The organism is Vasconcelosia minhoensis LEGE 07310, from assembly GCF_015207255.1.
Taxonomy (GTDB): domain Bacteria; phylum Cyanobacteriota; class Cyanobacteriia; order Phormidesmidales; family Phormidesmidaceae; genus Vasconcelosia; species Vasconcelosia minhoensis.
In genome coordinates this window covers 1-55199 of record NZ_JADEXG010000024.1, presented here as the reverse complement: position 1 = coordinate 55199, position 55199 = coordinate 1, and the positions used below count along the sequence as shown (strand labels likewise).

Annotated in this window: 57 protein-coding genes and 6 pseudogenes (1 of these 63 running past the window's edge); 23 read left to right on the top strand and 40 right to left on the bottom strand. The window is 54.8% G+C overall.

Translation table 11 applies throughout. The features are described 5' to 3' along the window. From casB to IQ241_RS11840, 17 genes and pseudogenes are all read right to left on the bottom strand, one after another. Nucleotides 1-490, bottom strand: the 5' portion of a protein-coding gene (gene casB, locus IQ241_RS11915) for a type I-E CRISPR-associated protein Cse2/CasB (RefSeq protein ID WP_193907366.1). 62 nt of this gene lie to the left of the window's left edge; 490 of the gene's 552 nt are visible here — the first part of the coding sequence; it begins with the start codon at nucleotides 488-490; its stop codon lies beyond the left edge, outside the window. A gap of 23 nt (nucleotides 491-513) precedes the next feature. Then, on the bottom strand, nucleotides 514-2061 hold the full coding sequence (gene casA, locus IQ241_RS11910; RefSeq protein WP_193907364.1) for a type I-E CRISPR-associated protein Cse1/CasA: 1548 nt from the start codon (nucleotides 2059-2061) through the stop codon (nucleotides 514-516). A gap of 72 nt (nucleotides 2062-2133) precedes the next feature. Next, nucleotides 2134-4851, bottom strand: a complete 2718-nt coding sequence (gene cas3, locus IQ241_RS11905; protein ID WP_193907362.1) for a CRISPR-associated helicase Cas3' — start codon at nucleotides 4849-4851, stop codon at nucleotides 2134-2136. After that, nucleotides 4848-5840, bottom strand: coding sequence for a helix-turn-helix transcriptional regulator (locus IQ241_RS11900; RefSeq protein ID WP_193907360.1), 993 nt, complete (start codon nucleotides 5838-5840; stop codon nucleotides 4848-4850). Before IQ241_RS11900 ends, cas3 begins: the two co-directional genes overlap by 4 nt. A 116-nt stretch (nucleotides 5841-5956) precedes the next feature. After that, nucleotides 5957-6154, bottom strand: a pseudogene (locus IQ241_RS26535) (alpha/beta hydrolase family protein); the annotation flags it as partial. Nucleotides 6155-6225: 71 nt separating this feature from the next. Next, nucleotides 6226-6495 carry a DUF3368 domain-containing protein gene (locus IQ241_RS25525; protein ID WP_228021622.1) on the bottom strand — a complete coding sequence of 90 codons (270 nt, stop codon included), beginning with the start codon at nucleotides 6493-6495 and terminating at the stop codon, nucleotides 6226-6228. 182 nt (nucleotides 6496-6677) lie between these two features. After that, nucleotides 6678-6899 carry a UPF0175 family protein gene (locus IQ241_RS11890; protein ID WP_193907356.1) on the bottom strand — a complete coding sequence of 74 codons (222 nt, stop codon included), beginning with the start codon at nucleotides 6897-6899 and terminating at the stop codon, nucleotides 6678-6680. Between the two features lie 121 nt (nucleotides 6900-7020). Next, nucleotides 7021-7440 carry a type II toxin-antitoxin system VapC family toxin gene (locus IQ241_RS11885; RefSeq protein WP_193907354.1) on the bottom strand — a complete coding sequence of 140 codons (420 nt, stop codon included), beginning with the start codon at nucleotides 7438-7440 and terminating at the stop codon, nucleotides 7021-7023. A 2-nt stretch (nucleotides 7441-7442) separates the two neighbouring features. Continuing rightward, complete coding sequence (locus IQ241_RS11880) at nucleotides 7443-7703, bottom strand: CopG family transcriptional regulator (RefSeq protein ID WP_193907344.1); 261 nt, start codon at nucleotides 7701-7703, stop codon at nucleotides 7443-7445. A 69-nt stretch (nucleotides 7704-7772) separates the two neighbouring features. Further along, a complete protein-coding gene (locus IQ241_RS11875) occupies nucleotides 7773-9713 on the bottom strand; it encodes a S9 family peptidase (protein ID WP_193907343.1) in 1941 nt (646 codons plus the stop codon). Between the two features lie 207 nt (nucleotides 9714-9920). After that, nucleotides 9921-10376, bottom strand: a complete 456-nt coding sequence (locus tag IQ241_RS11870) for an orange carotenoid protein N-terminal domain-containing protein (protein WP_193907341.1) — start codon at nucleotides 10374-10376, stop codon at nucleotides 9921-9923. Nucleotides 10377-10598: 222 nt separating this feature from the next. Further along, entirely contained in the window at nucleotides 10599-12080 is a 1482-nt protein-coding gene (locus IQ241_RS11865) for an aminobutyraldehyde dehydrogenase (protein ID WP_193907339.1), read from the bottom strand. 51 nt (nucleotides 12081-12131) lie between these two features. Then, nucleotides 12132-13223 (bottom strand): ABC transporter ATP-binding protein, encoded by a 1092-nt coding sequence (locus IQ241_RS11860; protein WP_228021621.1) that lies wholly within the window; start codon nucleotides 13221-13223, stop codon nucleotides 12132-12134. Then, nucleotides 13224-13631 (bottom strand): ABC transporter permease, encoded by a 408-nt coding sequence (locus IQ241_RS11855; protein ID WP_228021620.1) that lies wholly within the window; start codon nucleotides 13629-13631, stop codon nucleotides 13224-13226. Between the two features lie 24 nt (nucleotides 13632-13655). Beyond that, a complete protein-coding gene (locus tag IQ241_RS11850; protein ID WP_193907337.1) occupies nucleotides 13656-14519 on the bottom strand; it encodes an ABC transporter permease in 864 nt (287 codons plus the stop codon). Nucleotides 14520-14528: 9 nt separating this feature from the next. Beyond that, the gene (locus IQ241_RS11845) at nucleotides 14529-15584 is read right to left on the bottom strand and encodes an ABC transporter substrate-binding protein (protein WP_193907335.1); all 1056 of its coding nucleotides are present in this window, start codon (nucleotides 15582-15584) and stop codon (nucleotides 14529-14531) included. Between the two features lie 80 nt (nucleotides 15585-15664). Beyond that, on the bottom strand, nucleotides 15665-16465 hold the full coding sequence (locus IQ241_RS11840; protein WP_193907332.1) for an SDR family NAD(P)-dependent oxidoreductase: 801 nt from the start codon (nucleotides 16463-16465) through the stop codon (nucleotides 15665-15667). 139 nt (nucleotides 16466-16604) lie between these two features. Here IQ241_RS11840 and IQ241_RS26530 point away from each other — a divergent pair. Then, nucleotides 16605-16810, top strand: a pseudogene (locus tag IQ241_RS26530) (hypothetical protein). 22 nt (nucleotides 16811-16832) lie between these two features. Here the strand turns inward: IQ241_RS26530 and IQ241_RS11835 are convergent. The 3 genes from IQ241_RS11835 to rplI form a co-directional block, all read right to left on the bottom strand. Next, nucleotides 16833-17429: a cytochrome P450 family protein gene (locus tag IQ241_RS11835; protein ID WP_193907330.1), complete on the bottom strand. Its 597-nt coding sequence runs from the start codon at nucleotides 17427-17429 to the stop codon at nucleotides 16833-16835. Nucleotides 17430-17487: 58 nt separating this feature from the next. After that, nucleotides 17488-21222 carry a replicative DNA helicase gene (locus IQ241_RS11830; protein ID WP_193907328.1) on the bottom strand — a complete coding sequence of 1245 codons (3735 nt, stop codon included), beginning with the start codon at nucleotides 21220-21222 and terminating at the stop codon, nucleotides 17488-17490. 84 nt (nucleotides 21223-21306) lie between these two features. Then, a complete protein-coding gene (rplI, locus tag IQ241_RS11825; RefSeq protein ID WP_193907325.1) occupies nucleotides 21307-21765 on the bottom strand; it encodes a 50S ribosomal protein L9 in 459 nt (152 codons plus the stop codon). A gap of 502 nt (nucleotides 21766-22267) precedes the next feature. On the opposite strand from rplI, the gene IQ241_RS11820 reads away from it, so the two are divergent. After that, nucleotides 22268-22690 carry a hypothetical protein gene (locus IQ241_RS11820; RefSeq protein WP_193907323.1) on the top strand — a complete coding sequence of 141 codons (423 nt, stop codon included), beginning with the start codon at nucleotides 22268-22270 and terminating at the stop codon, nucleotides 22688-22690. A 412-nt stretch (nucleotides 22691-23102) separates the two neighbouring features. On the opposite strand, the pseudogene IQ241_RS11815 reads toward IQ241_RS11820, so the two are convergent. From IQ241_RS11815 to IQ241_RS11775, 9 genes and pseudogenes are all read right to left on the bottom strand, one after another. Then, nucleotides 23103-23285: pseudogene (locus tag IQ241_RS11815) on the bottom strand (Uma2 family endonuclease); the annotation flags it as partial. Further along, nucleotides 23269-24570, bottom strand: coding sequence for an aminopeptidase P N-terminal domain-containing protein (locus tag IQ241_RS11810; protein WP_193907319.1), 1302 nt, complete (start codon nucleotides 24568-24570; stop codon nucleotides 23269-23271). The pseudogene IQ241_RS11815 and the gene IQ241_RS11810, both read right to left, overlap by 17 nt. 7 nt (nucleotides 24571-24577) lie before the next feature. After that, entirely contained in the window at nucleotides 24578-25354 is a 777-nt protein-coding gene (locus IQ241_RS11805; RefSeq protein WP_193907317.1) for an MBL fold metallo-hydrolase, read from the bottom strand. 100 nt (nucleotides 25355-25454) lie between these two features. Continuing rightward, nucleotides 25455-26045 (bottom strand): anthranilate synthase component II, encoded by a 591-nt coding sequence (locus IQ241_RS11800; protein ID WP_193907315.1) that lies wholly within the window; start codon nucleotides 26043-26045, stop codon nucleotides 25455-25457. Next, on the bottom strand, nucleotides 26042-26497 hold the full coding sequence (locus IQ241_RS11795) for a diacylglycerol kinase family protein (protein WP_228021624.1): 456 nt from the start codon (nucleotides 26495-26497) through the stop codon (nucleotides 26042-26044). The genes IQ241_RS11800 and IQ241_RS11795 overlap by 4 nt, the downstream gene beginning before the upstream one ends. Before the next feature lie 164 nt (nucleotides 26498-26661). Further along, a complete protein-coding gene (ybeY, locus tag IQ241_RS11790) occupies nucleotides 26662-27177 on the bottom strand; it encodes an rRNA maturation RNase YbeY (protein ID WP_193907311.1) in 516 nt (171 codons plus the stop codon). An 11-nt stretch (nucleotides 27178-27188) separates the two neighbouring features. Next, on the bottom strand, nucleotides 27189-27383 hold the full coding sequence (locus IQ241_RS11785; RefSeq protein WP_193907385.1) for a DUF3285 domain-containing protein: 195 nt from the start codon (nucleotides 27381-27383) through the stop codon (nucleotides 27189-27191). Between the two features lie 87 nt (nucleotides 27384-27470). Further along, a protein-coding gene (prfB, locus tag IQ241_RS11780; protein ID WP_193907309.1) for a peptide chain release factor 2 occupies nucleotides 27471-28596 on the bottom strand; the annotation gives its coding sequence in 2 pieces (ribosomal slippage) (nucleotides 27471-28520 and nucleotides 28522-28596; 1125 coding nt in all). 85 nt (nucleotides 28597-28681) lie between these two features. Continuing rightward, on the bottom strand, nucleotides 28682-29410 hold the full coding sequence (locus tag IQ241_RS11775) for a Bax inhibitor-1/YccA family protein (protein ID WP_193907307.1): 729 nt from the start codon (nucleotides 29408-29410) through the stop codon (nucleotides 28682-28684). 459 nt (nucleotides 29411-29869) lie between these two features. Between IQ241_RS11775 and IQ241_RS11770 the strand changes: the two genes are divergently transcribed. After that, on the top strand, nucleotides 29870-30661 hold the full coding sequence (locus IQ241_RS11770; RefSeq protein ID WP_193907305.1) for an RNA polymerase sigma factor SigF: 792 nt from the start codon (nucleotides 29870-29872) through the stop codon (nucleotides 30659-30661). A 221-nt stretch (nucleotides 30662-30882) separates the two neighbouring features. After that, nucleotides 30883-32448, top strand: coding sequence for a peptide ligase PGM1-related protein (locus IQ241_RS11765; protein WP_193907303.1), 1566 nt, complete (start codon nucleotides 30883-30885; stop codon nucleotides 32446-32448). Here IQ241_RS11765 and smpB read toward each other — a convergent pair. Beyond that, complete coding sequence (gene smpB / locus IQ241_RS11760) at nucleotides 32432-32908, bottom strand: SsrA-binding protein SmpB (protein WP_193907300.1); 477 nt, start codon at nucleotides 32906-32908, stop codon at nucleotides 32432-32434. The genes IQ241_RS11765 and smpB overlap by 17 nt on opposite strands. 3 nt (nucleotides 32909-32911) lie before the next feature. Next, the gene (locus tag IQ241_RS11755; protein WP_193907292.1) at nucleotides 32912-33178 is read right to left on the bottom strand and encodes a YciI family protein; all 267 of its coding nucleotides are present in this window, start codon (nucleotides 33176-33178) and stop codon (nucleotides 32912-32914) included. Nucleotides 33179-33376: 198 nt separating this feature from the next. Here IQ241_RS11755 and IQ241_RS26525 point away from each other — a divergent pair. From IQ241_RS26525 to IQ241_RS26520, 4 genes and pseudogenes are all read left to right on the top strand, one after another. Then, nucleotides 33377-33622: pseudogene (locus IQ241_RS26525) on the top strand (BrnT family toxin); the annotation flags it as partial. Continuing rightward, a complete protein-coding gene (locus IQ241_RS11745) occupies nucleotides 33600-33836 on the top strand; it encodes a BrnA antitoxin family protein (protein ID WP_193907290.1) in 237 nt (78 codons plus the stop codon). The pseudogene IQ241_RS26525 and the gene IQ241_RS11745, both read left to right, overlap by 23 nt. A gap of 161 nt (nucleotides 33837-33997) precedes the next feature. Next, complete coding sequence (locus tag IQ241_RS11740; RefSeq protein WP_193907288.1) at nucleotides 33998-34957, top strand: hypothetical protein; 960 nt, start codon at nucleotides 33998-34000, stop codon at nucleotides 34955-34957. A 143-nt stretch (nucleotides 34958-35100) separates the two neighbouring features. Beyond that, nucleotides 35101-35370: pseudogene (locus tag IQ241_RS26520) on the top strand (DUF3303 domain-containing protein). Between the two features lie 4 nt (nucleotides 35371-35374). On the opposite strand, the gene IQ241_RS11735 reads toward IQ241_RS26520, so the two are convergent. After that, on the bottom strand, nucleotides 35375-35713 hold the full coding sequence (locus IQ241_RS11735; RefSeq protein WP_228021618.1) for a type II toxin-antitoxin system PemK/MazF family toxin: 339 nt from the start codon (nucleotides 35711-35713) through the stop codon (nucleotides 35375-35377). Continuing rightward, complete coding sequence (locus tag IQ241_RS11730) at nucleotides 35713-35949, bottom strand: ribbon-helix-helix domain-containing protein (protein ID WP_193907284.1); 237 nt, start codon at nucleotides 35947-35949, stop codon at nucleotides 35713-35715. The genes IQ241_RS11735 and IQ241_RS11730 overlap by 1 nt, the downstream gene beginning before the upstream one ends. A gap of 158 nt (nucleotides 35950-36107) precedes the next feature. Here IQ241_RS11730 and IQ241_RS11725 point away from each other — a divergent pair, with 158 nt between their 5' ends. The 3 genes and pseudogenes from IQ241_RS11725 (at nucleotide 36108) to IQ241_RS11720 (ending at nucleotide 37153) form a co-directional block, all read left to right on the top strand. Then, complete coding sequence (locus tag IQ241_RS11725) at nucleotides 36108-36386, top strand: hypothetical protein (RefSeq protein ID WP_193907282.1); 279 nt, start codon at nucleotides 36108-36110, stop codon at nucleotides 36384-36386. Then, nucleotides 36368-36547, top strand: a pseudogene (locus IQ241_RS26515) (VapC toxin family PIN domain ribonuclease); the annotation flags it as partial. The gene IQ241_RS11725 and the pseudogene IQ241_RS26515, both read left to right, overlap by 19 nt. A 27-nt stretch (nucleotides 36548-36574) precedes the next feature. Beyond that, a complete protein-coding gene (locus IQ241_RS11720; RefSeq protein ID WP_193907281.1) occupies nucleotides 36575-37153 on the top strand; it encodes a 2'-5' RNA ligase family protein in 579 nt (192 codons plus the stop codon). On the opposite strand, the gene cysC is transcribed toward IQ241_RS11720, so the two are convergent. Further along, nucleotides 37150-37701, bottom strand: a complete 552-nt coding sequence (gene cysC, locus IQ241_RS11715) for an adenylyl-sulfate kinase (protein WP_193907279.1) — start codon at nucleotides 37699-37701, stop codon at nucleotides 37150-37152. The two genes, IQ241_RS11720 and cysC, sit on opposite strands and share 4 nt — an antisense overlap. A gap of 347 nt (nucleotides 37702-38048) precedes the next feature. On the opposite strand from cysC, the gene IQ241_RS11710 reads away from it, so the two are divergent. The 8 genes from IQ241_RS11710 to IQ241_RS11675 all read left to right on the top strand — a co-directional run bounded on the left by IQ241_RS11710 (nucleotide 38049) and on the right by IQ241_RS11675 (nucleotide 45097). Next, nucleotides 38049-39668, top strand: coding sequence for an ABC transporter substrate-binding protein (locus tag IQ241_RS11710; RefSeq protein WP_193907276.1), 1620 nt, complete (start codon nucleotides 38049-38051; stop codon nucleotides 39666-39668). Further along, the gene (locus IQ241_RS11705) at nucleotides 39659-40651 is read left to right on the top strand and encodes an ABC transporter permease (protein ID WP_193907274.1); all 993 of its coding nucleotides are present in this window, start codon (nucleotides 39659-39661) and stop codon (nucleotides 40649-40651) included. The genes IQ241_RS11710 and IQ241_RS11705 overlap by 10 nt, the downstream gene beginning before the upstream one ends. Next, nucleotides 40648-41499: an ABC transporter permease gene (locus IQ241_RS11700; protein ID WP_193907272.1), complete on the top strand. Its 852-nt coding sequence runs from the start codon at nucleotides 40648-40650 to the stop codon at nucleotides 41497-41499. The genes IQ241_RS11705 and IQ241_RS11700 overlap by 4 nt, the downstream gene beginning before the upstream one ends. 2 nt (nucleotides 41500-41501) lie before the next feature. Further along, nucleotides 41502-42425, top strand: coding sequence for an ABC transporter ATP-binding protein (locus IQ241_RS11695; protein WP_193907271.1), 924 nt, complete (start codon nucleotides 41502-41504; stop codon nucleotides 42423-42425). Further along, entirely contained in the window at nucleotides 42415-43071 is a 657-nt protein-coding gene (locus IQ241_RS11690) for an ABC transporter ATP-binding protein (RefSeq protein ID WP_193907269.1), read from the top strand. The genes IQ241_RS11695 and IQ241_RS11690 overlap by 11 nt, the downstream gene beginning before the upstream one ends. 78 nt (nucleotides 43072-43149) lie before the next feature. Next, nucleotides 43150-43731: a Uma2 family endonuclease gene (locus tag IQ241_RS11685; protein ID WP_193907267.1), complete on the top strand. Its 582-nt coding sequence runs from the start codon at nucleotides 43150-43152 to the stop codon at nucleotides 43729-43731. Between the two features lie 85 nt (nucleotides 43732-43816). Beyond that, complete coding sequence (locus IQ241_RS11680; RefSeq protein ID WP_193907265.1) at nucleotides 43817-44398, top strand: Uma2 family endonuclease; 582 nt, start codon at nucleotides 43817-43819, stop codon at nucleotides 44396-44398. 102 nt (nucleotides 44399-44500) lie between these two features. After that, nucleotides 44501-45097, top strand: coding sequence for a superoxide dismutase (locus IQ241_RS11675; protein ID WP_193907263.1), 597 nt, complete (start codon nucleotides 44501-44503; stop codon nucleotides 45095-45097). 294 nt (nucleotides 45098-45391) lie between these two features. Here IQ241_RS11675 and IQ241_RS11670 read toward each other — a convergent pair whose 3' ends face one another. The 3 genes from IQ241_RS11670 to IQ241_RS11660 all read right to left on the bottom strand — a co-directional run bounded on the left by IQ241_RS11670 (nucleotide 45392) and on the right by IQ241_RS11660 (nucleotide 49433). Next, nucleotides 45392-46552 (bottom strand): AI-2E family transporter, encoded by a 1161-nt coding sequence (locus IQ241_RS11670; RefSeq protein ID WP_193907262.1) that lies wholly within the window; start codon nucleotides 46550-46552, stop codon nucleotides 45392-45394. A 110-nt stretch (nucleotides 46553-46662) separates the two neighbouring features. Beyond that, complete coding sequence (locus tag IQ241_RS11665) at nucleotides 46663-47997, bottom strand: TldD/PmbA family protein (protein ID WP_193907261.1); 1335 nt, start codon at nucleotides 47995-47997, stop codon at nucleotides 46663-46665. Continuing rightward, nucleotides 47994-49433 (bottom strand): TldD/PmbA family protein, encoded by a 1440-nt coding sequence (locus tag IQ241_RS11660; RefSeq protein WP_193907260.1) that lies wholly within the window; start codon nucleotides 49431-49433, stop codon nucleotides 47994-47996. Before IQ241_RS11660 ends, IQ241_RS11665 begins: the two co-directional genes overlap by 4 nt. Before the next feature lie 226 nt (nucleotides 49434-49659). Between IQ241_RS11660 and IQ241_RS11655 the strand changes: the two genes are divergently transcribed. From IQ241_RS11655 to IQ241_RS11640, 4 genes are all read left to right on the top strand, one after another. Further along, nucleotides 49660-50121: an Lrp/AsnC family transcriptional regulator gene (locus IQ241_RS11655; protein WP_193907259.1), complete on the top strand. Its 462-nt coding sequence runs from the start codon at nucleotides 49660-49662 to the stop codon at nucleotides 50119-50121. A 97-nt stretch (nucleotides 50122-50218) separates the two neighbouring features. Beyond that, the gene (locus IQ241_RS11650) at nucleotides 50219-50821 is read left to right on the top strand and encodes a LysE/ArgO family amino acid transporter (RefSeq protein ID WP_193907258.1); all 603 of its coding nucleotides are present in this window, start codon (nucleotides 50219-50221) and stop codon (nucleotides 50819-50821) included. An 8-nt stretch (nucleotides 50822-50829) separates the two neighbouring features. Then, the gene (locus IQ241_RS11645) at nucleotides 50830-52041 is read left to right on the top strand and encodes a murein hydrolase activator EnvC family protein (protein ID WP_322743635.1); all 1212 of its coding nucleotides are present in this window, start codon (nucleotides 50830-50832) and stop codon (nucleotides 52039-52041) included. After that, nucleotides 52038-52751, top strand: coding sequence for a hypothetical protein (locus tag IQ241_RS11640; protein ID WP_193907257.1), 714 nt, complete (start codon nucleotides 52038-52040; stop codon nucleotides 52749-52751). The genes IQ241_RS11645 and IQ241_RS11640 overlap by 4 nt, the downstream gene beginning before the upstream one ends. Nucleotides 52752-52761: 10 nt before the next feature. Here the strand turns inward: IQ241_RS11640 and IQ241_RS11635 are convergent, their stop codons facing one another. The 3 genes from IQ241_RS11635 to IQ241_RS11625 form a co-directional block, all read right to left on the bottom strand. Continuing rightward, the gene (locus IQ241_RS11635; protein WP_193907256.1) at nucleotides 52762-53298 is read right to left on the bottom strand and encodes a DNA starvation/stress protection protein DpsA; all 537 of its coding nucleotides are present in this window, start codon (nucleotides 53296-53298) and stop codon (nucleotides 52762-52764) included. A gap of 388 nt (nucleotides 53299-53686) precedes the next feature. Further along, nucleotides 53687-54154, bottom strand: coding sequence for a hypothetical protein (locus IQ241_RS11630; protein WP_228021617.1), 468 nt, complete (start codon nucleotides 54152-54154; stop codon nucleotides 53687-53689). A gap of 233 nt (nucleotides 54155-54387) precedes the next feature. After that, a complete protein-coding gene (locus IQ241_RS11625; protein ID WP_193907252.1) occupies nucleotides 54388-54987 on the bottom strand; it encodes a hypothetical protein in 600 nt (199 codons plus the stop codon). Nucleotides 54988-55199 lie beyond the last annotated feature (212 nt).

The window sequence follows — 55199 nt, the reverse complement described above, 5'->3', positions numbered from 1 at the left end:
CTCTTGCCCATTTGTCTTGGATGTACTGATCGGGGTGCTCCCAGCGGCAGAGGTCTGCTAGCAGCTGGGGGTAGTCAATGGAAATATCCTTTGATTTCATCAGGCGAACCAGGGCCGAGAGGGGCGATCGCAAATCTTCTAGAGAAGTATCTAGCAGAGCGCGAAAGCGGCGGTCGGCTCCCTTAGAACTGCCTTCGCCGGTTAAACGGCGAGCACTGTGACCAAAGGTTTGTCGGTTTTCCCGATGCAGCCCTTGGGGATAGTAAGCAGACAGGCAGGCGACAAAGATCCATTCATCCTGGTGATACTGAATGCCGCCCAAGTAGGGCAATACCAGCGGATAGGCGGCCCGTAGATGTCTGGGCTCATCCGTCAGAGCCCGTTTGAGGATAGCTTTGGCACCGCTGTCGTTTTGGGTCTGCTGCTGAACAGACTCTAGAAATTTTGTCTCTCGTTCAGCGGGTGCGAGTCTGGAAGTTGAGGTTGTCATGGGTAGTCTCTGTAGATAGGAGTTTAGCTCGCCTTGGCCTGGGGAAATTTCTCAGATGCCTTATCTTTCCCAGTTTTTTGGCCTGTCTCACCTCGAAACTTGGCTAGTTGGTAGCTAAGCGATCGCAGAGCGGCGGCCCGCGCCTGGTAGTTGCGGATTGACTGAATTGACTCTGTAAAAGCATCCCTGGCCGCGTTCTGAACGGTCTGGGTCCAGGCGGGAAGTTGCCGATGACCGTACCGGGTGATGCCGTCTGCACCCGTTTCGGTGTCCTGGGGCAATGCATAGAGCAGTTTGGGAAACTCGCGATCAAGCGTAGCCCAGTAGCGAGATTCGCCGTCTAGGGCTTGGGCTAAGCTGCCTGCATCGCCGTGTTTGAGGATCTCTGCCAGGGCATAGTAAGGGCTCCCCCGGAAGGAACGGAAGATTTGCTGGTGTTCTTCAGCAGTATTAATGGCTAGCTTTAGCGTAGTAGCTAATTCTGTATCGACGATATAAGCTTTTGGGGCTGAAAACTGCTGCGTACTCCAGCCCAGCGGTTTAGCCTTATCGGCACTAAAGCCCACAATTTGGAGCGTGACGATATCTTCGACCAGTTCTTCTGATCGCAGCTCAGCAAGCCAGTCAATAATACGGGGACGGTGATTCTTTTCGGCAGAGAGGAGAAAGCTATCAACATCTCGCCAAAGCTGCCTATTTAATGACATCCGCACCGGTCGATCATCCCGGTAGGCAATGCCGCATTCCCACTGCTGAGGCGTTACCTTGTCTGGCAAGGAGTTGCCCATAGTAATCGCGATTTGGCTAACGCTATTATTTTCAACAAATAGCTTGAGTCTGCGCCACGGGAAGGTCAGATAGCTAATGTAGCCCTGAGGAATAGATTTAGTCGGCCTACCTGCGTAACTGGTTTCCCAAGTAGGTATATCTTCGCCTTTTATAGCGCCAGAAATCTCAGAGTTTGGATCGTAACGCATCAGGTTGAACAGCAGGGTTTGTTTCAGAGTTGATCCTTGAACTAATACATTAGCTGCGTTAATGGTCGGCGTATTGACCGCAGAGCGATTGCCTTTAGTTTGCCCCACGTAGTAAGCCCGCAAACTGGTGATATCCACCCCCTGAAGCCGTACTAACAGACGGGCTGCCTCTGGGAGTGAGAGGCTGTAGCCGCTCCACTCATGCTCGTGAGAGAATACTTTGGAAGTGCTCATGGTATGGATGGCGTGGACTGACACGGCTTTATCAATGGGTAGTGCCATGTCTTGCATAAAGGGATGTTCTGGATGGAGCAGATCGAAGCGGTCGGCACGGTCTTGTAGATATGTAATTGCTTCTTCACCGTTATCCTCAAAAATTTCTTCCCAATGCTCCTCATTTCGTGGCACCTGATAAGCTCGATGCAGAATAGCGAGTAGGAATCGATAAAGAGCCAGTGTTGTGGGTGGATTATCTGACTGGATCTCGCGCAGGGTTTCCCAATTGTCAAATAGTTCAACCAGTGAGACTTCTCGGACTTTGAAATCGTTTCCTACAACGGGAATCCAGGCTTCTTCGGTCAAGTTGAACGGCATAAATCACCTTCTATCTAGTAAATGAACAAACATCTATGAATGAGACGCGATGATAGGCTTTTGCTTGTGGGACTACTCCGCTTTTTCAATCAGCACCCCTCGCAATGGGTTCAGGGTCAGCCGCCAACCCCCGACTACAGCTACTCCCTGGGCATTGAGTTCTACATATCGGCAGTTTCGCAGTAATGCAGAAGTCCACTTGGGAGGATTCTCCTGGCTCAGTAAGGCTTGAACTAGCCCCTGCTTAGAGAGGCGGGTGCTGTGGGCAAGGAGGTTGCGGATCAGGGCTAAGTTAGGTCTGGTTTTTAAGTCCACTGAGTCCTGGCTGCTAGGAAACACCAGACCAGCCTTGGTTTGCTGCAAAAAGATAGTCGTCACCGAGGGTTCGCCCAGACGGGTCATGGCCGCGATCGCGCCCTCATCGTCTTCTTCGCCCCGGCGAGTAAAGTCAGAAGGCTTAACATCTGATCTGGGCGGTGGCACTTTTACCTGGTTTGCGATCGCCCGTTTACGTTCCTCCTCTTCGACCTTGTACTTCTCTAAGGAAGCTTGCCAATCATCGGCATGGGTAGGGTCGAGTTCTTCTGGAATCGGCATTTCCAGGTGATAGACTGACTCAATCAGGTCATCAGTTTCTTCAGGAAGCTGAATAGCGCCTCGCTGCCGTAGCGCCAGCCAGCTTCTGAGTAGCACATGCCGGTCATAGATATAGCCACTATCGCCAAAGTCAGCTTTACTCTGTTTCATCAAGGTCGGCTCGATAATCCAAAGCGTTGGCGTTTGTAGCTGGGCTGGACGACAGTCTCGGACATGGCGATGCAGTCGTCCAGAGCGCTGGAGTAGCAGGTCGATCGGTGCGAGGTCGCTAATCATCAGGTCAAAGTCTACGTCCAAACTTTGCTCGATTACCTGAGTCGCGACGAGTACAAATCGATGAGGTCGCTGATCCTGCCCTTTGCCAAACTTACTCAGACAGTCCTGCTCAATCCGTTCTCGGTCTTGGAATAGAAAGCGTCCGTGAAATAGACCGAGCTCTTCCTCGGAAAAGTAGTCCTGAAGCCCCTGATAGACGGCCTGCGCTCGGTTAACCGTAGAGCAGATGACCGCAGCACAGCCCCCATCGGCCAATACCTGTTGCAAGGTTTCAGGCCATTCCTGATCGTTGGCCCAGCGAATGGCTAGGGAACGCCGCACATGATCGGATGCGGCAAATGACTGAGCCACCGCTTCCCCACTGGCAAAGGCGGTAATTCGGGGATAGGGCGCAGGCGGTAAGGGCGGCGCAGAATGTCCACAGCCGTTAGCGTAAGCGGTCAAAAGCCTTTGGCGGGTCGTGGCCGGTAAAGTAGCCGATAGGGCAATCACAGGCGATCCCAGAACCGCTGCCCATTCCAGGAACCGTTCCAGCAGCGTGCTGGTGTAGAGGTCATAGGCATGGATTTCATCCAGAATGATGGTGCGACCTGCCAGACCAAAGAGGCGAACAAACTGATGGCGCGATCGCACGACGCCCATCAGGCCCTGATCCAATGTTCCAACGCCGTAGGGACTGAGCAGCGTACGTTTGCGGGCCGTGTGCCATTCGCTTGCGACCACTCCCGATTCTCGGTCATAGACCTGATCCAGCCGACAGACGGTACTCTGATAGTCTTCCTTCAGGGCAGCGGCTGAGTGGCTGAGGGTTAAATTGATCACATTCTGCGGATATCGCTGCCGTAAAAAGTCCTGAATCCGCTTAAACATGGCGTTGCTGGTGGCCTGGGTGGGTAGCCCGATATAGAAGCCTCCAGCCCCAGCCTGATGTTGGAGATGGTCGGCTAAATACAGCGCCGCCTCGGTCTTGCCCTCCCCCATCGAGGCTTCTACCATCACCAGGCAAGGTGGGGTCAGGGTGGCGGTGAACTGAATCGCCGCCTCCTGTAAGGGGCGAGGCTCGCTGATAAAGGAAAATAATTCTGTAAAAGCTAAAGGTTTTCCGGTCGCGGGCTGACCCCATCCCTGCTTAGCCAGGGCATTTTTTGCTTTGTTAGGAAGCTCGGCAGCGTAGGTCTCAAATGGCGTGTCATTGGCATAGGGAAACCCGGAGTCGGCGTCAGGGTTAGAGGCAATCCAGTCCGATACCGTGGTCAGCCCAGCCAAAATCATGGCGGCGGCGTTGTCGCATTGGCTGGGAAGGTCGGCTGAAGTGAGACCAACAAAGTCTCGAAGCTGTTGAAAAATGGTCAGGCTATACTGTCGCCAGAGGCTACGCTCATCATTTCCGGCAATGGCGCTATCTAGCGCGTCAATCTCGTGCTGAGCTGGAAAAAAGCCATGGTGGCCGCCGACGATTGTGCCCAACCGCCGAGCTAGTTTTTTGGCATGGCGCTTTGAGAGGTCGCCGCCCAAGCCTATTTCAACTAAAAACTCAGGCAGAGTTGCTGCGGTAATTCTACCGTGAGGCGCATCGCCAATCTGCCGTTCCCGGGGCAAAGATGACCAGCAGTCATAGAGGGTTTCTCCAGCTAGAATCTTCCCCACTTCGCTGACCTGAAACTGAAAGGCGGGACTGACTTTACCCAGGTCGTGACTACCCGCCATGAAGCCGCAAAAGCGGATCAGGGATTCGCCCGTGAGCCCTAAACCTTGGGACAGGTGATTCAGAGCCAGGGGACTCAGGTGGATTCTCAAAATTTCCATCGCCACAGCCGCTGTATCGGCCAGGTGGCAAATGACGGGATGGTACTCCGGCTGCCCGTCTTCTCGAAACTCGCCTTTGCCTGTCTTCGCCCAAAATCTTTCTGAACTCATTTCGATTCTCTAACTGGAATTTCGTTGGAATACTGTTGTTGCATGTCCTGGATTTCGTTTCTCAGCATATTCAGTAAGGCTGGCGGTCCTAAAACCCTGGCACCCTTACCATATCCCAGGATCCACCGCTTCACGTCGTTTAGCCCACGGACCGTCATTTGCAAAGTGACTGATCCATCTTCTTGCTCAGCCAATTTTTGAGAACCATGCCAGCGGCGCTCGCGGATGTAGGGAGCCGTCGGCGCATCAAACCAAATGTGCACCGTCATCGGGACGCCACCCGCTTCATGCTGAAAGATCATTTCCATATGATCTTTTTCATTGAACTTGGGATCGCGGACAAATGCCTGATTGAGCTGACGTAGCTCTTGAATGCGATCTACTCGAAACCATCGAACCTCCTGACGCTTGTGACAAAAGCCGATGAGATAGGGGTTCGTGCCTCGATAAATATGCAGCAGGTAAGGATCAACGGCTCGCTCTGAATACGCATCCCGGCTGGCAGTGTAATAGCGTATCCAAACCTGTTGAGAAGCCTGAGCAGCAACCTCTAAGCCATGCCAAATTTCCGGGTCTAAATTCGTTTCAGCACCTGAGCGAAAACTAATGCGCTCGTCTGCCACCTGCTGTAGGTCGATCCAGGTCTGCTCGGGCAGGCGTTCTGCTAAGCGCTCGATTGCCGATCGGAGTTCGGAAATATAGGCAGAGCCAGAGTAAGTTTCCAGCATCCTTGCGCCTAGCATGAGCGCAAAGAGCTCACCTTTTGAAAGCGAAATACTCGGCAGTCGCCAATCGCTGTCAGTGTAATGAAATCCTCTGGTTTTGCTATACCGAACCGGGGCAGAGTAGCGATCGCGCAGAAACGCAATATCGTTACGGATAGTGCGTTCGTTCACTTCCAGCACCGCAGCCATAGCGGGCGCAGTCTGTCGCTCGGGCGATCGCAGCAGCGCATCGATAGCAAGTAGCCTTTCCAGGTGACGTGACATGGTTCAAATTTGCGAATCTGAAAACAGTCTACCCAGCCAACCCGGAAAAAACTTTACCGGGTTGAAACGATATTCAGAGGCAGCAAAAAATTTTCTCCGTGATGAAACGGAGTCCATTCAGAGTGGTTGATTGGCGATCGCGCTTCATGCAGCTCCTTTTTCTCCGGGTACGCTCCTACTAGGCTATCCAGATATGGCGCTTCGAACCTGTGAAGTTCTTCGGCCAGGCTGACTATATTGCTGACGCCGTAGTATCTGGCCCCGGCCTTGAGCAAATCGCAAAAGGTCAGCGCGGCTAAAGTGGTGTAGCCTCCGATACAGCGTAGTCACGATATCAGTTTTGAACTTACTATCCTAAGTGTCATACGCAAGGCTATCGCCCTTATCATTCGTTGGCTAATTCCAAAGCGAGCGTCCGCAATTCAGAAGATACCCGGAAATCAACGTTTTCCAGCGCATCCAAAATGGGCTCGATAGCTGAAACAATACCCTGCTTCTTCGCTTTGAGCAGCATTCCCACAGTCCCTGTAACCTGAAGGCCTAGCTGCTTGGCAATCCGGCGAGCTTTTTTATCGTCTAGCAGCACAGGAATATTTTTTATTTCCAAAGCAAGGGCGATCGCTTCTGACTCACCTGCACCGACCTGAGTTTTCAAGTTGGCGACGAGCGCCTGATTTTCAACTGTTTGTACCAGTAGCCAGTCGGTTTCAAAGCCAATTTCAGCTTCAACTGCCTGAGGAATCCATAAGGTTGAATACACCCGAGGGAGGAGGTCCAACCGCTGAATGCGTTCCAGAGCAATTAGACCAGCGCTGTTACTCACAATTCGGCTATCCGTCAAAGATGCATTTCCTGCTCTAGATCCTCTGCTGGATAATCAAAGACTGGTATGCCAGTTTTTCCAAGTAGCTCCATGAAGGTGGATTTGGAATATGCAGACAGCTCAGCCGCTTGTCCTAAAGAAAGGCGACCCGTCTCGAAAAGTTTAGCAGCAAGCAGAAACTTTGCTTCCTGAAGCGTGATGTCAGCAGGGAGTTCAATTGTGAGTTGATGGCTCATGGCGATTACCTACAGTTTCTATAGTCTATTAATTTCTACGGGCTCAATGTCATCGGCGATCTCGAATCCAAACATCTGAGCATGAAAATACAGCTTGCATCTAGGGCACGTTTAGGGATTACTACGTGTTGAGCAGAAGATTTTGAAAGGGATTGCTGTTCCCCCATCGATAGACGTCAAAGTCTCTACGATCAATGGTCAAAATACGCCCGTGCCCTAAATGTTCTGCTAGCACAATCAAAGAAGCATCCGCCAAATCCATCGGCAGATCAGCATATTGCTCCATCAGCTGGGACATCCGTCCTAAGTGATGACGCTCCAACTGAAAAATCTCAAACACGCTCTGACACAAGGCTTTGAGAAAACTCTGCTGGGCAGTTTGATTGACCCACTTCATCAGCAAATAGCAGGTTTCCGTAATGACTGGATAGGTCGTGATTAGAGGCTGTGAGAATCTATCAAAGGCCTGTCGAGCTGTTGCATGGTAGGTATCACACTGGTTGAAAAGTGCCAAAAAGGCACCCGTATCGACAATGATCATGGCTACTCAGGGGGATATTTCTGATCGAGATATTCATTGACACTTGACTTGTAGTTGCTTGACAAATCAGGGGCACCCTCAAAGCACCCCACTAGACCCGCTTCGGTCAGAATATCTAGGGGTGATTTTTGCGTTGGGTTCAATTGTTTGTAGTACAGGTCGATCGCCTGGTTCAAAACCTCGGTAAGGTCTTGATGGGTTTGCGCTTGAATATAAGCTAGTTTTTTAGCGTGGTCATTATCAAGTTGGGTGGCGATCTCCATGGGCTTTACCTACAGCTTGTGTATATTTCTATTTTACGACCCTGATCGAGACAGACAGCATTGTATGTATCAGCTAGACGAGCTTAACCCCCTGATTTCTACCGGTTCAATCTTGTCGGCAGGTGAGAAACCAAACACCTGAGCGTAGAAAAATAGCTCGGCATCCAGGGCGCGTTTGATGTTTTCGGCTTTGCGGAAGCCGTGCTGTTCACCTTCGAAGAGGACGTAGGCGACGGGGATGCCTTTAGCGCGGAGGGCTTCCACCATGAGTTCGGCCTGGTTAGGCGGGACGATTTTGTCTTCGTTGCCCTGGAGAAAGATTACCGGGCAGGAAAGCTGATCGACATGGTTGATCGGCGATCGCGCTTCATACAAATCTCGCCGCTCGGGGTACGGTCCGACCAGGCTATCCAGGTATCGCGACTCGAACTTGTGGGTTTCCTCCGCTAGGCTGGCCATATTGCTGACGCCGTAGTAGCTCGCTCCGGCTTTGAACACATCGCGAAAGGTTAGCGCCGCCAGCGTGGTGTAGCCGCCAGCACTGCCGCCGTCGATGGCGAGGCGATCGCGGTCTGCTTTCCCTTGCTCAATCAGATACAGCGCCCCGTTCACGCAGTCATCCACATCAACAATGCCCCAGCGGCCCTTCAGCCGCTCGCGATACTCTCGCCCGTAGCCGGTGCTGCCGCCATAGTTGACATCCAGCACGGCAATGCCGCGACTGGTCCAATACTGAATACCGGGGTTAAAGGCGTTAGAGGTCGCAGCGGTGGGGCCGCCGTGGGTTTTGACCAGCAGCGGCGGGCGTTTGCCTGCGGGGGCCTGGTAGTCATTGTTTTTGGGCGGATAGTAAATGCCGTGGGCGCTGAGGCCGTCGGTCGTGGGAAAAGTTATCGATTCTGGCTCAGTCAGATAGCTGGGGTCGATGTCGAGCTGGCTGGTACGCCGGAGTTCTTGAATTTCGCCGGTAGCGAGATCGAGACGGACAATCGCACTGGGTCGGGTTGCGACTGCACCGATAAAAACGGCTGCGCCTGCGCTGACCTGAAGGCCGCCGATCTGGTCGTAGGGCGTTTCAATTGGGGTGAGCGATCGCGTTTCTGTATCCAGCCGGGCAAAGTGCTGGACGCCGTCTTGACGGTAGGTGCAGAGCAGGCTGCGCTCGGATTCAAAAGCATATGTCGAAAGGCCAAACACCCACTGCGGCAGGCCAAATTCAGCGGCCATTGGGCACAGCGGTTCGGACTCGCCCCGCCAGCGATAGAGGTTCCACCAGCCGGTGGCATCGCCGATGTAGTGGAGGATGCCACCGGGCGACCATTCGGGCTGAAAGATTGACTCGGTGGGGCCTCCGGCAATTTGCTGGAGATTGCTCAGCTGCCCATTGGCGGTGATATCGGCCAGCCACAGCTCGGTGCCGTCCCAGGGCATGTTGGGATGATTCCAGCTGACCCAGGCCAGCTGGGAGCCGTCGGGGCTAAGGCGGGGCGCGGCGTAGAAGTCGCTGCCTTGGGCTAGGATTGTGGGTTCGGATTGGTTGAGGGGAATGGCCGCGATCGCGTTCACTACCTCATCACCACGATGGTCTTCCTGTACGCAGATCAGCCGCTGGCGCTGCCGATCGATCACACCGTCGGCGTAGCGCAGCGGGGCTTCGGGCGTCAGCGGCGTCGGCGCTTCTCCCGGTGACTGTCGGTAGAGCCGCTGGTCTTGAAAGTTAGAAAAATAGACGATGCCTTGATCAACCAGATAGGCCCCACCGCCGTACTCATGCACGCGGGTACGCACGTTGAAGGGGGCGGGGGTCACATCGGTGATTTCTGGGGCTGCCCCGGCAGCATAACAGCGAACAACAACCGATCGACCGCCTTCAGAAGGGCGCAGCTCATTCCAGTAAATCACCTCATCCTCCAGGCGAATCTCACCCAGGCGCAGGGTGTTGGCGACAATCAGCTCGGCGGTGATCGGCGATTTCCAGGTGCCAAAGGGAGCAGTGGTCGGTTGAGTCATAGGGCGATCCGTATCCATGTTCGAGATTATATGAGGCAGGGTGCTCGGTGCAGCGGGCTGGGTAAACTAGCTGAGGACAGGGAGATACTCGCGATCGCAAACCTTGGAGAACGCGAGAAATAAAAGAACGCAGGAACGCTCTAGCATTCCTGCGGATTTAGCTCATTGAGGAGCTAGCGAATCAAGTTTAGAGACGATTTCCAAAGATTACTTTTGGCCCATCTCGGCTACGATATTGCGGGTCAGGTTGACGCGCTGCTCAAAGTCGAGCCCTTTGACAGTTTCAACGAAGCCGCTGGTGTTTTCAGGTAGCTCGTAGTCATCGGGCACGGTGATGATAGAACCCGACTCCATGCCTTGAGCCAGCAGCAGCCAGAAGTCGAGCTGGGCCGAGTTGTGCAGGGCACCATACTCTTTGCTTAGATTGGTGCCGGCACCGTTGGCGATATCGCGCTGGGCCTGGAGCTGTTCCTCTTTGGAAAGCGACTCTACTTTGTCGTACAGCGCTTTACCAATCGCTTCAATATCGTTCGGGGGAGCGGGGTTGAGCTGGTCTTTAATGTCCAGGTAGCCGTACCAGAGCAGCGCGAGCTGGGTGTCAGCGTCGAATTTCTTGAATTCGGCTAGGGGCTGTTTGATTTCGTTAAGCGTGGTGTATGTCATAAAATACCGATGTGTCAACAGGCCGATCGCTTTTGAAATAATCTCAAAAGGTCTCAACCGCTGTTACATATCTTAACTAACTAGAGCAACCTGCTAAACTGCCCTGAGACGGACAATCCAGCAGGCTCTCACAATCAAAACCTCTACCGATTGAGGGGGTAGCAGTTGGTACCTTCGACGTTCACCCAGCTCAATCCTGGAGAATTGTGATCTAGCACACCGCTAATCTTCTAACACAACGGCGTGCCAGGTTTTTTTAGCATCTCCCGTATTGTCGATCACCACATGCTTGACGATGGTATATTCCTCCAGCGCATAGTGTGACATGTCCTTGCCAAAGCCGCTCTGCTTAAAGCCGCCGTGGGGCATTTCGCTAGCGATCGGCAGATGGTCGTTCACCCAGACGGTGCCGCATTCCATCGCCGCCGACATCCGCATCGCCCGCTGCACGTTCAGCGTCCAGACGCTGCCCGCCAGACCATAGGGCACATCGTTGGCCAGCTGGATCGCCTCGGCCTCGTCGCTAAAGCGGTTCACGACAGCTACTGGGCCAAAAATCTCTTCCTGCACACAGGCGGCGGACTGGGGCGCTTCTACCAGGATGGTTGGCGGATAGAAGAATCCTTTTTGATCAGGAATCTCTCCTCCCGTAGCGACGCGGATGCCCTGCTGCCGGGCTGCTTGAACGTAGCCATCGACCTTTTGCTGCTGGACTTCACTCACCAAAGGTCCCATGTCAGTCGCATCGTCAAAGGGTTTGCCAAAGCGAATCTTTTCACTGAGGGCCGTAAAGCGTTCGAGGAAAGGCTCAAAAACCTCGTCCTGGACATAGATGCGGGTTGCTGCCGTGCAGTCCTGGCCGGTGTTCATGTAGGCGGCTGGAATTGCCCCCCGGGCGGCGGCCTCGATGTCGGCGTCAGCAAAGACAACAAAGGGAGCCTTGCCACCCAGTTCCAAAGAGACTCGCTTTACCCCGGCACTGGCCAGCGCTGCCACTCGCTTACCGGTGCGGGTGCTGCCGGTGAAGCTAATCATCCGAATGTCGGGATGATTGCAGATCGCTTCGCCCACTTCAGCATCGCCTGTCACCACGTTGATCAGCCCGGCGGGAAGGCCCGCCTCTAGCGCGATTTTAGCCAGCTCAATCGTCGTAATCGGCGTATTTGGGGCGGGCTTGATCACCACTGCATTACCTGCCGCTAGGGCTGGCCCCAGCTTCCATACCGCCATCATCAGCGGATAGTTCCAGGGCGTGATCGCGCCAACAACGCCAATGGGCTCGCGGCGAATCAGGCTGGTGTAGCCACCGACGTATTCGCCAGCCACCGCGCCTTCCTGACGGCGAACGGCAGCGGCAAAGTAACGTAGATTATCTACTGAGAAGGGAACGTCGCCGCCGGTCGTCAGCTTCATCGGCTTGCCGGTATTCTGGCTTTCGAGCTCGGCCAGCCGCTCGCTCTGGGCTTCGACCGCATCGGCGAATTTCATCAGGGCAACGCTGCGTTCGCCGACCGAAAGGGCGGCCCATTCCGGCTGCGCCGCTTTAGCCGCAGCGACGGCACGGTCTACATCGGCGGCGGTGCCGACGGCAACGGTGGCAAAGACTTCTCCTGTAGCGGGATCAACCAGCTCTTGCTTACCGGTCGAAGGGCTGTCTGCGCCGATCACCATGGAATAGTGAATCGTTTTTTCTAGCGTTTGCATGGCGTTACCTCTGGAAGTTTTCTGGGAGCTTGATGAAAGTTTAAGGGAGTTCTAAGCCTTGGAATTGAATGAGGGGACAATAATACAGTCCTTGGCCTGCCAGCTCAGCGATCGCGCTTCCCCAGCCTGCCCCAGCTGCACCACCTTTAGCTGCCCCACCGGCGTCTCGACCTGGAGTTCGGTGAGCTGGCCAATGTAGGTCATCCCCAGAGTCTTGCCCACCAGCTGATTATCCGCTGTAGCAGCGCCTACCTGAATGCGTTCGGGGCGGATCATCAGCGTCACGGTTTCTCCGACGGTCGGCGGCTGGTCGGGATAGGTGACCTTGAGGGGGACGTCGTTGATGAGCGCGATCGCGCCCTCCGCCGTCAGCTCCATTATTTCGCCTGAAAGAAAATTAGCCTGGCCGATAAACTGGGCCACAAAGGCCGAAGCTGGGGCGTTGTAAATCTCTGCTGGAGTGCCAATCTGCTCCACCCGACCGCGATGCATTACCGCCAGCCGGTCGGATAGAGCCATCGCCTCCTCCTGGTCGTGGGTGACATAGATAAAGGTGAGGTTCGTCTGCTGCTGGAGCTGCCGCAGCTCCTGGCGCAGTTCGTCGCGGATTTTGGCATCCAGGGCGGAGAGCGGTTCGTCTAGCAGGAGGACTTTAGGCCGATTGATCAAGGCGCGGGCCAGGGCAACGCGCTGCTGCTGGCCGCCGGAGAGCTGAGACGGGGCGCGATCGCCCAGCTCAGGAATCTGCACCAGCTTTAGAACGGCCTCCAATCGCGGCCCGAACTCACTGCGCGGCACCCGAGCAATCTTGAGCGGATAGGCCACATTCTCCGCCACGCTCATGTGGGGAAATAGGGCATAGTTTTGAAACACCGTATGTACGCTGCGGCGGTAGGGCGGCTGCGCCGTCACCCGTTCGCCGCCGATGAAGACCTCGCCCAGATCGGGCCGCTCAAAGCCACCAATCAGCCTAAGCGTCGTCGTTTTCCCTGACCCGCTCGACCCCAGCAGAGAATAAAATTCTCCTGGTTGAACATCCAGGCTCACATCCTGAACCGCGTAAAATACGCCGTCCGCCGTGGGATACCGCTTGCTCACCGCATCGAGATAGACCACGCTGTTCTGTTGCCGATGGGGACTCAACTACTCTGTCCCCCCCAGCTGCTGACTCAGCAGAACAACGCCGCCGCTGCCCAACAGCACCAGCGTTGCCACCGCCGCAATCTCCGGCGTAATGTCAATCCGCAAGCGGCTCCAGATCTCCATCGGCAGCGTATTCTCTCGCCCGGTGAGAAAAATCGTTACCACGACTTCATCAAAGGACAGGGTAAAGGCCAGCAGTGCCCCAGCAATCAGCGCACTGCGCAGGTAGGGGAATAAAACATCCCGAAACACTTCACTTGGCTTTGCCCCCAGGTCATAGGCTGCTTCTTCCAGACTGCGGGGAAACTGGGAGAGCCGGGTGAGAATCGGGCCGAACGCTACGGGCAGCCCAAAGACCCCGTGACCTAGAATCACCGTTAGCAACGACAGCTCCAGTTCTAGTTTCAAACCTGCCGCGCAAAGAATTTATAATCAGAAAGTTCTTATCAATCGAAGCATCACCGCCAAACCAGAACAAACTACAACCATCACCAGCAGCGCAAAAGCCGCCCCCAAAGGCCAGTTATAGGAAACGCCAAACTGAGAAGCAATCAGATTTCCCAGCATAATTCCCTGAGGTCCTCCGCCCAGCCCAGGCGTAATGAAGTCTCCCAGCGTCAGCGCAAACACATTAATCGAACCCGCCAAAACCCCCGGCAGCACCAGCGGCAGCGTCACCCGGCGAAACGTACCCCAGGGCGGCGCGTTCAGGTCAGCAGACGCCTCCAGCAGTTCCGGCGGGTGACGCTCAAAGGCTGTAATCACCGGCAGCACCATAAATGGCAGCCAGACATGAACAAAGGTAAGCATCGTCGAAAAGCTGTTGTAGAGAAAGGCTGAACTTGGCTCTTGTAAAATCCCTAGCCCTACCAGAGCGCTGTTGATCACGCCGTTATAGCCCAAGATGATCTTCCAAGCAAACACCCGTACCAGATAGCTCGACCACAGCGGCAGGATGATCAGCAGCGTCAGCAGGGAACGCCACCGCCCGCCGTAGCGGGTGATCGCCAGGGCTAGGGGAATCGCGATCGCGGCATCAATCAACGTCACCCCCAGCGCCGTCATCCCCGTTCTCACCAGCACCCGCCGATAGGCCGCGCTGGCAAAAATGGTCTGAAAATTGTCCAGGCTAAACTCCTGCACGATCTCAAAGGAGTCCAGCCGCCAAAAGCTGTAGACAATCAGCAGCGCCAGGGGAACAAAGTAAAGCAGCCCCATCCACAGCAGCGGCGGCAGCAGGGTGGCATAGAGTCCGACGGGCGGGCGGCGGGCGGTGGGCGGCGAGATTGCGGTCACAGAACTCTCCTAGCTGCGAATCTCGTTCCAGACCTCGACCCATCGATCGTAGTTTTTGACGCTCTGCCACATATTGATCTTTGAATGCAGCGACAGGTCATCCATAAATAGCTCCTTGGCGCGCTCAGGGCCAACCGCCTCCGTTCCCAGCTCGGTCGCGCCGGAGTAGCCCGTCGCCTCAATCACGCCCTTCTGCCCTGCGCCGCTGAGAATAAAGTCAATCCACTGGTAGGCCGCATCGACGTTGCGGGCCTTTTGGGAAATCATCCAGGAGTCGGTCCAGCCGGTGAGCTTGCCCGGCGGGCTGACGGACTCTGCTGGGAAATCGGCCTCAGTCAGCTGCTTTTCGGTAATCGGCCAGGCATGGGCCACAACCACCTCCCCCGACTGAAACAGGTTGGCCAGCTCTCCCGCCGTGGTCCAAAACTTGCGAATCTGTGGGCGTAGTTCCAGCAGCTTTTCTTTGACCTGCGCCAGGTCGGCCTCGCTCAGGCCATAGGGATCGGTCTTGCCTAGCCAGAGCGCCGCATCGGCAATAGTCATGGGATTGTCGGGAATGGTGACCTGGCCTTCGTAGGCGGGGTCGAATAGGACATTCCAGCTGTCGGGCTCAGGAGAGACGGCGTCGGTGCTGTAAATCAGGACATTCGGCCCCCAGGCAAAGGTGACGCCGTAGGGCTGGCCGTCAAAGGTGTTCCACTTGCCGCCTTGGAAGGGTGAGAACACCTCGTCATAGTTGGTCAGTCGCTCAGTCTCAATCGAGCGTACTAGCCCCGCTCGATAAAGCCGCTCGGTAATGTCGCCCGAGGCCGAGATCAGGTCGTAGTTGCGCCCGCCTCCGGCCCGAAATTTGGCGAACATCTCGTCGCTCGACCCAGCGTAGGTGGCTTTGATGCGGCAGCCCGTCTGCGCCTCAAAGTCGTCTGTAAAAGCAGGATCGGTATAGCCTTCCCAGACAATCGCCGTCAGCATACAGTTGACGGCCTGAGCTGGTGCGGCGGGTAGCAGTAGCGTTCCTAGGCTCAGAAGACTGATTAAAATGGCCGAAACTAGCCGATGTCCCATAGATAGCGTTTCCTCAAAGTGGCTGAGCGTCAACGCTATACTCTAGTCAAGTTTTGAGGCTCAGATTGTGCCGTAAGGTACTAAGTCGCCCGCTCCATCGCCCACTCCACCAACCCAGGAAACAACCGATGGGCTTCGGTCGCGATCGCAATCGGCCCCACCACAATTTCATGCTTTCGCTTCTCAACCGCCTCCCAAACGGCCTTGGCAATATCCTCCGGCTGACTCACCCAGCCCATGTTGAGCACGCTGGTCATCCGCTCCTGGGCCGCCTGGCTGGCCTGCTCGTCTGCCCCCCGAAACATGGCTCGCTCCATGAAGCTGCTCTGGATGACGCCGGGATGGACGGCGGCGACGTGGATTTTATGCTCGGCCAGCTCCAGCCTCAGAGCGTCGGTGAGGCCAGTGACGGCATATTTACTGGCGGTATAGGCGGTCATCTGGGGCAGCGGCATTTTGCCGCCAAAGGAGCCGATGTTGACGATGGTGCCCTGTCGGCGAGCGATGAAGTGGGGCAGCAACGCCTTAATCGTATGCAGGTAGCCCCAGAAGTTGGTATCAAACAGCTTGTGCCAGTCTTCCAGGCTCGTATGCTGGGAGGGGCCGGTGAGGCAGATGCCGGCGCTGTTGACCAGTACGTCTACCTGGCCATAGCGATCGCGGGTTTTGTCCACCAGGGCCTGCACCTGCTGGGGATCGGTGACATCCGTCGGGACGGCGAGGGCCTGTCGGCCTAAGGCGGTAATTTCGTCGGCCACCTGGTGGAGCAGCTCTGGGCTGCGGGCCGCGATCGCAACGTCATATCCCTTCCGAGCAAACAGCAGCGCCGTCGCCCGGCCACTGCCCTGGGAACCTCCAGTAATCAAAGCGATTTTAGCCATAGTTATCTATCGTGAGAGCATCAGCTCTGTAGATGGGTCACCCTGCTATCATGCCGACAAACGACTCTGACTTGCAAAGTCAGGTTCGGAGGATTTCTGCCACCCTATAACGTCCAAATTCCAACTGAAAGGTGACGCGATGCCAGCTAAACTTCAGGAGCAGCTCTCCGCTGCCGATGTCGAGGTCATTCTAGAACGCTTGCCTGAGCGAATTCGAGCCGCGTTAATAGCTCGCGCCGCTGAAATTGAAATCCGGTTGAAGCCGTGGTCGAGATGGCAGTTGCCAGTTTCCTCGACGCCGAGGCTCTAGGCTTTGCGGATTGCAAACCAGGACGAGGGCAGTAGAAGCGTATCAGTTAAGCTAAGTCTATCTTACGTTGCTGATGATGAAGCGGCTTTTTGGGATGGTTGGCAGGCGAGAGACTCGGATGGTTAGATCTTGTGCAGGGACGTCATAGGTGATGTCCCGGGTCAGAAATTGTAGCGTCGTCTTCATCACGGCGATGGTGATCCATTCGCCGGGGCAGCGGTGGTTGGTTTCGTAGCTGCCGCCACCCTGGGGGATAAAGACGACCTGCGGCTGCGACGCCCACTTTTTGGCATAGGCCAGCCACTGCTCCCGAGCCAGCTCAGCCAGCCGCTGAATGCCCTCGGGCGACATCAGCGCCATGAACATCTGCTTGCGGTGCTGATGGGCGTCGCCGTCTAGCCCCTGGACGCCGTTTTGGCCAAACAGCGTTTTCTTCAGCCGCTCCGGGGCCGCCTTTTTTCGGGTGAATTTTTCGGTGTCGTAAAACAGCCTCGCCCCCGCTTCTCCTCTCAGACAGATGGTTTTTTCAAACAGCAGCCGAGTTTGAAAAATGTCGGTCTGCAAGCGCTGACACCGATTCGGGATAAATTCATAGCCTTCAAGGACCAGCGCTAGGGCGCTATCCAGGCTGCCGTCGTCAGGAATTTTGGGCATCGCGGGTATGTATAGCCTGCATTCACTGAACCTATGTTAAAGATTTGCCCGACGTTTGCTACAAGTTCTGACGAGCTAGATTTTTAAACTCGGTGAACTCAGGCTGAAAAAGCAGCTTAATGGTTCCAGTTGGCCCGTTGCGGTGTTTGGTGACAATGACTTCGGCAATACCGCGATCAGGGGTATCGGGATCGTAATATTCTTCGCGGTAAAGCATCATGACCAAATCGGCATCTTGCTCAATAGAATTGTGGACAATAATGTTATTCGCAACAAAGTTGTGGTGTCTGGGAACGGTTAAGTCAAAGACTTCTTCGATACCGTCCGGTTCAATGGAGACAATTTTATCCCAATACAATTCGCTGGAAGCTAGCTTTTCTAAGTCAGCAGACTGCACTACTTGGGCTAAGCGCTGCGCCCTTTCACGACCTAGGTTCTGCCGATGTAGACTAGTCCCGCAGTAGGACATTCCTAAAGCTGCCTGCATTTTTCGCTGGGATAACCCCGCTGTTTGCATCGCGGGTAGTGCATACAAGCGCCACGCTTCCAACGGGATAACGTCACGATTGGTGTTTGCTACTCCCTGCGCCAGATGGTGCTGAACTGCTGTTAGCGCCTGAGACTTATAAGCGCCGATAGCGCCGACTTTATCAACAAATATATCCAAATCTGCTTTCCCACTGATAACTACATGGTATTGAGGACGGCCTTTGCTACCTTGCTCAATCCTTTGTAGACGAGCATTAATTCCTAATCGAAGCAGTAAAGTTTGAACATCTTGAGCCAGCTGAGGACTGCTGCTTGCATAGTATGCAACTGGTCGAGCGGATCTACCTTTGAGAAGTTTGATGCAGCCGTCTGTGCTCCATAAGTGGCTCAAGAACTTTGCGATCGCGGCTTCAGGCTGCTCAAAGACGACTTCAGGAATATGTTTTTCGTGCGATCTCAGCCCGAATATTCCTAGCCCATCGAGCCATCGAGCGACTGGATTTCTGACTCCATGGGTCAACCGCTGACTGGCTGATAGATAAACCTGATACCACTGCCGTTCTTTGACAATTCGAGGACGAATGCTTTCTCCAAAGATATTGGTTGCTAAGTCAGCAACTCGCTGCGCTAGATCGATCTCACAAGTTGTGTATTGGATGGCATGTCGTGGCAAGGTACAGCCATCACCAATTAGATGGCCTAGCAGTCCGAGTGCTGAATCCGTCAGCGTTTGCGGATAGGGGCTGGATAGTTGCCTAGGCAAAGCAATCCTATCGCCCGGATTGAGTGTATCCAACCGCTGCCAGTCTTCCAAGGTTCTAAACGGATGGTTGCCAGTCACACGAATGGTTCGCCCCAGGCTCGTTGTCAGCTTAAATATTGGCTTAATACCGGTTGAGAAAGCTTTGCTAACCGCTGCTCGCTCAAGTTTGCAGGTGTCCTCATTCAAGGCCCACACGGCAAATCCCGATCGTCCTGATAGTTCACGAATCGGTATCTGTCGCCCGCTATCGGCCAGGGTAATCAGCGTATCGCCGCTGAGACAGCCCGATTCACGTAAATCAGACATCATCGGACGCTTGTTGGTGCGCGATTCGACGCCGCGGCTGAGCTGAGAAAGGGCAACCACTGGAACGCTGAGTTCGCGGGCGAGGCCCTTCAGCGCCCGGGTGATTTTAGACAGCTCCTGGACGCGGTTATCGCCGCTGCCTTCCATCAGCTGTAGATAGTCGATGACGACCAGACCCAACGCGCCGCCCTGCTCGGCCTGCAATCGCCTGGCTTTGGAGCGAATCTCAGTCACTGAAACATTGGGCGTATCGTCGATGTAGATGGGCAATAGCGATAGGGAATTGATCGCATGGCCCAGCGGCTCCCACTCGTGCTGAGCAATCCGCCCGGTGCGCAGTCTGCCGCTCTCAATCTTGGCTTCCGAAGACAGCAGCCGATAGATCAGCTGGGCTTTGGACATCTCCAAACTAAAGACGGCGACCGGCAGCTTATGCAATCCCGCAATGTTGCGGGCTACGTTGAGCACAAAGCTAGTGTTGTGGACGCAAATGTCATTGGCAACAAAGTTATGGGTGCCCGGAATCGTTAAGTCGTAAACCTGCTGAACGCCGACTGATTCAATCGCGACAATTTCATCCCAGTAGATATCACTGGCGGCAAGGTCTTGTAGGGCAGGATTCTCCAGGGTCGCCGCAAGCGATGCCTGGCGAGAGCGGCTGACCGCTCGTTTGCCCGCGTGGATGTTGCTTATGCCAACTAGCCCAGCCCGACGCGCTAAACCGCTCCAGCTTTCCTGCCCATTTGCGGCTTTAAGCGTATCCCAAACTTCGACGGGAATCAGGTCTCGGTTAGTGTGATATTTCTTCCCGCTGATGGCCTCTGCCACTTTGCGAACGGCGGTTTCTTTGCCGAAGATGCCAATTTCATCGATGAAGGTAGCCAGCGCGATCGCGTCGGTAATATCCAACTGCCATACCGCCCGTCGGGTTTCCTGATACTTCACCTGCCGCGACTTTAGAGCTGCAACAATGCCAAAGCGCAATAGCAAATGCTGAATCTGCCGGCCCAGTTTTGGATTGACCGTCGCATAGCCGATTTGAGCCTGACCGCTAGCCAGTACAGATGCCCAGCCGTCAGTCGCAAACAGCCGATTCAGAAACAGGGCAAGCTGAGCTTTAGGTAGCGTGAAAACCACATCAGGAATCGCTTTTTCGCGAGCGCTACAGTGCCAAAGCTTAAATTCTAGAGGGGATTGCCCAGTCAGACCGCCGTCGCCAATAAAGTAAGCTAGAAGCTTAATCTGATGCTCGGGGAGGGGACAATTGCCAAAAATAGGGAACTGTCTGGGTACGGCAATGCGATCGCCCGCTGTCAGGCTAGACAGGGGCCGCCATCCCTGCATCGTCAGGTAGGGATGGGTCAAGGTGGTCTCAACTTGCCGACCTAGGCGGGTCGTCACCCTAAAGACGGGCTTCAAACCATCATCTACAAAAGCGGATGGTTCGGTTAGCTCAAAGCGCCAGCGCTGATTGAGGGTGAGCAGCTTGGCTTGCTGCTGCTGATAAATCGCCTCGATCGTAGCGACAGACCCATCCGCTAGCAAAATCTCGGCGGTCGCGCTGAGGCATTTGCCCATAGCCGGCCTCCCAGCGGCGATGATCAGGTCGGAGCGTTGGAAGCCTTGGGTCATTGCGTCGAGATCGTAGAAGCCGCAGGAGAGGCCCGGCAGCACCATGCCTAGCGATCGCTGTTCAATATCCGAAAACGTCGCTGTTAAAATATCAGAGGTCGCCGTCAGGCCCTGCTGGGGGCGCACCTGGGTAACGCCAAAGAGCGTTTGCTCGGCCTGGTCGAGGACGGACTCAATCGGCGTTTCGGTTTCGTAGCCCAGCTGAATCACTTCGCCACCGGACTGAATCAGCTTACGACGAGTGTATTTATCGACGATCAGGGCCGCGTACTGATCGATGTTGGCGGCGCTAATCGTGCGATCCACCAGCTGGGCCAGTCGGCTCTGGCCGCCAATTTTCTCCAGCCTGCCCTGATCCTTTAGCCAGGACGTGATCCCCATCAGGTCGGTGGGCAGCCCCCGCGCCTGGAGCTCTAGCGCCGCCTGATAGATTTCGCGGTGAGCCCCAATGTAAAACACCTCGGGCGTCAGGATTTCGGTTACCCGACCAATCGCTTCTGGGTCCAGTAAAATGCCGCCCAGGATCGCTTCCTCCGCCTCGATATTCTGAGGCGGCAGGCGGTCTACGGCGGGCTTAAAGCGGGGTTCTTGAACCACGGACATTCCCTAGAGTAAGGATTATCCCTGCCCTAGTATAGCGAACATTTGTATTAGTAAGCTCGATTCTCTAAAGCGACTACGCCAGCGCTAAGCTGCCGCCACCCGCAGGTTGATCGTCGCCGTCACTTCGCTATGCAGCTTGACGTCCACTCGGTACTCGCCCAGCTTATTAATGTCCGGCAGGGTGATATTGCGACGGTCAATTTCCTTCCCTGAGGTTTCCTCTACCGCTTCAGCGACATCTGCGGCAGTCACCGTCCCAAAGATCGCCTCATTTTCGCCCACCGGCTTTCTCACCGTAAACAGGCCAATCGTATCTAGGGCCGTCCGCGTCGCCTCGGCCTCTTGCTTAATCGCCTCTAGCCGCTGTCGCTCGGCTTCGCGGCGGCGCTCCACCTGCTTCAGCACGCCCGGCGTCGCCCGATAGGCCATGCTGCGCGGCATCAAATAGTTGCGCGCGTAGCCCGGCGCGACTTCGACGAGATCGCCTGTCTTGCCTAGTTTGCTGACGTCCTGATTCAGTACCAGCTGTACTCGCTTAGCCATTTTCCGTTCAACCCTTTTTTATCCCAGCTTAGTATTGTACTCAACGAACCGCCGCATCGCAACTCAATCTCTGGACCTTTGGCAGATCAAACAAACCCGTTCACTCTACTAAGAGGATGAGGCTGCCCACGCAAGCTCTAACTCAAATCAATTTTTGCCTTAGATACGATCTGCACAGTATTTGAATTCCAACCTATGGGCCTATGGGTTTAAACTCCAAACCATCTGTACAATCAATAAGCTGTTTTTTACTAGATAGATATCGTTTTAATTTTTGAAAATGTATTCTGCGCCACTTGCACAATCAAATTCCATCCGATAGTATATAAGTACTATTAATGACAAGTTCACAGCAAACATCGCCTTACTTTGGATTTTGTTAATCCGATTTCTGTTTTGAGAGGTTTTATTAACTATAAATTTGAGCCTGTATTGTCGATAAGCTGAGTTCCGTTGTCTATTTATATTATTTAATTCCGATACTGTATTTGGAGAATGCGCCGTGGTACATAGCTTAGCCAAAGATTATTTACTTCAAGCTATTCTCGAGCAGCTAATGACCCTTCCAGCCTATAGTTTGAAAGAAAAAGAAGAGATAATATTCAGCAATTATTTTTACTCGGAAGCGTCCAAGTTAGTTTTTCGAAAAAGAAGGCACAAGTACATTGAGATAAATAGATATTTTGGCAATTCAGATGGACTCAAACAAACTGTTCAGTCAATGTATCAGCCGCCAAACCTTTCGGAGAGGTTTTCATTTTCTTTCTTTTCATTGCCTAAACTGTATAGATATTTAGGACTGGCAGCTTTATCAGCCTTAGTTGCTGCTTTTTTTCTTAATGGAGAAACTTTTCAAATTATTTTGGCTAACTGGACAGTAGGAAGTTTTTCTAAACACGAGCAGAGTTTTAGAGAAAATCGTTAGTTATCTAAGTCAACTAAACGATGCAAATACAGATGGTTTTCATAACAAAGTAAAAATTATTTCTGAAAGCATCATAGAAGATGAAATTTCGAGTTTGGGCTATCAAGAGAAAAAAGCATACTTGTTTCATGCACTTTTTGGCTTCTATTGCTCTTTTATGACTGTGTTCATAGCAGGTGATGTCTTTGTCTCTCTTATAAAGTGGATCTCTGTAGTTTTAGGGTTTGAAAGTTTTAGATTTATACAAGAACTAAGTCTGGAGAGCCTTGCATTTTTTATGTTCTCTGTAGGGGCTACTTTTTCAAAGTATATGAGAGACTCAGGTCTTCAATATAGAAACGAGAAACTTAGGCAATCTCTTGTTATACTCAGAAACCGTTTTGGACCTTTTGCATAAGACTAAAGGAAAGACTTACCAAATGGAATCAAGGTTCAGTACAAAGCTTGGCAATACCGTTTCTCCCAAAAGAATATTGGGATTTTCTAAGACTTCTACTGACTGCTGCTGTCGATAAATCTCAACCTGTCTGTCCTGACGGTTGATCAGCCAGCCCAAACGAGCCCCGTTCTCCTGATATTCAGCCAACTTCGGCTGCTTTCGGAACGGCTGCCGTCAGCACCTCGTGGCCGGTCTCAGTCACGAGCAGATTGTCTTCAATCCGAATCCCGATGCCCCGCCAGCGCTCATCGACTTCCGGCTGTCCCTCTTCAGGTTTGTAGTAGGGAGAAATGTAGAGGCCGGGTTCCACCGTGACGACATTGCCCGGAGCAAAGGGTTGCCAGGTCTTATCGGGATTGCGCAAGATTCCGGCGTCGTGGACGTCCAGGCCCAAGAAATGGCCGGTACCGTGCATGAAAAATGCCTTGTGCTTTTTCTCCTCAATCAGCGTCTCGACATCGCCTACCAGCAGCCCCAGCTCTACTAAGCCCGTCGTCAGCGTGTGGGTTGCGGCATCGTGAAAGGCGTTAAAGGGTTTGCCGGGCTGTACCTGCTCGATTGCCTTGAGCTGGGCGTCTAGTACCAGCTCGTACAGAATTCGCTGCTCAGGCGTATACTGACCGCTGACTGGGAAGGTGCGAGTGATGTCGGCGTTGTAGTAGTCGTAGGCGCAGCCCGCATCGATTAGCAGCAGCTCGTCGGGCTGCATCTGCCGACTGTTCTCGATGTAGTGGAGGATGCAGGCATTCTCGCCCGAAGCCACGATGGAGGGATAGGCCGGTCCCAAAGCGCCCTCCATCCGAAAGATACGCTCCATCTCTGCCTGGATTTCGTACTCGTAGCGTCCGGGCTGGGCCATGGCGCGGGCCTGCTCATGGGCTTTGACCGAGATCGCGATCGCGCGCCGCATCTTCTCTATCTCCGCCGCAGTCTTCACCCGCCGAAACTGCTGCATCAGCAGCCGAGTATCTTCGATCGCCACCGGCCCGGTGCCGCGCTTAGCCTGGGTAGCCAGCAGCTCCTGCCAGAGGGCAATGATCCGGTCGTTGAAGACGCGATCGCGGCCAAAGTGATAGTACAGCCGGTCCGCCTTCTCGACATACTGCTTTAGCTTTTCATCGAGTTCGGCAATCGGGTAAACAATGTCTGCGCCAAAGCGTTCCTTAGCGGCCTCTACGCCGACCCGATAGCCCGTCCAGGTTTCCTTTTCCGGGTCCTTAGGCTGCACGAACAGAACAAACTGATGCTCCTCGTGATGGGGGGCGAGCACCGCCACCGCTCCTGGCTCGTTAAAGCCGGTCAGGTAGAAAAAGTCGCTGTCCTGGCGGAAAGGATGCTCGACATCGTTGTGCATTACCGCCATCGGGGCGCTGTGAAAAATAGCCGTGCCCTGGCCAATGGCGGCCATCACGGCCTGACGACGCTGGAGATACGCTTGCATAGGCAGTCTAGAAGGGATAGTTCAATACGGCAATGCGCATTCCATCGCTGGGCAGGACCGAGGGACTGACCGATAGCGTACTGTTGACGCGATTCACCGGCGTTTCCTGCATGAGGGTCAGGAATTCATCCAGGGCGACAATGTCGCAGGCGTCGCCATCAGCGGCCTGGGTGCGATAGTGGGTGGGAATCACGAGCTTGGGATTGAGCGATCGCACCGCTTCGACTGCTTCCTGCGGCGTATAGGCTTTGGGACCGCCGCCGACCGGCACCAGCAGCACATCGGGACGGCCAATTAAAATTTTATCCTCTAGCGCAATTGGAGCCGCAGCTCCGCCGAGGTGGGCAATTTTAACCCCAGCCTGGTTCCATACCCAGGCAACATTCGTACCAAAGCGGCGGCCCCCTTCGCGATCGTGGGGCATACTGATGCCTTGAATATTTAGTCCTCGAATTTCGTAAATGCCCGGCTGGCTAAGCACCTGAGCATTGGCGTAGCTGCCTTCAAGATAGCCTTCATCAAACAGGCGGCTGCTGATTAAAACCAGGTCAGCCGCTGCCGTCGGAGCTGGGTACCCCTCCGTACAGCCGATGGGCCGGAACGGGTTCACCAAAATTCGCTGGCCGCCGCCGGTGAAAAGGAAAGCCGTATGCCCTAGGGTCTGCACCGAAAGCGGCCCGCTTTCGGTCTGGGCCTGATAGGATTGCAGACTCGATACGAGCCCAAGACCTAGCGTACTCAAAAAGCCAGCGCTGGCGTAGCGGAGCAGATGTCGCCGTCTCATAACGTCCTCAAATCAATTAAAGATGTGATCCATCCTGCCGCACTTTGTTCCCTCTGTGGCTTCTAAATCGGGACAGTTTTCTGAATTGGCCCTTTGAAAGCTAGCTGAGGTCTTTCAAAAAATTCTTCAGTAGCAGCTTGCCCGACTGCGTCAGCACGCTTTCAGGATGAAACTGTACACCCTGAAGCTGGGGATACTGCCGATGCCGCACGCCCATAATTGTCCCGTCATCCACCCAGGCGGTAATTTCGAGCACCTCAGGGCAGGTCTCTCGGTCAATTACCAGGCTGTGATAGCGCGTCGCCACCAGCGGATCTTCTAGCCCGGCAAAGACCCCAGCGCCTGTGTGACGCACCGGAGAGGTCTTACCATGCATCAGCTCTGCCGCCGAGGTAATTTTGCCGCCATAGACCTGACCAATGCTCTGGTGCCCCAGGCAAACGCCCAAAATCGGTAGCGTCGGCCCCAGTTCGCGAATAATTTGCAGCGACACGCCCGCATCATCCGGTCGGCCCGGCCCCGGCGAAATCACGATGCCGTCGGGTTGCTTAGCCTGAATTTGCTCAAGGCTAATCTGATCGTTGCGAAATACCTCGATCGCTTTGGCTACGGGCAGGCTCTGGCCAAGCTCACCCAAATATTGCACCAGGTTGTAGGTAAAGCTGTCGTAGTTGTCAATCACTAAAATCATACGAGCGAGGCGAGGTAGGGCCGTAAAAGTCCCCACAGGGGCGGCCCGAAAATCAGTGCTGCTACTAGGATAGCGGCTACCGCTGCCAGCAGCACAGCTCCTGCCGCGCAGTCTTTAACCACTTTGGCTAGCTGATGATAGGTTTGCCCCACGGTGAGATCAACCAGGGACTCTAGCGCCGTGTTCAAAATTTCCATCACCATTACCGCAGCCACTGTTAAAGCCACAATTGCCGCTTCGACCGGGCTCACCCTCAGCAGGATACTCAGTGTCAGCGCAATCAGCCCGATGCCGGAATGAATCCTAAAATTGCGCTGGGTCTGAAAGGCATAGGTAATGCCAGACCAGGCATATTTGAAGCTAGAAAATAAGTTGGGTGCGACCTGCCAGGAGTCTCGCTCCTGACTAGGGGACTCCGCTTCAGACGGGAGTTTTGGCACATTTGGGGACATAGACATCGGCAAATCCGCTACTGACCCGGTTGGAAGCCCGCGATCGCAATTTTAATTTTTGCAATCGGGAAGCTTCCTTTATAGAGCCCATTTGTAGCCGTCAGATGCTCACAGCTGAAGGCATCGTGTTATTTTACTGGCTTCTAAAGGGCGCTGTATGTATCTTATCGAGCGTCTGTGCCCGAAGTCAGCGATAAAAGCTGTGCCTGCTGGGCCAGCATCCCGATCAGGCTAGCCTGATCGGGATGATCCCAACCCAGCAGATGCAGCAGCCCATGAGCAGCGAGCCAGGCAAGCTCGTGGCGGAGGGAATGGCCCTGCTCAGCCGCCTGTCGTGCGGCGGTGTCGGCTGAAATCACAATATCTCCCAGATATAGCGGCTGCTGCTGGTGCAGTTCTGCCATGTCAGGCAGCTCGGTCTCCAGGACCGCAAAGGCCAGCACGTCAGTGGGCCGGGGCATCTGGCGATAGGCGGTGTTCAGCGATTGAATGTCGCTGTCGTCGGTCAGCCGCAGGCTCAGCTCATAGGCACCAATTGGCGATAGGCCAGGAGCCAGGGCTTGAAGCCATTGCTGAAACCAGGATTGCCAGGTTGCAATTGCAATCGATTCTGTACAGCGCTCAGCTGCACAGCCATCAACGGTCACCTCAACCACTATCGGCGGCGCTATCGTTTCCACAAAACCGCTCCCTATCGAGTCAGGTAGGCGAGACCCACCAGTAGCGAGAGCAGTCCTGCCGCGGTTAGAAAAAAGTGGAATAAAGACGTGCCGCCTTTTTTGACCATATTGCGCATGGCTAGCTTGATAAAGCTTGGCGGCGGCTCGTCCAGGGAGGGGTTGGGTTTGCGAGTGGGTGAGCTAGCGGGAGAGGTGTCTTGGGTCATGGAAGGGTGATGGGGTGATTGAGTAATGGGGTGGATAGGTAGGGGCATGGTTGCCATGCCCGTATAGGGAATCGGGGTGATCCGGCGTTAGACGGCGGTTTCTTGCAGGACCTGGTTTTCCTGTCTTAGGTAGGCTTGGATAAAAGGGTCAAGGTCGCCGTTCATGACATCGTCTACGGCGGTGGTTTCTTCATTGGTGCGCAAGTCCTTGACCATCTGGTAGGGGTGAAAGACGTAGTTGCGAATTTGGTTGCCCCAGGCGGCTTCAACCATGTCGCCGCGGATGTCGGCGATTTCCTGGGCGCGCTGCTCCTGGGCGATAATCATCAGCTTGGCCTTGAGAATGACCATCGCTTTTTCGCGGTTTTGTAGCTGCGATCGCTCTTGGGTACAGCGTACCGAAATTCCCGTCGGCAGGTGAGTAATCCGCACGGCAGTCTCTACTTTGTTGACGTTTTGGCCACCGGCCCCACCCGAGCGGGAGGTTTTAATCTCCAGGTCTTTTTCGGGAATGTCCAGAGTCAGATCTTCTTCGAGCAGCGGCATCACTTCAACGCCAGCAAAGCTGGTCTGACGCTTGCCATTCGCATTGAAGGGTGAAATTCTCACCAGCCGATGGGTGCCTTTCTCGGCTTTGAGATAGCCGTAAGCGTAGCGGCCTTCAATTTCCAACGTGGCCGACTTCAACCCGGCCTCATCGCCTTCTGAGATTTCCACCAGGTGAACCCGGTAGCCGCTTTGCTCACCCCAGCGGGTATACATTCGCAGCAGCTGTTCGGCCCAGTCCTGGGCGTCAGTGCCGCCAGCCCCCGCATTGATGCTCAGAACCGCGCCAGATTTGTCATAGGGGCCAGAGAGCAGCTGCTGGAGCTCCCACTGGGCCAGCTCATGATCCAAACTGGAGACGTTCTTCTGAGCCTCCTCCATCAATGCGGTGTCAGGCTCGTCTTCGATCAGCTCAAGGATGGCACCGGTATCTTCGACCTGACCCTGCCAGGTGCGCAGCTGGGAAAGGCTATTCTTATAGTCGCTCAGCTCCTGGAGCAGCTTTTGAGCGGCGTCGGGGTCATCCCAAAAGTCAGGCTGGGCCGCTAGCTGTTCCAGGTCGTGAATTTTAGCTTTGAGGGCGGGCAGGTCAAAGATAGCCCTGAGTTTTACTCAGGCGCTCAGATAGCTGATCGAGGTCGCGTTTAATTTGGGGAATTTCTAGCATGGCTGATTTAGTGAAAGGACGGTAGGAAAAGTCGCTCCCAAGAAACCGGCCCAGGAAACCAGGAAGAACCGGGAGCGAACTGCCGTCAGTCTCGACCGTTGATCGCAATCAGCAGTCGCAGAATAAACACAAACAGGTTGACGTAGGTGAGATACATCGATAAGGCTGCTGATAGCGCCTGGTCATCCTTATAAGTCCGCGGCAGGATGTAGAAATCGACCACCGCTGCCCCGACGAAAATCAAAACGCCAAAGGCGGAGATCGCAATCTCTAGAAACTGCGGGGTGTAAATGCCGAACAGCGTGCAGAGCAGCTGGGCGACCAGGACCACCACCAGGGCGATAATCCCCAGCCGCACCGTCTTCATCAGCGCCATCCCATCTTCTTCGGATAGGTTAGAGCCGATGGAGCGAGCGCCGATAAAGGTGACGCCGCAGGATAGGGCCGCAAAGCCGACGCCTGCAATCCCGACGCCCGCCGTTTGCAGGGCCACCAGGACTAAGCCGCTAATGGTGTAGCCAGTGAGCAGGCTGTAGGTGGCCAACAGCGGCAGTGCTACAGCATCGTTACCTTTTTTAGCAATATTGCCAGCGATAAAAAATAGCGCAATTTCAGCCACTAGCGCCACCCAGAAGGTGGTCATGAACAGATTGGGATTAGCCTCCATGACCCTAAGGCCGCCATAGGTGCCCGCTGCGGTCAGGACGAGCCCCGCGCCGACATAGGGCAGCGCCTTGGCAATGACGTTTGGCCCGACTAGCGCCTGACCTTTAGCCTTGCGCATCGCTTCTCGAAAATTACTGGTGTTGCTCATAAACCTCCTTCGGGTTGAATGAGTACGGCTCCCTAAATTTTACTCAATCCGGCCACTTCTGGGCAGATTCAGTTTGGCAGCGATACCCAAAAGCCTTTACGGATAGCCCTACCTATCTGATCCCAGAATCATCAGGCCAACGTCAGGCCAGAACGTCAGGCCAATGGGTTTAACGATTTGAAATCTTGGCCTAGATTAAACCCATAGCCTAATTCAAGAAAAATAGCTGGGATTTTGGCGTCGAGCAGATCTACGAGTCGAATGCTTCGACGCTTTTTGTTATGGCACTTTTCGTCTGGTATTGCCGATTAGACCCCATCGCTCCCTTGCGTAAATCCGCTGAGGGGATGGGGGGGTACCCCTCGGGAGTACCGTGATTCAACGATGGTGAGGACAGGGCGACTTCCCGAAAATGGAATCAATTCAACCATTCAACTTGCTCTGACAAAGGACCCTCCCATGACGACTCAAACCTCTTCCCTGCGCTCTCGTGGTATGGAAATGCTGATCGGCTACAAGCAGAATCCTTCGGTGAAGCTGCGCAACGACCTGGTTCGCCTTAACGCCGGTCTGGTTCGCAAAATCGCCCACCGGGTGAGCCATCAGTGTTCTGAGCCCTATGAAGACCTGGAGCAAATTGGCTACCTTGGCCTAATCCGTGCGATTGAGCGGTTTGACCCGGCTCAGGGCTGCGCCTTTAGCTCTTTTGCAGTGCCCTACATTCGGGGTGAGATGCTGCATTTCCTCCGCGATCGCGGCACTACGGTTAAGATTCCCCGTCGCTGGCAAGATCTACAAAAAGAAGGCCAAAAGCGCCAGGCCGAGCTGCTGCGTCAGTATGGTCGTCAGCCTTCGGACTATGAAATGGCGGCTGCCCTTGAGGTTTCGGTGAATGAGTGGCGTGAGGTCAAGCTGGCTAACCGCAACCGTATGCCCCTGAGCCTGGATGCAACGGTCTGTAAGCAAATTGACTCGACCATCACCCTCGGCGACACCTTGCCCGATGCCCACTACCAGTTCCTGCAAATTCTGGAGGAAGACCGGCAGCAAGTGCAGCGGGCCATGGCCCAGCTGGAGGAAAAAACCCGCTCTGCGATTGAGTTCGTCTTTTTCAACGGCCTATCGCGGAAAGAAGTAGCGGAGCGGATTGGCGTCAGCCCGATGACCGTAACCCGACGGATTCAACGCGGTATCGAGCAGATGATTGCCTACCTGCAGCCGCAGCTGGTCCAGACTGATGCTGAGTGCTAAAGCCAGGGGCGTCTAGCGCCGGATAAGTCCGGCTTTCAAATCAGACCAATGTCAGAGTTGATGAGTCGGTGGGTTCGGCCTGCGAACCCGCCGACTTTTTCGTGAGTCGCCTGCAGTTGGGGGGATAGCCGGGCAGCATCGCGAATAATTATTGACTCAGGCCATTTTCACCCCTACAGAGCAGCTAAGCTTTTAGAAACCAGGCCTGTTGTAATCCTGCAATGATAGAAGCCGTTCAAGCGCCGACCCAGCCCGCTCAGATTTCAGAGTCTTCTCAGTTTCACCGCTTGCAGCTGGAGCTCAAAGACCGCTGGCGTTCCGTTGACGAGTTCGATCGTCAGCCCCGGCAAATTTTAGTCGTCCCCTCGCTCAGCCTCGACCAGGCCGAGCTAACGAAAATTGAAGGGGTGCATCACTACGAAGAACGGCTGCTGTTTTCGCTGATCCGGCTGCGCAACCCTGAGACCCGGCTGGTCTACGTCACCTCACAGCCGCTGCATCCCAGCATCGTGGACTACTATCTAGAGCTGCTGCCGGGCATTCCTAGCTCCCACGCCCGCAATCGGCTAGAGCTGTTTTCTACCTACGACGCCTCACGCCGCCCGCTGTCAGAAAAAATCTTAGACCGGCCCCGGCTAATCAAGCGGCTGCGGGAAACGCTCAATCCCGACCAGGCCTACATGACCTGCTTCAACTCGACCCAGCTGGAGGCCGATCTGTCAGTTCAGCTCGGGCTGCCTTTGCTCGCGGTCGATCCGGCCCTGCTCTACTGGGGAACCAAAAGCGGCAGCCGTCAGATTTTTGCGGAATGCGAAATTCCCCATCCCGACGGCAGCCAGCTCACCCATACCGCCGCCGATTTAGCTGAGGTGACCGCCGAGCTGTGGGAACGTCAGCCTGAACTACAGCGAATTGTGATCAAGCTGAATGAGGGCTTTTCGGGCGAGGGGAATGCCCTGCTGCCGCTGTCTGAGCTGGCGACGGTGGCTCCCGATCAGGCTTCGCACCGAGTCAGGGTAGAGGCCATTCAGACTCAGCTGGCCGAGCTGCGGTTTCAGTGTCCGACCGAGACCTGGGAGCATTTTGAGCTGAAGATTCATGAGCTGGGCGCGATCGCGGAAGCCTTTGTCGAAGGCAGCGTCAAGCATTCCCCTAGCGTCCAGGGCCGGGTGACCCCGCTAGGCGAAGTCGAAATTCTCTCCACCCACGACCAGATGCTGGGTGGCCCAGACGGACAAATTTTTCTGGGCTGCACGTTTCCGGCGGACGACCGCTATCGGCTGGCGCTCCAGGAGATGGGCCGCCGCGTTGGTGAAAATCTGGCCGCCAAGGGGGCGCTGGAGCGCTACAGCGTAGACTTTATTGCCGTCCCGCAGCCGGACAATGCCCAGGAGCCCTGGCAGTTTTCGGCGATTGAGATCAACCTGCGAAAGGGCGGCACCACCCATCCCTTTATGGCACTAAAGCTGCTAACTAATGGCTACTACAGCCCTGAGGACGGACAGTTTTACACCAAGCACGGCCAGCCCAAGTACTATCAGGCGTCTGACACGCTGCAAAAGGAGTCCTATCGCGGCCTGCTGCCCAATGACCTAATGGATATCATCATGGGTGAGCAGCTCCACTTCAGCGCCATCGACGGCGTCGGCGCGGTGTTTCACCTGATGGGCTGCCTGTCGGAATATGGCAAGCTGGGGCTGACCTGCATTGGCAATAGCCTAGAGGAAGCCCAGGCGATCTATGAGCAGGTGGTGTCTAGCCTGGACCGGGCTACAGCCGATCTTTAAGCAGCCTCGCCGTCTCGCGCTTCTCCTGCTTGCGCTTGAGGTCTTCGCGCTTGTCGTAAAGCTTTTTACCCCGACCCAGGGCCAGGCTAACTTTCACCTTGCCGCCCTTCAGGTACATCTTCAGCGGTACCAGGGTCAGCCCCTTCTGCTCAACCTGACCGATCAGCTTGCGGATTTCCTGCTTGTGCAGCAGCAGCTTGCGGGTGCGGCGCGGATCGTGGTTGTAGACCTGATTGGTCATATTGTGGGGCGAAATATGCACGTTCAGCAGCCAGACTTCGCCATCCCGCACCAGCGCGTAGCCGTCGCGCAGATTTACCTTACCCGCCCGAATGGACTTTACCTCGGTACCGAGCAGCACCACCCCGGCCTCGTAGGTCTCTAAAATTTCGTAAGTAAAGCGGGCCTGCCGATTGTCGCTGACGATCTTAAAGCCGCCGCCTGCCTCTGATTTTGCCATCGCCTACTCCACCACAATGCACCATTCATGTAGCTCATATTCTACACAGTCGTTCTGAATCAGCGGGTCGGCCTCAACGATTGCCTTCGCCGCCGTCATCGATTCGGCCTCAAACAGCAGCATCCCGCCGCCATACTCGGCCCAATAGCCGGTCTTAGCCCGATGCCCCCGCTCGATCAGTTTCTGAACATAGGCTTTATGGGCGTGAATAAACTGATCAAACCGGCGCTTATCCACAATACCGCGCTCAATTTTTACGAACCATGCCATAGGCTAAATTGACTCAGGAACGCTCTGGCTGAGCTGGATTACTCTACATGCAACTATCTTACTGTGAGTCAAACCCTCCAAGAGCAAATCAAATCGGTTTTCAGACAGTCACTGATTTGGTCTCAGACGGCTGAGACTGCGATCGCTTACTATCAGTTTCAGCTTGAAGTTACATAGTCATTTCACCGAGGTACTGCCAATCAACGGAAGCACGGGGTTTCGTTCTATGAAGCCCAGTACGCCTTTCTCGATACAAAACGTGTAATTGCCGAAGATCTGAGCCACAGCCAGAAAGAGCTGCGATATTACTGCTTCGGTTCAAATCGGGAGGGGACAGGCATTCTCACCGTTCGGTTCACCTATCGATCTAGCTGCATCCGAATCATTGGTGCAGGTTATTGGCGCAAAGGTAAGAAGGTTTATGAGCAAGCAAATTCGATATAGCGAAGAGTCGATTGGCGAAATCAAATTGGTGCCAGATTTTCTTCCTTCCCCCGAAGAACTGGCACTGAAGAATGAGCAAACGAAGGTCACAATCACGTTGAGCTCAGAAAGCGTTGCCTTTTTCAAAGAAGCGGCGAAAAAGCATCACACACAATACCAGAAAATGATCAGGCAACTGCTCGATGAGTATGTTGCACAGCAAAAGAGGCGCTAAAAATCAAATGCATCCGGTCGGCTGCGCCGGTGGGCGATCGCTCGTGGGTCTCCGTTTATCTCGCGCCCCGTTGGGCTGCTTCATTCTCCGGTGAGGGCGGTACTCCCAGCATATCTATGGGCTAACATAGATAGCTATGGTTACTGGCTGATACAGAGCGTATGATTTCTTTTGAAGCAACTGCTCTTTTGTTTTTCTGTCTACTGCTTCTTTTTATGTCTACTAACTTTAGTTGTGAAGCACTAGGAGGATATGTAACGCATCTGCCAGATTTTCTGATTAAATCTCTCGAGTTTCCTCAGAATATATCAAATCCAGCAATAAACACTGGATTAGGAATAGTTTTGGGGAATTTGGTAATCAATATCTTTAAATACAGAAACTTAATCAATGATACTTCAAAAGTATTTGACCTAGTTGTCAGCAATCAAATAGATGACCTTTATAATATCCAAATTGCATGTGAAAACATAAGAACTCGATTGACTACTCATGCTAGGACTATTATTGGCTCACAAAATGATCCAAACACCACTGTGCTTGAGCCTCAACGAACTGCTGAAGAGAGAAGAGGTTTATTAATGGATACTGAAAGAATTAAGGATCGAGAGCGCACCATTAGGGATGATGACCTGTATAAAGGAAAGTTAGACGAGATCAAATTGTTTAAGTCCAGCAAGCTGGAGGTTCTTGTAAGATACTTTCGCAAACTCAAAGTTGTTCTCGAAGATCTAAGGAACTTCACTTCTTATGAGTTGCCTAACTCTATTGATGAATTTGACACTTTTAACTGGCGTTTAAGTGAAACGCACAGAATAAGCGAAACGTACAGAAATAGAACAAACTTTCTTATTGCCAGGATCAATATCGTAATATGTCTAGGGCTAATGACAAAGCGTATATTTAACCGCTTTGATACAAAAGCTCAACAAAATTTGGGTGAAGTATATCAACAATTGCTCAATCTTAAAAGCGAGATACAAGATGATGAAAATATATACTACTCACTTCTGAAAGAGGATTTTGGTGTAATTCAGGAGTTTGCTAAAAAAGTCGAATTGAGTTCAAAATACCAGCAGTCTAACACTTCGTGGCAGCGGACAGACGGAGGCTGCTGGTGATGAGTTCATGGTTATCTGTATTCGGTGAGCTTGGTCTTTGGGCGGCTTGCGTTACCAGTTGTGGCTGTGACCAAAGGTTATCTGTGAGATGATTGAGCAATCGGTGAATTAAATTTACGAAGTGGCTGCTGAGGTTGAAATCCATGCTTTACATGGTCATCGAACATTTCAATGCAGGAGCCGCTGCTGCTACCTGTCACCGTGCCTGCGATCTCGGTCGTAAATTACCATCAGGTCTTGAGTATGTGGACAGTTGGGTCGATTTAGACTATTTCCGGTGCTTCCAACTCATGTGAACGGATGACCGAACCTTATTTGATGTATGGGTCAAAGCTTGGAGCGATCTCGGACAACTTAAAGTTATCCCAGTGAGGACTTCAGCGGAAGCTGCTCAACCACGTCAGTGCCGTTGAGTCGTTAGAGATACAAGATGGTTCGCAAGCCCTGATCTACCTCTTCCTGAAAGTCGTCTGGCAGTGAACCAATACGTTCAACCAAGAACGTTTTATCAACCGCAAAAATCTGAGATACGTTAGCTACAGAATCCCTAGATAAACTAGATACTTCACGGGGTAACAACACATTTCCTGGGGCTTCTGCTAGCTGAGTATTTGAAGTGATAATTACAACAATAACCGTACTAATACGGCTTTGAGTAAAAATATCATCTTGAACAACCAAAACGGGACGACGGTATCCGGGCTCTGAGCCTACTGGGTCAGGTAAATTCGCCCACCAAATTTCCCCCCGATGCATTACCAATCCTCATAGGGCAGAGACATAAACTGCATCTTCGCCATCGCTGAATCTAATTCAGAAGACTCTTCAGCGTAAATTTGGTTGAGCTTGCGCAAGATTTGGCTGCGGTTGTATTTCTTTAGATACGCTTGTAACGCTTTTGTATAAAGCTCACTACGTGACACCCCTAATTCCTGAGCAAGCGCTTCTGCCTCTTCAAAAACCGAATCTGGAAGCGAAATAGCAGTTTTCATAATGACTTTGGCCGCGAGTCTGTCCTTTAAGTTATACTCTGGTTATACCAAAGCCGCAAGCGCGAAGGTGCCCATACCGAAGTTTTAGCCTCAAAGCCATGACTGAAGGATTCTGATTCAGCTATTGGGTTATTTTGAGAGATTTTAGGAGGTTAACCATGACACCAAAAGATGAACTGATTCAGGCAATTGAGCGATCGCCCGATGATCTAGTTTGGGCGCTTCTAGGATTGCTTAGGGTGTTGAAGCGGCAGCAATTACCCGAAGCGGTGCCCTCTGCTCAGGAAAAAACTGTTCTAGAACGTATGGGTGGGGAACCTAAACGTATGCTTTCTGTGGGTGGGCTGTCAGATCGCGATTGCCGCCGCGATTTGATTTCGATGCGTCTACAGCAGAAGTACAGTCAGGATAATGGCTTGCAAGGGTTGCGGAGTTAAACACCCAGTATTCCGATATGCCTGCTGATTTTTCGGATTTGGCATTAGTTGCAGTTTCTGAACGTCTAGACATTTCAGGCATTGCGACATTGGATAAAGACTTTGACATCTATCGCCGCTATCGAGATCAGCCGTTTAGACGAGTATTTTACCCAGAGTGATTTGGTAATTGCCACAGCTTTCATCCCATGCAACCGCAAGATTCCGCTGAGCCGCTGAGTCGTTTCTTTATTGCGCTGGTGCCGCCGCAGCCGGTGCAGGACTATGCCAATCAGGTGAAGCAGGTATTTCGCGATCGCTTTCACAGCAAAGCCGCGTTTCGCTCGCCGCCGCACATCACATTGCAGCCGCCTTTTCAATGGCCGGAACGCGATCGCGACACCCTCACCGCTGCCCTGACCAAATTTGCCGCGAGCCAGCAAAGCCTGCCGATTATGCTAGATGGCTTTGCCGCCTTCCCGCCCCGGGTAATCTATATCGACGTGGTCAAAAGTCCAGAGCTGATGGCGCTGAAGCCTGCCCTGATGGACTTTACCGAGGCGCAGCTGGGGCTGATCGATAAGAAAGACCGCAATCGCCCCTTCAAGCCGCATCTGACCGTGGCCTTTCGGGACCTCAAGCCCGCTGCCTTTCGCCGGGCCTGGCCCGAGTTTGAATCTCAGCCAGTGCATTTTGAGTTCATGGCAGAGGCGCTGACGCTGCTGCGACACAGCGGTCAGCGCTGGGAGGTGTTTGGCCAAGTTCCGCTTCAGAACTCGGCTGACTAGGCGGCGACGCCAGTGGGCAGGTAGCCCATTTCTTCGAGCTTGGCGATTACCTTATTGACGCTTTCCTCTAGCGACTCGTTATGAGTTTCGCAGTTCACGTCGGGATTGGTCGGGGCTTCGTAGGGGTCACTGATGCCGGTGAACTGCTTGATTTCACCCGACCGCGCCTTTTTGTACAGACCTTTCACATCGCGGGCTTCGCAGACCTCAACCGGGGCGCTGACGTAGACTTCGATAAAGTCGCCAACGCGATCGCGCACTTCCTCACGTACCGCTCGGTACGGCGAAATTGCCGACACTAGCACAATCACCCCATTGCGGGTGAGCAGGTGAGAGACAAAGCCAATCCGGCGAATATTTTCGTCCCGGTCTTCTTTACTAAAGCCCAAGCCCTTAGTCAGATTAGTGCGGACAATGTCACCATCGAGCACCTCTAGCTTGGTGCCCATCGCCCGCAGCTTTTTCTCTAAAGCCTCGGTGATGGTGGATTTGCCTGCGCCGCTCAAGCCGGTGAACCAGACGGTGACTCCGCGATGTTCTAAACCCATAGCGTTCTCAATAGCTCCTACTACTGACCATTACATTCGCACTGCCCTAGATAATATCGCTAGTCCAGAGGACTGAGAACACCTCGACCTTGATTTGACCCAGGTTTTGCCTCAGGTTTACTAACCTCGCTGCGATATTTGCAAAAAAAATATGAATGGGCTGAGGCTAATTCCGTCGAGCTACTCCTCTGAGCTGTTGGGGGCAAAGTGAGGGCCAACTCCGACTGAGGGCTGCTGTAAGCGCTGCGTATCCCTCTCCCCCGGATTGTACTGACCTATGAGCGGTGATAGGGTCTGAGAAATCAAACATTTCTCGTAAGAGATGCTTAAAACATTTTTCAGAGCCTATGAAACTGCTGACCCATTTCCCTGCCTGGTCTTTAGGACTGCTGCTGTTAGGTCAAGGTTTGGCGGCCTGTTCGCCTGACCAGACGGGTGAAGCGACGGGTGGAAATGCCCAAGGATCGGCTGAGCAGATTGTATTAGCGATTGGCGGCGAGAGCGAAGAAGGCTACGACCCGACCTTAGGCTGGGGCCGCTATGGCTCGCCCCTCTTCCAGAGTACGCTGCTGCGTCGAGATGAGAATCTAGAGCTGGTTAACGATCTGGCGACAGACTACAGCGTCAGCGAAGATCGCAAAACCTGGACGGTGTCGATTCGTCAGGATGCGGTATTTTCCGACGGCGAACCGCTAACTGCGGAAGATGTGGCCTATACCTTCAGCCAGGCCGCCGAGAGCGGTGGGCTGACCGACATGACCGGACTGGAAGCAGCCGTTGCCACCGATGACTACACCGTCGAGCTAAGGCTGAAGGAACCCCAAAGCACCTTCGTTAACCGGCTGGTAACGCTGGGGATTGTACCCCAACACGCCCACGGTCCTGACTATGCCCGCAACCCCATCGGCTCTGGCCCCTACCAGATGGTGCAGTGGGATGAAGGCCAACAGCTGATTGTAGAGGCCAGTCCCAACTATTACGGTGACCCACCGGAGATACAGCGGCTGGTTTTCCTATTTGTCGAAGAAGATGCGGCCTTTGCCGCAGCAAAATCCGGACAGGCTCAGGTCGCGAGCGTACCGCAGTCACTGGCCGTGCAGAATATTGACGGCATGGAGCTGTATGACGTCACCAGCGTAGACAATCGAGGGCTGATGTTTCCCTATGCCACCACCGGGCAAACAACTGCTGACGGCGACCCAATTGGAAACAACGTGACCGCCGACCCGGCAATTCGACAGGCGGTGAACTATGCAATTGACCGGCAGGCGCTGGTTGAAGGCGTCCTGGAAGGCTACGGCTCACCCGCCTATGGGCCGGTCAGCGGCCTGGCTTGGGAGGAGCCCAGCGCCGAGATCGAGGACGCTCAGCCGGAGAAAGCAGAGCAGATCCTAGCCGAGGGCGGCTGGGCCGACCAGGATGGTAATGGCGTTCTAGAAAAGGACGGTATGGCCGCCGAATTTACGATTCTCTACCCGGCTGACGACAGCATCCGTCAGGCGCTGGCCCTATCATCGGCAGAAATGCTAAAGCCAGTTGGCATTCAGGCCAGCGTTGAAGGTAAAAGCTGGGATCAGATTGAGCCGCTAATGCACAGCAATGTGGTGGTGTTCGGCTGGGGCAGTCACGACCAGACAGAGCTGTACAATCTCTACCACAGCGAAGCGGCTCAGGGCGACTTTTACAACGCAGGCTACTATGCCAATCAGGCCATCGACCGGACGCTGGATTTAGCCATGGGAGCGCCTTCGGAGGCGGAAGCGATCGCGTTTTGGCAAGCCGCCCAGTGGGACGGTCAGCAGGGCGTCACTGCGAAGGGCGATGCCGCCTGGGCCTGGCTGGTCAACCTTGACCATACCTATTTTGTCAGCGAATGCCTCGACATTGGTGATCCCCAAATTGAACCCCACGGGCACGGCTGGCCGATTACCGCCAACATTGCAGCGTGGCAGTGGATATGCGATTAGCTGACCTAATTAGATTTGCCGGGAGCCGGTTAGTCCGGTTGGGGCTGCTGCTAATGGCAGTATCCGTATTTACTTTTGTGCTGATCAGCCTATCGCCGATCAGCCCTGTCAATGCCTACGTCGGTGCCGACATTATGCAGATTGGCCCCGAGCAGCGGCAGCTGATTGCCGAGCGCTGGGGGTTAGACCAGCCAATGATCGTGCGGTTTTGGCAATGGCTGAGGCAGTTTGTGCAGGGAAACTGGGGGACGTCTTTGATTTTCAATCAGCCGGTGCTGAGCGTGATTGGGCAGCGATTTCAGGCTTCGCTACAGATGCTCGCGATCGCGTGGCTGCTCTCGGGTCTGCTCGGCCTGGGCTTAGGAATTTTCGCCGGGGCCTACGAGGGCAGCTGGCTGGATCGCGGCATCCGGCTCTATGCCTATGTGCTGGCGTCAGCGCCGACCTTTTGGGTGGCATTGCTGCTGCTGATTGTGTTTGCAGTATCGCTGCGGATTGCGCCGATTTGCTGCGCGGCGCCACCGGGAACGCTGGCCGCCAATGTTACCCTGGGGCAGCGGCTGCATCACCTGCTGCTGCCTGCCATTACCTTGAGTATTATCGGCATTGCCAGCATTGCCCTGCACACGCGCCAGAAGCTGATTGAAGTGCTCCATAGCGACTATGTGCTCTTTGCCAAAGCTCAGGGTGAGAGCCTGGCGGGCATTATCCGTCATCACGGCCTGCGCAATATTCTGCTACCGGCGATTACGCTCCAATTTGCTTCGCTGAGCGAGCTATTTGGCGGGGCCGTTCTGGTGGAGCAGGTCTATGCCTATCCGGGGTTGGGGGAAGCCACTGTCCAGGCGGCCCTACGCAGCGATGTGCCGCTGCTGGTGGGGATTGTCTTCTTCAGTGCCCTTTTTGTTTATACCGGCAATACGCTGGCTGACTTTGCCTATCAGGTGATCGATCCGCGAATTCGGATTGGGGGTGAGCGATGATCGGTCTGCCTCAAACGAGTTCGGCTCCCCGCTGGAACCGACGACAGGTCACGTTAGCTGCGATCGCCGTAGGTGCTGTTTTTTTACTCGGCATTGTCCTCAGCAGTACCATCATCGGCAGGACCGGTCTCGACCCGCTGCTGACGGCTCGTAACCAGCCCCCTTCCTTGGCCCATCCCTTCGGGACCGACTGGCTGGGGCGCGATATGCTGACGCGATCGCTCTATGGCATGTCGCTGAGCGTTCGGGTTGGCCTGCTGGCGGCGACCGTCAGCGCCCTGATTGGCACCAGCCTGGGGCTCGCAGCGGGAACCCTGGGCGGCTGGGTAGATGCGGTCATCACCTGGATGATCGACATATTCTTTAGCCTGCCCCACCTGGTTTTACTGATTATGATTGCCTTCGCGGTCGGCGGCGGTACCCAGGGCGTGATCATTGCAGTCGCCCTGACCCACTGGACCAGTCTGGCCCGAATCATTCGGGCTGAAGTGCTCCAGGTCAACAGCGCCGACTACGTGCGGCTCTCGCACAAGCTGGGGCGATCGCACCTTTGGATTGCCCGACATCACATGGTGCCCCATGTGATTCCGCAGCTGCTCGTCGGCCTGATCCTGCTGTTTCCCCACGCGATTTTGCACGAAGCGGCGCTTTCCTTCATTGGCATTGGCCTGTCGCCCCACCTGCCCGCGATCGGCATTATCCTGGCCGAGTCGATGCGCCATCTCTCGACCGGCTACTGGTGGCTGGGCGTCATGCCGGGCCTGCTTTTGCTGCTGACGGTGCAGGCATTTGACCTGCTGGGTGAAAATTTGCGCGCCCTGCTCAATCCTAAGACCAGCCAGGGGTAGCAATGCTTTCCATTCGCCAGCTCGGCGTTAGCTTTACCCAGTATGACCAGGGGTTGAATCAGCGACAGCTCACGGTGATCACCGATCTTGACCTGGAGGTTCAGGCGGGGGAAGTGGTCGCGGTGGTCGGCGCTAGCGGCTCTGGCAAAAGCCTGCTGGCCCACGCCGTACTGGGCATCTTGCCCGACAATGCTCAGGTCACCGGCAGCCTCCGGTTTAAGGGCCAGCCCCTGACCCCGGCTCGCTGTGCCCAGCTGCGAGGTCAGGACATCGCGCTGATTCCGCAGTCGGTGGGCTATCTCGACCCGCTGATGAAGGTGGGGCCGCAGGTGCGGCGGGTGGCCCAGCTCGGCGGACTTTCCAAGGCGGCGGCCCAAACCGCCGTTGGCCGTACCTTCAATCGCTACGATCTGCTGCCTTCTACCCAGGGCCGCTATCCGTTCCAGATTTCTGGCGGCATGGCTCGGCGGGTGCTGGTCGCGACTGCCGTGGTCAGCCAGGCAGACTTAGTGATTGCCGACGAGCCGACGCCGGGACTGCATCCTGAAATTGCCACCGAGACGCTGACTCACCTGCGAGAGCTAGCGGACGAAGGGCGCGGCGTCATGGTAATTACCCACGATATTGAAGCGGCGCTGCAAATCGCGGATCGGGTCGCCGTCTTCTATGCAGGGACGACGGTAGAAATTGCCGCCGCCGCTGATTTTCCCGAGCGCCTGCGCCATCCCTATACTCAGGCGCTCTGGCGATCGCTGCCGCAAAATGACTTTATCCCCGTTCCCGGCCATCAGCCCAGCCCTGACCAGCTGCCGACGGGATGTTTATTTAGCGATCGCTGTCCCTGGTTTACACCTGACTGCGCGGCGGAACGTCCGGCCCTGCGCTCAGTGCGCGGCGGACTGGTGAGGTGCATTCATGCAGACTAACGGCCTGGTGGGTCAGGGACTCTGGTTTCGCTACAGCCCCCGGCATCCCTGGACGGTGCGGGATATCAGCCTATCGGTGGGCCAGGGGGAAGTGGTGGGGCTGATGGCTCCTTCCGGCTATGGTAAAACGACTCTGGCCAAGCTGCTGGCAGGCTATCTGTCCCCCCATCGAGGGTCGGTGCTGGTAGAGGGCAATCCCCTCCCCCGGCGGGGCTACTGCCCAGTGCAGCTGATTTTTCAAAATCCCGAACTGACAGTGAATCCGCGCTGGCGAATTGAGCGAATTCTGCGGGAGGGGCAAGCCCCAACCCAGCTTGACCGGCTAGGCGTTCATCCCGGCTGGCTGAGGCGCTATCCCCACGAGCTCAGCGGCGGTGAACTACAGCGGGTGGCCATTGCCCGCGTCCTCAACCCGGCAACCCGCTACCTGATTGCCGATGAGATTACAGCAATGCTCGATGCCAATACTCAAGCCCAAATCTGGCAGACGGTGTTGGCCTATGTTCAGCAGCATCAGCTGGGTTTGCTAGTGATTGGTCACGATGCGGCTTTGCTGAAGCGACTGTGCGTTGGCGGAGCCTCTCCCAAGGAGAATCGCATTTTAGACCTGACTCAGCCCACCACCGCCCTAGTACCGCAGTTCTAATCACAATATCAATCCAGTTGGTACCCGTGCCATAATCAGTTCAAAGCACTGGCCAAAGCACTGGTTTGCACCATCCCGATGCTATCTGAACCGCTAACGCTTGACCTCCAGACTGTTCACCTGAGCGATGAGCAATTCTATCGGCTCTGCATGGCTAATCCCGAGCTGCGGGTTGAGCGGACGCCCCAAGGAAGGCTGCTACTAATGCCTCCGGTAGGCGGTGAGAGCGGCAATCGCGAACTAGAGCTGGGCGGCGAGCTCTATCTTTGGAATCGGCAGACTCAGCTGGGCAAGGTCTTTAGCTCTTCAACCGTTTTCAAGCTACCGGGCGGTGGCGACCGCTCCCCCGATGCGGCCTGGGTAGAGCTATCGCGCTGGCAGGCGCTTACGCCCGAGCAGCGGACAAAATTTCCACCAATTGCGCCAGATTTTGTGATTGAGCTACGGTCTCAGACCGACTCGCTGCCCATGCTCCAGGCGAAGCTGCGGGAATACCTGGACAGCGGCGTCAGGCTGGGCTGGCTGTTCAATCCGCAGGCTCAGCAGGTTGAAATCTATCGACCCGAGCGGCTGCTAGAGGTGCGATCTCTGCCCACAACCCTCTCTGGCGAGTCAGTCCTCCCCGGATTTACGCTCTCGGTTGAGCGCTTTGCAAGTTAACGAATTGGGGGCCGCGGTCTTAGTTGCAGCGTTAGAGCTATCAGCATCTGCCATAATTAACTAGAGCAATGGTTCGCAAAAACTCATGCTATCTGAACCGCTAACGCTTGACCTCCAGACTGTTCACCTGAGCGATGAGCAATTCTATCGGCTCTGCATGGCTAATCCCGAGCTGCGGGTTGAGCGGACGCCTCAGGGAGGGCTGTTACTGATGCCTCCGGTGGGCGGTGAAAGCGGCAATCGTGAACTGGAGCTAGGCGCAGACCTGGCCATTTGGAATCGCCAGACCCAGCTCGGCAAGGTTTTTAGCTCTTCGACGATCTTCAAGCTGCCGGGCGGTGGGGATCGCTCCCCCGATGCGGCCTGGGTAGAGCTGTCGCGCTGGCAGGCGCTCACCCCAGAGCAGCGGACCAAGTTTCCACCAATTGCGCCAGATTTTGTGATTGAGCTGCGGTCTCAGACCGACTCGCTGCCAATGCTCCAGGCGAAGCTGCAAGAATATCTGGACAGCGGCGTCAGGCTGGGCTGGCTATTCAACCCGCAGGCTCAGCAGGTCGAAATCTATCGACCCGAGCAGCCACCAGAGGTGCGATCTCTGCCCACAACCCTCTCTGGCGAGTCAGTCCTCCCCGGATTTACGCTTTCGGTTGAGCGCTTTATAGGCTGAACTTCTGCTGCGTACTCAACCGAAATTTTCTCCCCCCGGTAGGCATAGCAAGACGCTATTGACCTGTGATACGTTCCGGTTGAAGAGAGGAAACCCAATTCTATGTCCTACGAATTACCCCCCTTACCCTACGATTACTCGGCCTTAGAGCCTCATGTTTCTAAGAACACGCTGGAGTTTCATCATGATAAGCATCATGCTGCCTATGTTCGCAAATACAACGATGCAGTTCAGGGCACTGACCTAGATAGCAAGCCAATTGAAGAGGTGATCAAGGCGATCGCAGACGACTCTGAACAGAGCGGCCTGTTTAACAACGCTGCCCAGGCTTGGAACCACACCTTTTACTGGCATAGCATGAAACCCGACGCGGGCGGGCAGCCGACCGGCGAACTCGCGAAAAAAATCGAAGCTGACTTTGGCAGCTTCGAGAAATTTGTCGATGCCTTCAAATCTGCGGGCGCGACTCAGTTTGGCAGCGGCTGGGCCTGGCTGGTGCTCGATGGTAACACCCTGAAGGTGACCAAAACCCCTGATGCCGTCAATCCCCTCACCAGCGGTCAAACCCCGCTGATGACCATGGATGTATGGGAACATGCCTACTACCTAGACTACCAAAACCAGCGTCCCAGCTATATCGATGCTTTTTTAGAAGTAGTCAACTGGGATTTTGCCGCCCAAAATCTAGCGGCTGCCTGAGTCCGAAACGATAGCTTTGCTGGCTCTGTCTCACACTGGCAGAGCCATTCATCATTTGTTTTAATACCTGTCCATGGAAGAGTCTCAAACTGACTATCTTCAAATTGTTATATCTTTTACCTATAAAGGGTGGAAAATAACCCTTGATCAAGGCGAGTTAGATGGACAAATCATTTATTCTGCCTGGGCCGATAACGAGCAGTGCAGCGCCGTAGCGGTGCCCTATGCTCCATCGCGGAGAGTCGCTATTCAGCGGGCAAAACAGTGGATTGATCGGAGGCTAACTTCCACTGATTAAGGATTCCCAGCGGTTATTGAAGTTTCGACCGAGTCCGTCTCTGGCGTGAGGGAGCCCGCCGCGACGGCCAGTCGGGACAAGTCACGACGCTGCTGACGCTCTGCCCGCAGCTTAGGCCGCAGATACAGGTTTTCTAAAATTACCGCCCCGCCTGCCACCCAGGGCGGCACGATCAGCGCCCCAATAATGCCTAGAACCTGGGTTCCGCCTAGAACCGCCAGCAGCTGGTAGAGCGGATGGACGCCCACCGCAGAGCCCACCAGTAGCGGATCGAGTAGGTAGGTCTCCAGATTTTGAATGATGGCATAGAGGATGATCACCCACAGCACGATCCAGCCGCCCTGGGGAATCGCCACCGCTAGGGCGGGGATTGCACCCAGGATGGGACCCAAAAATGGGATCAGGTTGGTGACGCCCGCGATCGCGCCCAGACCAATGGCAAAATCCTTTAGCCCAATCAGGCTTAGACTCAGGCTGATAATTACGGCCAGCAGCGACGAAACTAGCAGCCGCCCCCGGATATAGCCGCCAATCCGCTGGCTCACCTCTCCCAGCTGCGGCTCCAGCCGCTCATCCCAGGGGTAGGGCAGCAGCCGAATCAAATTCTGAGTCAGTGTACGGCTATCGGCGAGCATATAGGTCGAGATAAAGAGCGCCAAAATCACGCTGAAGAAGCTGCCCACAATGTCCGTCGTGACGTTGAAAGAGCGCAGAACGAGCTGCTGACTGGAGCGAATTACCCAGCCGACCAGCGCCTGCACGTCTACCTGGTCAAACACCTGTCCGGTCAGCTCTGGCCGCGTGTCGTTGAGTGCCACCACCCAGACTTCTACCTGGGCAATGATTCCCCGTAGCGAAACCGGTACCTGCCGCACCAGTCGCTCAATCTGCTCAATAATCGTGGGGCCGATCAGCAGGCCCACGCCCACCAGCCCCCCCAGTAAAATCAGGTAGGCTAGCAGCGCCGACAGCCAGCGCGGTACCCGGTAGCGCTCGGCCCAGTCCACAGCAGGGGAAATCGAGCAGGCCAGCACCACTGAGATCATCACCAGCAGTAACAGGCTTCTCAGCTTCCACAGCAGAATAAATGCCGGGATCGCGACGAGGACGAGTAGAACGCTGCTGAAGGAGAGCGTTATTCGCTGTTCGGAAGTCATGGGAAGGAGAGGTGAAGGGTGAAGAGGAAAGCGTGAAGAGTAGGCGTGACGGAGTGGGGGTAAGTTTTGTGGGTTGAATTTGGCTTCCCTAGTTTAGCGATTTCGAAATTTTAGAGCGTATATCGGAAGTCTTCTACCAATAGGCCGGGGGTCCAGATGCCGCCGAGGGAGCGCTGGTCGTAGGTACCGACTTTGGGGATAAATTCCTGAACGTTGGTCAGTTCAATCAGGGTTTCGCCTAAATAGCGATAGAGGCTGTCATCGAAGCGGAGGTTTTCAATCGGGGCGACGATTTCGCCTGCCTCGACCCAAAAGCAGGCATAGCGGGTCATGCCGGTGACGCGACCACGGGGACGATCGCTCCAGTTGAGGTAGTGCAGGTTAGAGAGATAAAGGCCTGTATCGAGCTTCGGGAGAATATCTGCGAGCGCGAGCTGTCCCGGACTGACCTCAGGCGCTCGCAGTCCTTCTCGCAGCTCAGCTCCATTGGATGGCTTGCCATACTCCTTGGCGCTGCGAGCGCTGACCAGGCTATTCACCAGCTGGCCCGACTGAATAATCGGCAGCTGCACCGGGGCTACCTCCCCCAAACTGTTAAACCGGGGTACGCCGCCGCGCTCAAAATTTTCTTGCAATGAGAATTTTGGCGATAGGGGCATCTCACCTCGCTCTAGCAGTCCTAGAGCACTGCTGCCCTGCTGTAAATCCGCTTCGCCGACGCCACCTCGGGAAAACATTCCCATGAGATCGGCTACGGCGGTGGGTGAAAAATAGGTGCGATACTGGCCGCGCGGTATGGCTCGGACGGGCTTAGAGAGTAAGGTCAGCTGCTGCTTAGACGCGGTAATTTTTTGTAGATAGCCGACCTGATCCCAGCTGCGGCCCGCAACGGTGCCTTTGACTGCCTGCCCGCGATCGTCCAATAGCGAATAGTCCAGGGCAAACGAAGGTGTCTCAAACCAGTGGAACTGACCGGCAGAGTCAGCATAGGCGCGAAAGACCAGGCCGCCAGCGTAGAAGCCGTTAAAAGTCAGGTCGGCGACTGGCGGTAGGAGGGTGGGCGCGATCGCATCCCCTGCCAGCAAACTGCCCTGATCGACCTCGCGGCTCTGGGCATTGCCAGAGGGGTGAACAATATAGGGGTCGGCAGGCAGCTGGGGCAGCTCTGCCCTCAGGTCGAGCATTGCCCCGTGCAGGCTTTGCCAGTCTGCCGCCAGCTGGCCGGTAAAGGGCAAGCTGTAGGTGCTCGTTCGCCTATCGCAGATTAGGGCCAAGCGCAGGTTGCCATCGCTGACCGTACCCGTCTGGCGTACCTGAGCCTGGTTAAAGCGGGTAAACTGGCTGATCTCGCCCGCCAGGGTGAGGGTGAACTGTTCAGCGGGCTGCACGGTGTCTATAACTCGTTCGGCCAGCTGGCGAAAAACGTCCTCTCTCGACTGGGTCACGCTGCCCCTCCAAATACTTCAATATTTTCAAATACGCAGGTTGGGGCCGCATGGCCAACGCGGATCAGCTGGTTGGGTTCGCCCTTACCGCAGCAGGGGGTGCCGTAGGTTTCCCAGGTGGCGCGATCGCCCACCTGAGACAGGCTATGCCAAAACTGAGGGGTGGTGGCTCGGTAGTTGGGGTTCTTTACCGTCTGGGTCAGCTGCCCCTGCTCGATCAGCCGCCCATACTCGCAGCCAAACTGGAACTTATGCCGCTGGTCGTCAATCGACCAGGAGCGGTTTGCTTCCATATAAACGCCCCGCTCGATTGAGCTAATCATCTCTGCGAGGGATTTATCCCCCGGCTCTAGATTGATATTCGCCATCCGGTCAATCGTCGGCCGATTCCAGCTGCAAGCGCGAGCACAGGCGACGCCGGGAATCCCCAGCCGGGTCTGGCTTTCCAGGCTGCCCAGGCCGCGCTCTAGCCGTCCTTCCCGAATTAAATACTGTTTTTCTGCCGTCGCCCCGATGTCGTCATAGCGATAGCTGGCCAGTTCGCCGCTGGTGCTAGGGTCGAAGGTGATATTCATCAGCGGTGAGCCATAGGCCAGCTGGCCAAAATCTGTCGGTTTGACAAAGCTGCCGCCCGCATAGTTACGCTCGTCGCCCAAAATTCGGTCAAGTTCCAGGGGATGGCCAACGCTTTCGTGAATCTGGAGCATCATCTGGTCGGGAGCCAGCACCAACGTTGTCGCCGTCGTCGGGCAGTCCGGCGCGCTCAGCAGCTCCACCGCCTGCTCTCCCACCCGCCGCGCCCGCTCCCAAAGGGTCGGGTCGGGGAACAGCTCCCACCCGCCCTGATAGCTGCGGGCCAAAAGGCCATTGTCGCTGCGGGACTGGGTAACGCCGTCGGCCTGCGCGATCGCGTCAAAGCCGGTCTCAATAATCAAAAATTTCTGATAAATCTCCGACCCGTTACTGCTGACAAACCAGGACTCGACTTCGCTCGACCGAGCCACGGCCCGCGATCTCACAATCTGGTCAGAAACCCGCAGCGTCTGACAGAGGCGCACCAGCAGATCGTTAATCTCAGCGGCACCTAAAGCCGACAGCGGCTTCTCATGGGGGGAGCAATATTCGCCCACGACCGGCGGGCGAACAGCTTCGGTAAAGGGATACAGCCGCCAGGGGCTGGCCGCGATCGCCTGAGCGTGGGCCTGCGCGATCGCGGCCTGGAGCGCCTCAGGGGTTAGCTGATTGGTCGCACTATAGCCAAACTGCCCCTGGGCCAGCACCTCGACCATAGCCCCCTGGATCAGCTGTCGCTGGTTTTGCTCTGGCCGCCCGTCGCGAACCGACCGCCGCGTCCGGGTCTCTCGCAGTGCCCGAATGCCCACCCACTCCACCGTCAGCTGCACCTGCTGCAAGGCTGCCAAAAGACAATCAATCATTCAAAGCTTGTTAGAAAAACGGCATATGCCCGGTTAGGCGGTTGAGACGCTGAGGTCTGTAACCTTTCTTATCTTATTTAGCGCCCTAAAGAAGTGTCACCTGAACTAAAACTCTCAAAAATGGTTTTTAAGAAAAGTTCGCCAAAAATTTTGCATGAATAAATAAATTCGATATTTTACTTTGTTTTTAAAGTTATAGCTTCTAAAAGGTTATTTTAAAAAGAAAATGGTTCTAGATTCTTTGGATCTAAAAATTATTCAGGCTCTGAGCCAGCAGGGGCGGGCCACCTGGTCAGAGCTGGCCGAGCGGTTTGAGGTGTCCTCACCCGCGATCGCGGACCGCGTCCGCCGCCTAGAAAAGCGCGGCATCCTCCAGGGCTATACCATCCGGCTCGATGCCCCGCAGCTCGGCTATGACCTCACCGCCTTCATTTCCGTCAGCCTAGAGAAAACCGAGCACCGTCCAGCCTTCCTGGCCTATGTAGAAAGCACTGCCGAAATTCAAGAATGCCATCACGTCACCGGCAGCGGCGACTACCTGCTCAAAGTCCGCTGTCGCAACACGGCCCAGCTAGAGCAAATCATCAGTCACGGCCTTAAAGGCCAGGCCAGCGTCGGCCAAACCCACACCGCCATCGTCCTCTCCACCGCCAAAGAAACCCTCAATTTGCCCCTTACCCCCGACTGACCCTACCCGAAAACCTTGCCGTGTGGGCTTGGCAACCAAGCCCCTACCCATCTACCCCCTACCCATCCACTCCATCACCCCATCACCCGCTCCCCCCATGCTCCTCCAAGGCCTCCTCCTCGGCTTCGCGCTCGCCGCCCCCGTCGGCCCGATCGGCCTGCTCTGCATCCGCCGCACCCTCGACCGGGGTCGCCTGGTCGGTCTCGTCTCGGGTCTAGGGGCCGCTACGGCAGATGGCTTCTATGGCTTTGTCGCCGCCTTCGGCCTAACTTTTATTTCCCAGTTCCTGATCGATCAGTCTGGCTGGTTGCAGATTGGCGGCGGCCTTTTTCTCTGCTACTTGGGGATCACGACTGCCCTGGCTAAGCCTGCGACGACGGCGGCTGAGGCGCGGGGCCGGGGCATCGTCGGAGCCTACTTTTCGACCCTGGCATTGACGCTGACCAATCCTGCGACTATTCTCTCCTTTGTTGCTATTTTTGCGGGTTTTGGGATTGCGCAGGCCGAGCGGGGATACCTAGCTTCAGGGCTGCTCGTGATTGGCGTGACGCTGGGGTCGGCACTGTGGTGGCTGACGCTGAGCACCGGGGTTTCGCTGTTTCGCCAGCGACTGACGCTCCGCCGTTTGGTCTGGCTGAATCGGGCTTTTGGCCTGCTGATTTTTGGTTTTGGTATTGTCGCCCTCAGCCTGAGGGGATGAAGTAAGCTGTGGTTCTGGGACAAGCACCTAAAAAAAATAACCGCTGTTGGATAGCGGGTCTCGCCCTGGGGCTTTGCTTACTTTGGATGCTGGCCGGGGCCTGGGCTCAGCCTGCCTGGAGCCGGGACGAAGCTAGGCTGGTACTGGTGGCCGCAGCCAACCCCGCTACCGAACTCGAAGATTTACAGCGGCAGCAGGAAGCGGTTGATTCGCAGAAGCGAACCCTTTCTACCGAGCAGCAGCGGTTACAAAATATTGAAACGGCGGCTTCCGACCGGCTCAGGCAGCTGGAGAGCACGATCCAAGGTACGACCGCCTGGATTGACGACACGGCCTATCAAATTGCCCAGGCAGAGCGGCAGATTCAGCTGTTGGAGTCCGACCTGACTGCGGCGCAGCAGTCCTACGAGCAGGTGCGGCAGGCGACGGTGGGGCGGCTCCAGTTTATGCAGCGGCAGCAGCAGGGCCAGGGCTGGGCCGTACTGCTCCAGAGTAAAGATTTGAATGAGTTCCTAGACCGACGCTATCAGCTCAAGCAGGTTTACCAAGCCGACCAGGCTCTGCTCACAAAGCTGACCGAAAAGTCTGCCGAGCTCGTGCTTCAACAACAGGGGGTAGAGGCCCAAAAGAACGCGATCGCGCTGCTACGGCAGCAGCTTTTGGTGCAGCACCAGGATTACACCCAACAAGCCCAGCAGCAGACCGTCTTAATCAGTCGGCTTCAGGAAAATCGGGGGGCGCTTTCAGCGGCGATCAATCAGCTGGCGGCGGACTCCGAATATTTGACTGGGCTAATTCGCGAGCGGATTGCGGCTGCGGGCGGCCAGATTCGAGGTACGGGAATCATGATTTATCCTGTCGCAGGGCCGATTACGAGCAACTTTGGCAACCGCTTTCACCCTGTGCTGGGCTACAGCCGCTTTCATGCCGGGACGGACTTTGGCGCGAGCTATGGCAGCATCATTCGCGCCGCCGATGCGGGCACGGTGATTTTTGCTGGATGGTACGGCGGCTACGGCAATGCGGTGATTATTGACCATGGCAAAGGGCTGACGACGCTCTATGCCCACGCCAGCCGACTCGACGTCGGCGAGGGGCAGGACGTGGCTAAGGGCCAGGTGATTGCAGCGGTGGGCTCTACCGGCCTCTCGACCGGGCCGCATCTCCACTTTGAGGTGCGCAGCAATGGTGAGCCGATTAATCCGATGCAGTTTTTATGAGACGTTTCTGCGAACGCGCGCAGGCCGTACTAAGCGGTGGCTGCCTGGCGCTCACTCTAATTAGCCCAGGGCTAGGCGTCTCAATCGCCCAGGCGGACGAACCCAATCCCGCTGCACCGCTCCCCGGCTCAGAGCTAGACCTGCCGCCGGAGGTGATTGAAGCAAGTCCGGTGCTCCAGCGCTGGCTAGAGGAAGTGCCAGATGTAGGGGCCGAAATTCGCCAGGATCCTAGCTTTCACACCCGACTGCGGCTGGGCTACAGCCAGCTAAACGGGGTCGATGGATTTTACCTGGGGGTTGAAGATGTCTTCGCTGGGGAAACAGCCCTGACCGTCAGTGCAGACTATCGGCAAAACGGCGATCGCGAAGCCTACGGCGCTGACTTGCAATACTACCTGCTGCCCCTGGGCAACACTGTCAATCTGGCCCCCGTTGTCGGCTACCGCCATGTAGAACTCGATGACTTCAGCCAGGATGGGGTAAACCTGGGATTACAGGTGCGGATTGTGCCGTCCCGCACTGCCGGGGCCGACTTGACCCTAAGCCAGACCTGGGTTGCTCCCTTCAGCGACAGCCGGGTTAGCCTGACTGAGGTGGGGCTGGGCTATGCGGTAACGGGGAAGCTGCGGGTCTCCACCGACTTTCAGTGGCAGAGCAGCCCGCAGCAGCACGATCGCAGAGTCGGGATTGGCTTAGAGTGGATGCCCTGAAGCCAGGCTTCTACCAGCCCAGCTTGAGGCTATCGCGGGTGAGGAAATGCTCCAGGTGATAGGCCCGCTCTTCGGTTTGGAGTAGGATTTTTTCACCCAGGTAGCGGGTAGCGCGATCGCCCATACTTTCAGCCTGAGCCGACAGCCGCCGCAGTAGCCCAATCAGGGCCTGCTCGGCCTGCAAGTCGTGCTCGATCATCGGTCGGCAGCGATAGGCGTCGTCGGCCTCCTGATCAAAGCAGCAGAGCTCAGACAGCTTGCCAAAAGTCAGAGCGGGAACGCCGCCCAGCCCGTGCAGCCGCTCGCCAATATCATGAGCGTGCCCCTGAACTTCGGCATAGCTCTCGGCGAAGTACTCGTGCAGCATGTAATACTCAGAGCCTTCGACCACAAAGTGGTGCTTGAAGTATTGCAGATACAGCGCATTAAAACTGGCATAGGCGGCGCTCAGCCCTTCGCAGATCGGCTCGGTGACCGCTTTTTCAAGCAGGACAGGGTTATCGGCAATTTCGCCAAAGGGCTGGAGTAAAACTTGAGTCTCAGGCATTGAATTTTCCTCAGTTGGATAGTAAAGGTTCGGGGTTGGTACTCTAAAAGTTGAAATTCTCCTTGTGGGTTTAGACCCCGTTCCACTGATGACAGAATTAGTCGTTAATCATAACGCGCTCAGCCCTCCAGATGCATCTTTTAGTTCAATTGACGCTCCATAGGATCAACCGCGAGCAGTCTTTGCGGCGCAGCACGCGATAGAAGCCGAACCGAGCGGCTATAGGTGATGACTATATACTCAAGGTGCTTACCGCCTGCTTACCTTAGCCTGGCGGCAATTTTGATACCGTTTGTCAATAATAATCAAGATGTGCTTACCCTGATGCAAATAGTTCTATAAACCATCTCGGCGACCTTTCCCCGCTTTTTTCTGAGGTAACTCCTATTTATGTGGAGCTGACGTCACAAATCCTAACGGAGAACTCAATTCTTTCATCTACATCTTGTTCAAGTTCTAATGTAAACTTGATTGAAGTAGCAACCTTATCAGGAAGAGGTGTAAACGAAAGAACTCCTTGCGTCGATTCTTTGTCAGCTGATAAACCGAAAGCTCCGCCTACACTTTGATATTCGTTTCCTAAATTATCCACGGCATATCCCCAAAAAGTTGCGTAAGGAAGCATGGCGGAGATCTCTTCAGGTGAGGGAATCGGAGGGGTGCATTTGTATTCAATACGAATTGCGAATTCGTCAGTGTACAGTCGAATAAAGCGAAACTTATACGTAGATAGTACTTTTTCAAAGGTCTGATTAATAGGAGCAGAACTCTGGAAATTAGAGGGAATCAAAGAACGTACCTCACAAATTAGAGCTGATTTCTGGAAAGAAGCTAAAAGGCTTTTGGTAAAACTCATTCCTTTCTTGGCTCTAGGTGTATTACAACGAGGTCTGGGGCGAAAGCTGCCTAAACCTTTGCTGTGCATAGCTTTAAGTTTTGGGTTCGCCTATAACCTAAAACACAAACTGGGCAAGGCTCACAGCCATTATTTTAACTCATCTTCCTGGCACAGCTATTGAGCCATAGACATTATACCTATCTGTAGAATCTTTGTTCACAACTACCCACTTATTTAAAAACAACACTTACTTATGGAATGCGACATTCAACAGCTCTTATAACTGCTGCTCTTCGATTATCTGTCGAAGTAGCAAGCCATGTGAACAATATCCTATCTCCTCTTTGCACAGTGAAATTCCCAGAACTTCCGAGACGGTTGTAATTGCGAATACTGCCGTGAAACTGATAGTTAGATGTCTGAGTATGTGGAGCGTATGGCGGATTGATTTTATACCACCCGACTACCGCCTCAAGCATTGCAACAGTAACGTTTTGTCCCAGAATGAGTTGACTTCCGGGAGACAAAATAAAGGCAAAAGCTAAACGCCCTGTTGCATAATCATAAGTGAAATAAACGTTTCCCACTTCATGTGAAAACGTTCCATCGCATAGACCATTTGAAGCGTTAGCAATCAGCAGATTATCATCAGGTATGAATGCATGTGAATCTATTTCCTGAAGATTACTAGGGATTGATGTTTCACTAAAATTTTCGTTTAAAAGTCCGAGATTAACATTTGAACTGTCAGCTTTTGTTATCTCTAATTTTGCGTACCCTGGCTGCAGAAACAAAAGTGGCACGCATGAACATGCAGCAGAAACAAGCCAAAAAACTACATTTTTCTTCAAAGCTTATATGGCAAGTTGAGGCACAAATAATTCTAGTAGCAGTATCTTCATGACACAAGAGTTATCTAATTGACTAACAGAAATTGTATCCGTTCAGGGGGGCGACGAAAAATGGTGATTGCAGCCAGATTTATCCGCTAAGCTGAGGCTATGGCAGAAGAGGTCGAGATAGCAGGTAGCCGAATTCCGCAGCCAGATTGGGAGGCTACGCC

What these genes read in the sequence shown, in the direction of transcription:
- IQ241_RS11720 (WP_193907281.1), top strand. Translation starts at nt 36,575, where the DNA reads ATGCAACCGCAAGATTCCGCTGAGCCGCTGAGTCGTTTCTTTATTGCG.
- IQ241_RS11870 (WP_193907341.1), bottom strand. Translation starts at nt 10,376, where the DNA reads ATGACATACACCACGCTTAACGAAATCAAACAGCCCCTAGCCGAATTC.
- IQ241_RS11765 (WP_193907303.1), top strand. Translation starts at nt 30,883, where the DNA reads ATGATAGAAGCCGTTCAAGCGCCGACCCAGCCCGCTCAGATTTCAGAG.
- IQ241_RS11650 (WP_193907258.1), top strand. Translation starts at nt 50,219, where the DNA reads ATGCTCCTCCAAGGCCTCCTCCTCGGCTTCGCGCTCGCCGCCCCCGTC.
- IQ241_RS11900 (WP_193907360.1), bottom strand. Translation starts at nt 5,840, where the DNA reads ATGTCACGTCACCTGGAAAGGCTACTTGCTATCGATGCGCTGCTGCGA.
- IQ241_RS11840 (WP_193907332.1), bottom strand. Translation starts at nt 16,465, where the DNA reads ATGGCTAAAATCGCTTTGATTACTGGAGGTTCCCAGGGCAGTGGCCGG.
- rplI (WP_193907325.1), bottom strand. Translation starts at nt 21,765, where the DNA reads ATGGCTAAGCGAGTACAGCTGGTACTGAATCAGGACGTCAGCAAACTA.
- IQ241_RS11745 (WP_193907290.1), top strand. Translation starts at nt 33,600, where the DNA reads ATGAGCAAGCAAATTCGATATAGCGAAGAGTCGATTGGCGAAATCAAA.
- IQ241_RS11800 (WP_193907315.1), bottom strand. Translation starts at nt 26,045, where the DNA reads ATGATTTTAGTGATTGACAACTACGACAGCTTTACCTACAACCTGGTG.
- IQ241_RS11690 (WP_193907269.1), top strand. Translation starts at nt 42,415, where the DNA reads ATGCAGACTAACGGCCTGGTGGGTCAGGGACTCTGGTTTCGCTACAGC.
- IQ241_RS11635 (WP_193907256.1), bottom strand. Translation starts at nt 53,298, where the DNA reads ATGCCTGAGACTCAAGTTTTACTCCAGCCCTTTGGCGAAATTGCCGAT.
- IQ241_RS11805 (WP_193907317.1), bottom strand. Translation starts at nt 25,354, where the DNA reads ATGAGACGGCGACATCTGCTCCGCTACGCCAGCGCTGGCTTTTTGAGT.
- IQ241_RS11725 (WP_193907282.1), top strand. Translation starts at nt 36,108, where the DNA reads ATGACACCAAAAGATGAACTGATTCAGGCAATTGAGCGATCGCCCGAT.
- IQ241_RS11660 (WP_193907260.1), bottom strand. Translation starts at nt 49,433, where the DNA reads ATGATTGATTGTCTTTTGGCAGCCTTGCAGCAGGTGCAGCTGACGGTG.
- IQ241_RS11875 (WP_193907343.1), bottom strand. Translation starts at nt 9,713, where the DNA reads ATGACTCAACCGACCACTGCTCCCTTTGGCACCTGGAAATCGCCGATC.
- IQ241_RS11775 (WP_193907307.1), bottom strand. Translation starts at nt 29,410, where the DNA reads ATGAGCAACACCAGTAATTTTCGAGAAGCGATGCGCAAGGCTAAAGGT.
- IQ241_RS11755 (WP_193907292.1), bottom strand. Translation starts at nt 33,178, where the DNA reads ATGGCATGGTTCGTAAAAATTGAGCGCGGTATTGTGGATAAGCGCCGG.
- IQ241_RS11830 (WP_193907328.1), bottom strand. Translation starts at nt 21,222, where the DNA reads ATGTCCGTGGTTCAAGAACCCCGCTTTAAGCCCGCCGTAGACCGCCTG.
- IQ241_RS11770 (WP_193907305.1), top strand. Translation starts at nt 29,870, where the DNA reads ATGACGACTCAAACCTCTTCCCTGCGCTCTCGTGGTATGGAAATGCTG.
- IQ241_RS11685 (WP_193907267.1), top strand. Translation starts at nt 43,150, where the DNA reads ATGCTATCTGAACCGCTAACGCTTGACCTCCAGACTGTTCACCTGAGC.
- IQ241_RS11730 (WP_193907284.1), bottom strand. Translation starts at nt 35,949, where the DNA reads ATGAAAACTGCTATTTCGCTTCCAGATTCGGTTTTTGAAGAGGCAGAA.
- IQ241_RS11640 (WP_193907257.1), top strand. Translation starts at nt 52,038, where the DNA reads ATGAGACGTTTCTGCGAACGCGCGCAGGCCGTACTAAGCGGTGGCTGC.
- cysC (WP_193907279.1), bottom strand. Translation starts at nt 37,701, where the DNA reads ATGGGTTTAGAACATCGCGGAGTCACCGTCTGGTTCACCGGCTTGAGC.
- IQ241_RS11675 (WP_193907263.1), top strand. Translation starts at nt 44,501, where the DNA reads ATGTCCTACGAATTACCCCCCTTACCCTACGATTACTCGGCCTTAGAG.
- casA (WP_193907364.1), bottom strand. Translation starts at nt 2,061, where the DNA reads ATGCCGTTCAACTTGACCGAAGAAGCCTGGATTCCCGTTGTAGGAAAC.
- IQ241_RS11735 (WP_228021618.1), bottom strand. Translation starts at nt 35,713, where the DNA reads ATGCATCGGGGGGAAATTTGGTGGGCGAATTTACCTGACCCAGTAGGC.
- IQ241_RS11630 (WP_228021617.1), bottom strand. Translation starts at nt 54,154, where the DNA reads ATGAGTTTTACCAAAAGCCTTTTAGCTTCTTTCCAGAAATCAGCTCTA.
- IQ241_RS11695 (WP_193907271.1), top strand. Translation starts at nt 41,502, where the DNA reads ATGCTTTCCATTCGCCAGCTCGGCGTTAGCTTTACCCAGTATGACCAG.
- IQ241_RS11655 (WP_193907259.1), top strand. Translation starts at nt 49,660, where the DNA reads ATGGTTCTAGATTCTTTGGATCTAAAAATTATTCAGGCTCTGAGCCAG.
- IQ241_RS11705 (WP_193907274.1), top strand. Translation starts at nt 39,659, where the DNA reads ATGCGATTAGCTGACCTAATTAGATTTGCCGGGAGCCGGTTAGTCCGG.
- IQ241_RS11795 (WP_228021624.1), bottom strand. Translation starts at nt 26,497, where the DNA reads ATGTCCCCAAATGTGCCAAAACTCCCGTCTGAAGCGGAGTCCCCTAGT.
- IQ241_RS11785 (WP_193907385.1), bottom strand. Translation starts at nt 27,383, where the DNA reads ATGACCCAAGACACCTCTCCCGCTAGCTCACCCACTCGCAAACCCAAC.
- IQ241_RS11880 (WP_193907344.1), bottom strand. Translation starts at nt 7,703, where the DNA reads ATGGAGATCGCCACCCAACTTGATAATGACCACGCTAAAAAACTAGCT.
- IQ241_RS11740 (WP_193907288.1), top strand. Translation starts at nt 33,998, where the DNA reads ATGATTTCTTTTGAAGCAACTGCTCTTTTGTTTTTCTGTCTACTGCTT.
- smpB (WP_193907300.1), bottom strand. Translation starts at nt 32,908, where the DNA reads ATGGCAAAATCAGAGGCAGGCGGCGGCTTTAAGATCGTCAGCGACAAT.
- IQ241_RS11835 (WP_193907330.1), bottom strand. Translation starts at nt 17,429, where the DNA reads ATGCCCAAAATTCCTGACGACGGCAGCCTGGATAGCGCCCTAGCGCTG.
- IQ241_RS11845 (WP_193907335.1), bottom strand. Translation starts at nt 15,584, where the DNA reads ATGGGACATCGGCTAGTTTCGGCCATTTTAATCAGTCTTCTGAGCCTA.
- IQ241_RS11670 (WP_193907262.1), bottom strand. Translation starts at nt 46,552, where the DNA reads ATGACTTCCGAACAGCGAATAACGCTCTCCTTCAGCAGCGTTCTACTC.
- IQ241_RS11890 (WP_193907356.1), bottom strand. Translation starts at nt 6,899, where the DNA reads ATGAGCCATCAACTCACAATTGAACTCCCTGCTGACATCACGCTTCAG.
- IQ241_RS11700 (WP_193907272.1), top strand. Translation starts at nt 40,648, where the DNA reads ATGATCGGTCTGCCTCAAACGAGTTCGGCTCCCCGCTGGAACCGACGA.
- IQ241_RS11710 (WP_193907276.1), top strand. Translation starts at nt 38,049, where the DNA reads ATGAAACTGCTGACCCATTTCCCTGCCTGGTCTTTAGGACTGCTGCTG.
- IQ241_RS11865 (WP_193907339.1), bottom strand. Translation starts at nt 12,080, where the DNA reads ATGCAAACGCTAGAAAAAACGATTCACTATTCCATGGTGATCGGCGCA.
- IQ241_RS11810 (WP_193907319.1), bottom strand. Translation starts at nt 24,570, where the DNA reads ATGCAAGCGTATCTCCAGCGTCGTCAGGCCGTGATGGCCGCCATTGGC.
- cas3 (WP_193907362.1), bottom strand. Translation starts at nt 4,851, where the DNA reads ATGAGTTCAGAAAGATTTTGGGCGAAGACAGGCAAAGGCGAGTTTCGA.
- IQ241_RS11885 (WP_193907354.1), bottom strand. Translation starts at nt 7,440, where the DNA reads ATGATCATTGTCGATACGGGTGCCTTTTTGGCACTTTTCAACCAGTGT.
- IQ241_RS11680 (WP_193907265.1), top strand. Translation starts at nt 43,817, where the DNA reads ATGCTATCTGAACCGCTAACGCTTGACCTCCAGACTGTTCACCTGAGC.